The organism is Liquorilactobacillus mali, assembly GCF_001437155.1.
Lineage (GTDB): Bacteria > Bacillota > Bacilli > Lactobacillales > Lactobacillaceae > Liquorilactobacillus > Liquorilactobacillus mali_A.
Window position 1 is genome coordinate 1 of record NZ_JQAR01000001.1, and the last position, 57,671, is coordinate 57,671.

A 57,671-nucleotide genomic window follows, 5' to 3' on the forward strand; every position below is an offset into this window, starting at 1 on the left:
TTTATCACGCCTGCCTGTCACGCAGGAGATCGACGGTTCAAATCCGTCTAGGACCGTAAGTATTGGTATGTGTATAATGAGAAGCTTTCTTTTTGGGAAGCTTCTCTATTTTTTTGTGACTGTTGAAACAAAGCATTTATTAAATTAATAATTGTGATAGAATAATAAATGTTACAGCATATTCCCGAAAGGATTCATTAATGTGAAGCTGCCTTGTAACCAAAAATATTGTAATGGGGGAATTAATGTGTCAGAAAGACATTTATTTACATCAGAATCAGTTTCTGAGGGGCATCCTGATAAGATCGCTGATCAGATAAGTGATGCAATTTTAGATGCATTACTAGAAAAAGACCCGAATTCACGTGTTGCTTGTGAAACAACAGTCACGACTGGGTTAGTAGTAGTAGTTGGAGAGGTCTCAACAGAGGCTTATATCGATATCCAAAAAGTTGTTCGTGAGACTATTAAAAGGATTGGATATACTGGTGGAAAGTATGGGTTTGATGGTGATAATTGCGCAGTTATGACTGCAATAGATGAACAGTCACCTGATATCGCTCAAGGGGTTGATGAATCATTAGAGGTACGAAATGGTGATGTTGATCCACTTGACCAAATTGGTGCCGGTGATCAAGGTATGATGTTTGGATATGCCATTGATGAAACACCAGAATTGATGCCTCTACCCATCGCATTAAGCCATCGATTAATGCGTAAAATCGCAGAAATTCGTAAAAATGGAACGCTAACATATTTAGGTCCCGATGCAAAGGCACAGGTAACGGTGGAGTACGATGAAGAGAATAAACCTGTTAGAGTGGACACTGTTGTTGTTTCAACACAGCATTCTGAAGATGTAAGCTTAGAGACAATTCGAGCGGATGTAATTGATAAAGTGATAAAGTCGGTTATTCCTGCCAAATTGCTTGATAATGAAACAAAATATTTTGTTAATCCTACTGGACGTTTCGTCATTGGTGGTCCACAGGGTGATGCTGGATTGACTGGACGGAAAATTATCGTTGATACTTACGGTGGCTATGCTCATCACGGTGGTGGTGCCTTTTCAGGTAAAGATGCCACTAAGGTTGATCGCTCTGCTAGTTATGCAGCACGATATATTGCAAAAAATATTGTAGCGGCTAAAATTGCCTCACAAATTGAAGTACAACTTGCATATGCGATAGGCGTTGCCCAACCTGTTTCGGTTTCTGTGAATACTTATGGAACTTCAAAAGTAGATGATAGTGAACTAGTTAAGGCCATTAGAGAAATCTTTGACTTGCGGCCTGCAGGTATTATCGAAATGTTGAACCTGAGACGACCAATCTATGAACAGACGGCAGCATATGGTCACTTTGGTCGTACTGATATTGATTTACCTTGGGAAAAGACAGATAAGGTAGAAGAATTAAAAGCTAGATTAAATAGCTAACATAACTCTGTCTTGATTTTTATTTTTTTGTTTGTTAGAATTGACTAAATATTATTATGTTGAGAAGGATTAGTAGTCATTTTTCTTGTTTAAGAGAGTGCGTGTGTGGTGTTAACGCATACTTGATAGATGATGAACTCACCTTTGAATTTCTTGTTGAATAGATGATTTGTTTTAGTAGGCAAGGACGGTATTTCCCGTTATAAAATTAAGTGTCGACATTTTTAATTGTCGGAAAATAGGTGGTACCGCGATTGCATTCGTCCTATACAGAGCTCTGTTTGAGTTTGTATAGGGCTTTTTGTTTCAAAAAATAAAGAAGGATGGTTTTCAAATTGGGATATAATCATAAAGAAATTGAAAAAAAGTGGCAACACTATTGGGAAGAGCATAAAACCTTTAAAACGACAGAGGATGAATCTAAGCCTAACTATTATGCGTTAGATATGTTTCCCTATCCTTCTGGACAAGGTTTGCATGTAGGACATCCTGAGGGTTATACAGCAACTGATATTATTGCTAGAATGAAGAGAATGCAAGGCTTTAATGTTCTTCATCCAATGGGTTGGGATGCTTTTGGCTTGCCTGCAGAACAATATGCATTAAATACAGGACATTCACCAAGGGAGTTCACAAAAGAAAACATTAATAATTTTAGAAGACAGATTAAATCGTTGGGTTTGTCTTATGATTGGGAACGAGAAATCAATACCACAGATCCTTCGTATTACAAATGGACACAATGGATTTTTGAAAAACTATATGAAAAAGGATTAGCTTATGAAGATGAAGTAGCTGTTAATTGGAGTCCTGATTTAGGAACAGTAGTTGCCAATGAGGAAGTAATTGACGGTAAGACTGAACGTGGAGGATTCCCTGTAATTCGCAAACCTATGAGACAGTGGGTCTTAAAAATTACGGCATATGCTGATCGCTTGATTGAGGACTTAGACGATCTTGATTGGCCTGAAAATATAAAAGAGCAACAGCGTAATTGGATTGGACGTTCAATTGGGGCTAGCATTAGGTTTAAAGTTGCTGGATTTGACGATAAGGAAATTGAGGTCTTCTCAACAAGGCCAGATACTATTTTTGGTGCCTCTGCAATGGTTTTGGCTCCTGAATTAGAAATAGTTAAAGAAATAACGACACCAGAGCAAAAGGATGCTGTTGATGCTTATATCGAGGAAATTGCGCATAAATCCGATTTAGAGAGAACCGATCTGGCAAAAGATAAAACAGGGGTCTTTACTGGTGCTTATGTAATCAACCCTGTAAATGGTAAAAAGGTTCAAGTTTGGATTGCCGATTATGTTTTAGCTTCATATGGAACGGGAGCCGTTATGGTTGTTCCAGCACACGATGACCGTGATTATGAATTTGCTTCAAAATTTGGTTTACCAATTATACCAGTAATTGAAGGTGGAGATGTTTCGAAAGAAGCATACACGGGTGATGGGACCCATATAAATTCAGGCTTTTTGAACGGCTTAGACAAGAAACAAGCTATTGATAAGATTATTGACTGGATGCGAGACAAAAAGGTTGGAGACAAAAAGGTAAACTATCGTTTACGTGACTGGTTATTTTCACGTCAACGCTATTGGGGAGAGCCAATTCCTGTTATTCATTGGGAAGATGGTGAAACAACACTTGTTCCTGCAGATGAACTGCCTTTACGTTTGCCTAAGGCTACAGATATTAAGCCATCTGGAACAGGAGAAAGTCCTTTAGCCAATTTGGATGATTGGGTAAATGTTGTTGATAAGAATGGCCGAAAGGGTCACCGTGAAACAAATACTATGCCACAATGGGCAGGAAGTTCATGGTACTTCTTGCGTTATGTTGATCCACATAATCAAGGTAGAGTTGCAGATCCTGCTAAATTGAAGAAATGGATGCCGGTTGATTTGTATGTGGGTGGTGCTGAACATGCTGTATTGCACTTGCTGTACGCACGTTTTTGGCATAAATTCTTGTATGATATCGGTGTTGTCCCAACAAAGGAACCATTCCATAAGTTAGTCAACCAAGGAATGATATTGGGAGATAATCATGAGAAGATGTCAAAATCAAAAGGAAATGTTGTAAATCCGGATGATATTGTCGATAAGTATGGTGCCGATACCTTAAGACTTTACGAGATGTTTATGGGTCCGTTAGATGCATCTATTGCTTGGAGCACAGATGGCCTGAATGGTGCAAACAAGTTCATTAACAGAATTTGGCGCCTGATCATTGATGAGAATGATCATTTAAGAGATCGAGTTACAACATTGAATGATGGCAAACTTGATTTTATTTATAACCAAACCGTAAAAAAGGTTACAGAGGATTATGCAGCACTTCATTTTAATACTGCAATCTCACAATTAATGGTTTTCGTGAATGAAGCGTATAAAGCTGAGGCACTCCCATTAGAGTACATCGAAGGGTTTGTTAAAATGATTTCGCCAATCATACCACATGTTGCGGAAGAATTATGGACTAAGCTTGGTCATGTTGGTTCAATCACATATGAGAAGTGGCCAACATTTGATGAAGATAAATTAGTCGAGGATACTGTTGAAGTTGTTTTACAGGTAAACGGGAAGGTTCGTCAACATTTGAATGTCTCAAAACAAATTTCAAAAGAAGATTTGCAGAAGATGGCTTTGGATGATGAAAAAATTAAAAATGAAATCACTGGCAAGGATATAGCACGAGTAATCGTGGTGCCAGGGAAATTAGTTAATATTGTTGTAAAAAAATAATTTAGGCAGTGTGGCATAGGTCGGTAAAATTTGGATACTAATGCGAAATTACGGGCATAGTAAGTACTTGTTGCGTGTAACTCAAGGTTAGAGAGAATTTTGACTTTTAGTATACTTTTATTCGAAAAAAGCTGGGTCAAAATTTTGGCCTAGCCTTTTTATTTATCTAAATGGCTGAGGTAATTAACATTGATTAAATTATTATAACTAACATTGCAACTCTATTGAAATCAGTATAAAATAACAGAGTGATTTAGGAAAAGGTAGGAAAACAAATGGTAAATAGGTCACTTGACGAATCGGGGTATTCTAAGACCAAGGGTGAGAAGATTTTAGAGAAGAAAAATGAAACTGCGAAGGCAAAAATGTTACGTGGTTCCGCATGGATGACAATGGGGAGTATTTTCTCTAGAATATTAGGAGCGCTTTATATCATTCCGTGGTATGCATGGTTTGGAAAAGAAAATTTGGCGGCCAATAATTTATATACACAAGGCTATACCGTGTATAGTGTCTTCTTGATGATTTCAATTGCAGGTATTCCATCTGCTGTTTCTAAGCAAATATCCAATTATAATGGACAAAATGAGTATGCTTTGGGTCAAAGGCTTTATAAGAAATTATTATTGATTATGTTGGGGCTGGGAATCATCTCTGCTATTGTAATGTGGTTTGTTGCTCCGTTTTTATCACAGAACGATAAGAATGTTATTCCGGTGTATCGTTCACTTGCAATTGCACTAACAATTATCCCAACAATGAGTTTAACCAGAGGATTCTTTCAAGGATATCAGGATATGTTTCCGTCCGCTATGTCGCAGTTAGTTGAACAAATTGCGCGTATTATATACATGTTGGGAACCACTTTCATAATTATGAAGGTTATTCATGGGAAATATGTTTCAGGAGTTGTTCAGTCAACATTTGCAGCTTTTATAGGTGCAGTTGCCGGCTTATTGTTTCTAGCGTGGTTTTATTTTAAGAAGAAAGATGAATTTACAATATTGGCGGAACAAAGTGCAAATAAGCTTGATATCTCTGATGCACAAGTTATTAAGACTTTGTTATTTGAGGCAATACCTTTTGTTGTCATCAGTATTTCAACTACGGTATACAACTTAATTGATCAATTTACCTTTAAGCAAGCAATGTTGCACTTTACTAACTACGGCGTAACCACAATTAACGATCTCTACACAATTTTTGCTGGTAACTCAAATAAATTAATAATGATTATTATTTCGTTAGCATCCGCAATGTCGGCTACAGCAATCCCGTTACTTGCACAAGCATATTCAAAGCATAATCAGGAAGAGACTGCGACACAGTTAGCTGATGCAATTGAATTATTTTTCTTTGTGATGTTGCCTTGTTCATTAGGTATGGCTGCAGTTGCGAAGCCACTATACGTTGTTTTTTATCAATATAATTTTACTGGGGTCTATGTTTTAAGCTTCTCTGCATATGTAGCACTGCCAATTGGTTTGTTTATGGTCTTAGCCTCTCTATTACAGGGTGTGTACCAGAATGCAAAGGCAATTAAGTTTTTCTTAATTGGATTAGTAATTAAGATCGTATTACAGGTTCCATTGATACTTCTTTTCCATCCATTTGGTCCGTTAATGGCAACAGGAATAGGCATGGCAGTTTCAAGTTGTTTGATGCTTAGATACTTTTATTACAACCTACAGGTTAATATGGGCAAAATTATCAAAAGATTTGATCAATTATTGCTTTTCTCAATGATTGTGTTTGCTGTTGCACTGGGAGTAATCCAATTAAGTGATCTCTTCTTAAATCTGCAATATCGGATAACTGCATTTATAGTACTAATTGTTGCTGTGATTGCTGGCGGATTGGTCTATGTATATTTAACATTGAAAACAAGAGTAGCCGATAAGATAGTAGGAGATCGAGCTGCCGCACTTAGATCGAAGTTGAGGATAAAATGAGACTCGATAAATTTATTGCTGATGCGAAAGGATTGACACGTTCGCAGGCAAAAAAACTAATCAAGGATGGATCGGTTAGTGTAAATCAAAAAAAGATTAAACAAACAAAATATCAAATCGATGCAAAATTGGATGTTGTACAGCTGGAAGGTACAACGGTGATATATCAGAAATACAGTTACTATATGATGAATAAACCTAAGAATGTAGTTTCAGCTACTAGTGATGAGTCCGAGAAAACTGTGGTTGATTTGATTGCGGAAACTAAAAGAAAAGGTTTATTTCCAGTTGGCAGACTAGATAAAGATACAACTGGGCTACTGCTTTTAACGAATGATGGTGAGCTGGCACACAAACTATTATCACCTAAAAAGCACGTTACAAAAATATATCGGGCTTTGATTGCTGGTGAGGTTACAGAAGAGACGATTCAAATCTTTGCAAAAGGAATTACATTAAGAGATGATGAAACAACAAAACCGGCAATATTAAGGGTACTGGCGACTGATAGTAAGGAAAAAGAATCAAAAGTAGAAATAAGTATTACTGAAGGCAAGTATCATCAGATTAAGCGGATGTTTGGTGCAGTTTCAATGAAGGTCCAAGAATTAAAGAGAGTTCAAATGGGTAATTTGAAGCTTGACGAAAAAGTTAATCTTGGGGAATATCGTGAATTGACATCTGAAGAATTGAGTAATTTAGTTAAGAAAATTGATTAATTCTCTTAAAAAAGAATGTATTGATGAAACGAATCAAAGTAACTTAAAGCATAGGCACAAAGAAGATTAAGAATTGGATTGTAAATCAAAAAGGAAGACAAGTCGAGAGTTAACTTTTGACCTGTCTTCCTCTATTTATTTCGGATAAAATATAACTCAAGTCTTTTTCTTTAACACGAATTATTCGCCGAGGTACGCGTTACATTCGTAATTTCATGTATTAGTAATTTAAACTTGGCTGATTTATATAGCACTATCTATTTTTGAGAATCTTCATTTATAATCATGTGGTAACCGAAAGTTTCATAAATGACTGAATTTCAGCAATGATATCAGTAGGTAAAACAACATATTTTGTTGTACTAATTTTGTCGGCAATCGCACTGTGGGCGTAGACAGCTGCATCTACAACATAATCATAGTTTTTTAATTTGAATTGTGCAAGAAATCCTGCAATCATGCCTGCAAGTGTATCACCCATACCACCAGTTGCCATATATGGTCCACCAATTGCTAGTTGTGAAATTGAGCCATCTCTATGGTAGATTGTCGTGTGATACTTTTTTAGAACAACAGTGGATTGTAGTTTTTGCTGAAACAACGTATTTTTAATATCATCTTGTTCAGAAATCTTAATGCTACTTAAACGTTGCCATTCCATTTGATGTGGGGTAAGAATCGGATGCAATTCTTTAAGAAACGGGAAGAATTCATGATGTTCAGCAATCATTGTAATTGCTGAACCATCAATGATTAATTGTTGTTCTGGGGTTGTATGTTGTAGTACAATCTGTAAAATTTTCAAAGAATCCTCATTAGTTCCAAGACCAGGTCCAACAAGAATCACATCTGCTGTGGTTAGTGCATCAATTAGTTTATATTCAGAATCAAATGGAATGAACATTGCTTCCGGAACAATGGTATGAAGGGCTGTTAAGTTATCAAGTGACGTAGCACAGGTTGATAGTCCGGCACCACAGTGAATGGCTGCAGAGGTTGCTAAGATTATTGCACCACCAAATTGACTATTGCCGCCAACAGTTAGTACACGACCATAATTACCCTTATGACTTTCGGATGGTCTAGTAGTAATAATCTGATTCAAGATATTTTTACTAAGCACATGCATATCGGAATCCCCCCTAGAAAGAAAGTTCAACCTCATTATACAGCAAATCATTTTTTTGTTTGTAGTATTTAGTAATAATATCTGGATATCATGTGATAAAATTGTTGAATAGGACGCACTAAGGAGGAGAAGTAATGCAAATTGATTGGCAAAAAGAAATTGATCAAAGAAAAGATGCATTGTTAGCAGATTTGATTGCAATGTTAAAAATTGAAAGCGTAAGAGATGAAAAACTTGGGTCGAAAAACGCACCTTTCGGGCCTGGGCCACGAGAGGCACTGGACAAATTTTTAGAAATTGGGAAACGTGATGGTTTTGAAGCACTTGATGTAGATGGAATTGCAGGGCATCTTGAATATGGTACTGGTGCCGAAACAATGGGTATTTTAGCTCATGTCGATGTTATGCCAGCAGGAAAAGGGTGGAATACTAATCCATTTGAACCGGTAATCAGGGATGGAAAGTTGTTTGCGAGAGGCTCTTCGGATGATAAGGGACCTGGAATGGCTGCATACTACGGGTTAAAGATTATCAAAGAATTAGGGTTGCCAATAAGTAAAAAAGTTCGCTTGATCATCGGAACAGACGAAGAAAGCGGCTGGAGATGTATGACACATTATTTTGAGAAAATGCCACTTCCTGATTTTGGATTTTCTCCAGATGCTTTTTTTCCTTTAATCAACGGTGAAAAGGGAAATGTTAGTTTTAATGTTGATTTCCAAGGTGGAAATGGTACAGGAACGAAACTGTTGGATTTTTCTGCAGGTTTGCGTGAAAACATGGTGCCACGTGATGCAGTTGCACACATTAGCGGCATAGAATTTAAAAAAGTTAAAGAACTACTTGATAAATTTGCAGATGACAAGCCAATTGAAGCCGAGACTGTAGAACAAGATGAAAGAATTGAAATATCAGTTGTTGGAAAGGCAGCTCATGCTCAAGAACCAAAAAACGGTGAAAATGCAGGAACATATCTTGCATTGTTTCTAAAACAGGTTGAATTAGGGGCAGGTGCTAAACAATTTATTGACTTTGCTGCTGATTACCTGCATGAAGATTCAAGAATGGATAATTTTGATTTACATTTCTCTGATGAAATCATGGGTGATTTGACCATGAATGCAGGTATTTTTAACTTTGCTGCTGCCCAAGGAGGACGTGTGACCCTGAACTTCCGTTTTCCCAAGGGAATTGGTACAAGTCAGATTGAGGAAGCATTGACTAAGGTAGCAAGAGGAGTGAATGCACAAGTTAATACGACTGGTAAAATGCAAGAACCGCACTATGTTTCACCTGAAGACCCATTAGTTAAAACCTTGTTGGATGTTTACGAACGTCAAACAGGGAATAAGGGGTATGGAATGGTCGTTGGTGGTGGAACCTATGGTCGCTTGCTGAAGCGAGGAGTTGCCTTTGGTGCGATGTTTCCTGGAACACCAGATACAATGCACCAGGCAAATGAATATATGCTAGTTGAAGATATCTTAAAAGCAGCTGCAATATATGCTGAAGCAATCTATGAATTAATAAAATAAGAAATATTAGCTGAATTGACCTTCACTAAATGTAAATTCTCTTATTTTCTGTTAGAAAATAAGGGATAGAACAAGTAGTGGGGGGTTTTTATGTTTTATGACCTTTGAATTACCATGAAATAAGGGGTAAACTTAAGTTATGAAAAGGGGGATTTGGCATGCAAAAAGAATTTATGCATGAAATTGAAGCAAATATTTTGGATGAAGACGATACAACGAAGACTTTTTCTGTACCTAGCAAAAGAGAAAATTTACTAATCAGAGTAGATAAAGAAGTTATTTCTAAGTTGGAAAATGATTCAAAGTTTGAAAGAATGTTAAAAAACTTGCTTAAAATGAGTTCGAAAAACACAAAGAAGGAAGTAATAAACATAAACAAGCGCAATTATCGAATTTTTCTTTAATAATTATGCAAGTCCTTTGATTTATACTAGAGGACGAATATGATTAGAGTGAGTTGATTATAGTTGCAAAGGGAGGATACCAATGTTTTTGACAACCGGAGATATAAATCGAGCTTATATGATTGTAGGAATTGTTAACGCAACGGCAAAAAGGACTTTAACGCCAGACGAAATTGATGATGTTGATAATTTTGATGATTTATATGAAAAAGTTAAGACAAAGTTGATCGAACGAACCGTTTCCAGGGATGGTGATGGGATCGTTGCCGTGCATTTTAACCCAGAAATAGTCAGCATGGGTGTTGGCCCCAAATACATGGTTTTACATGGTTATGGGACGGCAATTAGTTTTCCTAAAAAGTGATTTTAGATGAGTTAATCCTAACGAACTGTTAAGATATCGCAAGTTGCGTACTTGTTCACATAAGCATAGACAGAACCTGTTAAAGCTCTGTGCAGATGGTTGAACTGTGGTTGACCAAGAACAATTAGATCATCACGATATTCTTCAAGAAAGTTCTCGCAAATTATTTTTCGTGGATCCCCAAAACGGATATGTGAATGAACTTGATACATGGACGAACCTTCAGCCAAGATTTCTTGGACAAGGTTCGCCATTTTTTTTTCATAAGTTTCCTTTAGTTGTTTCTTTTGTTGAGAAGACATTTCAGGTTGGAAATTGCCAAAAGCAAGTATTGTACTGTCAATAACATAGAGAATATCAAGCTGAATATTATGATTGCGTGTATAGTTTGCAGTTTTTTTAAGTGCATTCATTGAGTTATTACTCCATGATATTGGACATAAGATTCGTTGATAATTGTTAGACATTAAAAGCACTTCCTCTACATAATATTCAATCTGAGTTAAGCATATCATATTTGAAGAAATATGGTACCTTTACCTCGGTATATGAAGTTACACATATAAATAAAAGGCTAGTCTTTTGTCATATAGGCAATGTTACTTCCAACTTAGTTATGCATATTAATAACGTTTACGATATGTAGATAGATTAAGAAGAAGTTGAAAAGTAAGAAATGAAAAAGACAATTAATGTTTTACGGAAGTCACTGTGAAATAAGCCAAGCCATTTAAACCTAACATTATGCTATGTATAGTTTAGTGTATCTCAACAGATATGAGAAATACGAATTCAACTAAAGTGCAATGATTAGCGATGAACAATCACCGTTAGAGAGTTTACGCGCAAGTACAATTCCGTCAGGTGTTAGTGCTCCCGGGGTGAAGTTGACAAATCTATCTTCGATCCTATTAGGACAGCGAGTGATAAAATTTGCTTGGAATAGAAGCAACTCAATGTTACCAAGTTCTTGTTTTGAAACACTCCTTTTAGCTGCGTAAGTAATGACTACACGCTCATTTGGATTGGCATTGCCCATATCAGAATATGTAAGTAAAAAAATTAAAAAATCACTTATGAAACTATAATTTAATATTTTATCCACCTCAAGATTAAGAAAAATAAAATAAAAACAAACTGTACAAAATATTATTTAATAAAAATTAAAAAAACATGCTTAAAACATCTATAAATAAAAATCACGACGGGTTTCATTCTAGTATATGTGTTTAGTATTTGTCCATTATTTAGACTTAAAAAGTAGACTAAATTAGAAAGTTTGTGCTAGCCTAAATGTGTACAGTAATGAATTTTTTAGGAGATGAGATTGTGTCTATGAAGAAAGTTTTACTTACGACTTTAGCAGCATCAGCTGCATATTTGAAGTATCAGAGTGTAAGACAAAAGCGTAGTGTGCAAAGTTTAATGGTTGAACAGGGGTTAAAGAGTTTTTTACATGGACGTGATCCAAGAAAAACTTTGAATTTTGCAAGGTTTAATCATGTTAATTCTGGAACATATAGTATTCCCAATAAAGTTCAAAAATACCTTGACTTTAAATGGTTAGATATCGAGATGCAAGTTTTAAAGAGAGACAGCATTGTCACACCGGAAAAGAAAGTTATTTTTTACTTGCATGGTGGATCATACTGGTATCAGCCATTCGATTTACAGTACCGTTTTATAGCCAGATTGGCTGACCGAGTTGGAGCGAGTGTCGTTATGCCTATCTATCCAAAGGCTCCAGCATACGATGCTAACGATGCTTTATCAATGGTCATGAAAAGCTATCAAGAATTACTTGCCACCAATGGTGTTGAGGCAGAAAATATTATTCTGTTTGGTGATTCTGCAGGTGGTGGGTTAGCCGTTTCGTTGGTAGAACAACTGAGAAATGCTCAGATTGATCTTCCAAAACAAGTTATATTACTTTCGCCATGGTTAGATGTTTCTCTGGAAAATTCAGAAATTGCAAAAATTGCAAAGAAAGATCCACTTTTAAATTTAGAGGAATTACGATTTGAGGGAGAATATTATGCTGGATGTGAAAGCCTAAAGAATCCAATTGTTAGTCCGATTTACGGTGACTTAGCGGATTTGCCGCCAATAACTATTTTTGGTGGAACAAATGATATCTTATACCCTGATATGAAGCTGTTTACAGAAAAAGCAAAGCAAAATGTAAGATTGATAACGTATGAGGGCATGTTCCACGTTTTCCCATTTTTCCCACTGCCAGAATCGAAAAGAGCATACGAGCAAATTGTTGATATTATCGTCTCCCTTTAGTTAAATTAAATGTCAACTTGAAGTTGAATGGAAAAGTTTATGAAACACATCTGTTTATAAGTTATATGCAATCAAAAAAGGAGTTTAAGCCAACATGTGGCTTAAACTCCTTTTTGATTTTCACTAACTCATTTGTTGTCTAATTCTAGTTGCTTGAACTTGAACTTGAGCTACTTGACAGGTAACTTGAGAGAATGTCCTTCAAATCACTATCTTTGATTGATACATTTCCTTTTTTAAGAACCTTACCAATAACCTTTTGCAAAAGTGTAGAATCGTTCATATCGCTAGAAATAATTTGTGTCTTAAGTTCGCTAATGTGTGAACTCATCTTACCCTTAGCAGGTCTCTTGATTGATTTGATAACATGATAACCATAGCTTGTCTTAACAGGTGTTGTTGTATATTCACCCTGCTTCAAAGCAAAAGCAGCTTTTTTAAAGGCAGAAGCTAAAGAAGTATCTGTGTTATCAAATGCAGACAATTTACCACCCTTGCTCTTTGTAGCAGTATCAGTTGAATACTTCTTAGCAAGTTTTGTGAAACTCTCACCAGCTTGTAATTTCTTGATAATTGCTTCAGCAGTAGACTTCTTAGATACTAAGATATGAGCAACTGTAGTTTTAGGTTGGTAACTCTTCCACTGTTTCTTTAATTGCTTTTGAGTGATGGTCGTATTATCCTTTACAGCTTCACGAAGCAATAAATTCGAACGAAGTTGTTTTTTGAAACTAGACTTTGTCAAACTATTCTCTGAAAGTACTGTAGAAAATGAAGAACCATATTCACTTGCATAAGTATTATATTGTGCATTAACTTGTTTGGTTGTAACCTTGCTACCATATTGTTTCTCAAGGACCTTATCAAGAATCATCTGCTGTAAAATTTGTTTACCTGATGATGTTTTTTTCATACTGTCATAATATTCACTTTCGGTAATTTTACCGCCAGAAGTAGTCGCAACTGTCTTAGAACAAGCAGCTAAGCTGACAGTCATAAGAATACCTGCTAGTGCGAGAAGCCATTTTTTCATTATAAAATACACATCCATTCGTTTATTTTGCTTGTATTAAGATACAAATCAACGTTACTAACTATAACACAATAGTTAATGATGTTGAAAGAAAAGATAAAACTTACAAAAAAATTCATTATTTATTCACTTTGTTTTACGACTAATAATTACTTCGTATTTTTTTCCTGAATTTGAGAAATCCTGTCAAGATTATTCTGGATTTTGAATTGATATTCAGATAAAAGTGAAACTATTTCATCAATCGTTTGCTGTGAATTAGGTAATTCATTTTTAAGATTTTCAACATTTTCTGTCAGCCTTGCATACGCCCTTTTAACATTATTAGCCGATTCATATAGCTCTTTTGCTTTTTTATTATTGGGTAGAACAGTTTTTCGCCGAGACAAATACGCAATTGTTGAGACAATTCCAATTGCTCCCAAACAAATCAAAGCTTTTTTTCCGCTCATAGATTAGTCCTCCAAATTTTCATGAATACGATCTGCAATTTCTTGTAATTCATCCGAAGAATATTTTTCTGAATTATCTTTAAAAGTCATTGCAAATGAATCGGTATCAGCAAATCTTGGGATGAAATGAAAATGTGAGTGGAAGACAGATTGATATGCAATTGCCCCATTATTATTCACGATATTAAGTCCTAAGATTTGTGGATTACTTTTCTTAATGGCCCGCGCAATTACGGGTATTTTTGGCAGAATTGTTTGAGCTAGTGACTCATCATACTCAAAAATATTAGCGATATGCTTTTTTGGTATGAGTAGAGTGTGGCCCGGTGTTGTTTGCGAAATGTCTAGAAATACCTTAATATCATCATCTTCATACACAGAAACACTTGGAATTGTACCATCAATAATTTTACAAAAAATGCAATCGTTCATTATAGAAGAACCTTCTTTCAGCTAAGTATTTATTTTAGTATACAATAACACACCTTTATGATGGAAATTTTAAAATAATTTGAAATTATCAGTTTATGTTATAATTTTCAATAATTGAAGTGAAAGGAACTATAAATCTATGACTTTAAAAATAAATGGACTCGTGGGCGGATATTCGCGAATACCAGTGCTGAAGGATATCTCATTTGAAGTTAATTCGGGCCAGTTGGTCGGACTAATAGGATTGAATGGTGCTGGAAAGTCAACGACAATTAATCATATTATTGGGTTACTTGAGCCACAAAAGGGAAATATTACAATTGATGATATCAAATTAAAAGATAATCCCAAGGCATACAAGGGAAAATTGGCTTATATGCCGGAAATGCCAGTTTTGTATCAAGAATTGACATTAAAAGAACATTTGGAATTGACTATTATGGCTTACAATTTGGATCCAGCAGATACTTGGAAAAGGGCAAATGAGTTGTTGAAAACTTTTCGTCTCGATAATAAGTTGGATTGGTTTCCTGCGAACTTTTCAAAGGGAATGCGGCAAAAGGTAATGATAGTGTGTGCTTTTATGACAAAAGCACAAGTTTATGTCATTGATGAACCATTCTTAGGACTAGATCCATTGGCAACTCGAGATTTGTTGAACTTGGTGGATACTGAGAAAAAAAGGGGAGCGGCCATTTTAATGTCTACACATGTCCTCAGTACAGCACAAGAATATTGTGATTACTTTGTCTTACTTCATCAGGGGAAAATTAGAGCTCAGGGCGATCTTGAGGAGCTAAGAAGTATTTTCAACGATAAGCAAGCATCACTGACTGATATTTATCTTGGAATGACGCAGGATGGGCATGCCAATGAATGAAATTTGGAATAGAAGATTAAAAAAATATCAAAGTATGCTATTGCGCTATTCAAAATATATTTTGAATGATCATTTTGTTTTAGCTTTGCTATTCTTTGCTGGCGGCTTAGGACTTGCATACTCAAATTTTGTGAGAAATTTGCCTCAAAAAGCTTTTTGGTGGGAACAACCTATTCTGATCATAATTCTTTTTCTGTTGCTGCATGTTGGTAAGTTAGCAAGTTTGCTGGAGGAAGCAGATAAAATCTTTCTTTTACCCAAGGATTACCAGATGAAGGATTATCTTAAGCTAGCCTTGAAACATTCCACGTTAGTATCCTGTGCTACACAGTTAATATGTATGCTAGTGTTAGCACCATTTATTCTACGAGGACTGCAGTGGAGTTTTGGGATGTGGTGCACTCTTCTGGTAGTACAATGCTTGTTGAAGCTGAGTTGTCTGACTCTTGTGGTAACAAGTGCCTATGACACTAATGTAAAGCAGTTTTTACAACAGTTTTGTTTTCGACTGACTTTGTTAATAGTGTTAGCAGTTGGTCTTTACCTAAATTTGATACTTAGCTTGCTCTTTTCGTTGATTTTGGCAGTAGTAACTAATTATTTTTTCAACAAGGCATCTCAGAGACATGTCTTCAAGTGGAACGATGTTGTTGTATATGAAAAGGGAAGATTAATGACCTTGTATCGTTTTATAAACATGTTCACAGATGTTCCACAGATAGTTGGTCAAACTAAACGACGTAAAATTTTTGATTTTTTATTACGTAGTACATCTGGAAATATTTACCTTTTCCTGTATAGCAGAAGTTTTATTAGACAAAGCAGTTTTAGTGGCCTATTTTTACGCCTATTATTTTTAGCAGGCATTATTATTTTTTTCTCACCGAATTACCTATTTAGTCTGTTGATAGCTTGTTTGTTTCTTTATCTAATAGGAATTCAATTGTTTGGTCTGTATCTTACTTTTGAAGATAATGTTTTTACTCACATTTATCCAATTGATGAAAGTCAGCAGAGCTTCGCATTCAAAAAATTGCTGCGTAAAATCTTGCTGCTTGCATGGATAATATTAAATGTTATTGCTGTAGCAAAGCCACTTTTCAAGGTAGAATATTTGCTGATTCCAGTTATTTCGCTGGGTGAGATATATTTAATAACGGGTATTTTTTTGAGAAATTATATCAAAAAAAATACTTGACACTTGTGACATGAATTTGTATCCTTGTTTAAGGATTATGGGATTATGGACTTGTAGAGGAGACTTGCCAATATGGATTTCAGATTGGATGACGGTTGGCAGATTCATCCGCTCGGGGGTAATACTGGAACTGCTTATATGGGCGTTAAGGAGCAGGAAAAGTTATTTATTAAGAGAAATACTTCACCTTTTCTTGCAGCACTGTCATTGGAAGAAATCACACCAAGGCTGGTATGGACAAAGCACATTTCGACCGGTGATACGCTGACTGCACAAGAATGGTTAAATGGAAGATGTCTTTCTAAGGAAGAGATGGGACAGAAAAATGTTGCATGTTTGTTGGCCAGGGTTCATCGGTCTAAAATTCTTAGGAAGATGTTGCGTCAAGTAGGTGGAAGATATGTGTTTCCTGAAGAAATGCTCAGCAGCTATTTTCGAGGTTTGAGTTTGGAACTACGAACTCATCCCTTGCTTAAACAAGTTGCAAACCGGTTGCGGATGCATCAGCCAAAGCTAGATCATAGAGAATTTAAGGTTTCACATGGTGATTTGAATCATAAAAATTGGTTATTGTCAGATAGTGACAGATTATATTTAGTTGATTGGGAATCGGCAAGATTAGCAGACAGTGCACTGGATATTAGCATGTTAATGTGTCAATATGTCCCACGCGCGGAATGGAAACAATGGTTAACCGAGAAGTATGGAATTTCAATCACAGTAGGATTGAAACAAAGAATTAGTTGGTATTACATGGTTAATTTGCTTCTTTCTATAAAGAATGAGCATCAGCGTGGTCGTTTTTTTGAAATGAACCGAGACATATTACAATTAGCAGACTTTTTTGAGAAACAAGGCTTTATTTAATTTAAAATAATGAAAAGCCATAAATAGATGGTGAACATGTTTATACGAAATAATTAATAAGGGAGCTGGTTCAAAATATAACTTTTGACCCAGCCCCTTTATTTGAACGGTTGATCCTGTTCAGCTTGAAAGGAATGAAGAAATGCGTTTAAGAAATAAACCATGGGCAAAGCCGCTTATTGATAGCAACCCTGAGTTGATAGTAACTAAACCAGTAGAATATCGTGGTAAATGGGAAACAAGATTTGAGAAGAAAGCCCCACTGTTTATCGAGATTGGAATGGGTAAGGGTGGCTTTATAATGGAATTAGCGAGCAGGCACCCTGAAAACAACTATATTGGAATTGAGATCCAGACAACCGTTGCTGCGATTGTTCTGCGAAAACAGATAGAGGCGAAGTTGCCAAATTTACAATTAGTCTGTGCTAACGGTAGTGGTCTGAGCGAATATTTTGAAGAAAATGAAGTAGACGGAATTTATTTGAATTTTTCTGATCCATGGCCTAAAACAAGGCAAGAGAAAAGAAGATTGACTTATAAGTCATTTTTAAAGCAATATCAGTATGTATTGAATGATAAGGGAAGTTTAGAATTCAAGACTGATAATCGAGGCTTGTTTGAATATTCTTTAGTCAGTCTGAATAATTACGGAATGAAATTCAATCAAATCTTTTTAGATTTGCACAAAGATGAAGAGGCAATGATCGATAACGTTATGACTGAGTATGAAGATAAATTCAGTAAAAAAGGACAACCAATCTATAAGATTTCTGCTAGCTTCAAAAATTAACAAAAATCTTTTGGTTGTCCTAAAATAAAGGAGATACAGATTATAGATCAATTCTTTTCAGATTGAGGATGCTGCCAGTTTTGGCATCAGCTTGAAATTCATAGCGAACAATCTGATTATCTTCGAATCGTGAAATCCCACCCTGATAGATATCTGTCGTCAAGGCGAATTTTCGAATTTTTATGGGGTTAACAGATATCCAAGAATCTTGAACAGGCGTTTCATTTTGAAACGAGTTTTTGATATTGTTTAAAATCTGTTGGGGAGTGAGTTGTTCATTCTTTTTAAGAATGTTGCTGGCCTGTATGCCACCAACAAAACCAGTTAGCACACCAAACATCAACGGTAGAAACTTATTAAAAGTATTTGTCATAGCTAAACTCCTTACCAAATTTCTTATGATAAGTAATTATAGCACCAATAAGAATATTTAAACCACTAATTGCTTAACAAAATTAAAACAAATCGCTTTTTTTTGAGAATAAATAGTCTATAATGATGTTATCTAAAGAATATTAAGGTAATTGAGGAGGAATGAAAAATGGAACAATTTGGAAAAATGAATTTGGAAACATTAACGAACAAGCTTAAAAAGGGTTCTTATGTCCTATTTTTTTCTGCTGACTGGTGTTCAGACTGCAATTTTATTAAGCCGGCTCTTCCTACGATTGAAGCAGAGTATCCAGATTACAAATTTATTCACATTGATCGCGATGAAAACATTGATCTTTGCCAGGAAATGATGGTTATGGGAATTCCTAGCTTTATCGTTTATAAAAACGGTGAAGAGATCGCAAGATTTGTTAATAAAGATCGTAAAACAAAAGAAGAAGTTGAAACATTTTTGAATGAAGTCGCATAATTTTAAATGATAATGGGACTGTGTACATACGCAGTTCTTTTTTTGTGTAAAGGAGAAAAAGTATGTTAATCGCAAGCTATAATAAGGCACAAATTGGGGACATCCTTATAGTAATGCTTCATGAGGATGCACCTAGTCAGACAGTAGAAAAAAAAGATTCAATCGTTGAAATAAGCGATTCAAGTAATGGTACTAAATTAGGCTATAATTTTTTTGGAGTGGGAGAAAGGCTTGGGCTTACTGAGGCTGGTCAAGTCAAACTTAGTAATGAACAGGTAAATTTGTTGAATGAAATGCTCCAAAAGGCTGGATTTGAAGCTATTCTTGAGATTGATGAAACACCAAAGTTTGTAGTTGGACTAGTTGAAGAAATGACCGAACATCCAGACTCAGACCATTTGCATATCACGAAAACCAATATTGGCAGTGAAATTCTGCAAATTGTTTGCGGTGCACCTAATATTGCACAGAATCAGTTAGTGGTAGTTGCACGAGTTGGGGCCATGATGCCAAATGGCGAAGTAATCTGGCCTGGCAAGCTTCGCGGTGTTGAGAGTGATGGAATGATTTGTTCAGCCCGTGAATTACACTTACCAAATGCACCAAAAAAACGAGGGATTCTCGTTCTCCCAGCAGGTAAATTCCATCAAGGACAACCATTCTCAATTGATTAAATTTTTGCTGATTGAAATAAATGTATGGTAATATGCTTTCATGGGTATATTGACATTTTTAAGATTAGATATAGTAATAGTTGTCTTTAGCTCATGCGAACTGAAGACAACTTTTTTTAGAATAAAGTATTGTAAAAGTAAGGAAGAATAACAATGCAACATTATGATGGGCCAGCCTTTTATAGAAAACAAAATAAAAAAGTGAAGCCAAAAGTGAATGAAGAGCTGCCAAAAAGTGCTGATAAGATAAATAATAAAAAAAGCCAAGTCTTTCATCCTTCGTATGTCCCACCTTCTTTTGTCAGCTGGCAGTATCCTGCCAAAAAAAGAAAGCAAAAATATCAAAATCTATTTGAGCGACTTCAAAAAAAGGTAAATGACTATCTGCTTTTTGACGAGAGTGAGCCTGTTGAGAAAAGTAAAATAAAGATTATCGCAGAGAATGAACTTGATACACTGAATCAGAAAAGTGCAACAATCAAAACGCATGTAACAAAAGAGGCGCCAGCACTTGAAAGTAAACCGACGACTGTTGATAATTTCGACAATGATGAGAAGGACCATGTAGATAGTGCCACGGATAATGTCTTAAATAGACAGTATTTGTCTGAAAATAAGTCAGTTCAAGAAAAACCAGTCCAAGAAAAACCAGTTCAAGAAAAGTCTGAAGAAGCTATCAAAGATAATGGAGAACTGGACATAGTTAAAAGCACACCTGTCTCTGAAAAAAATGAGATGAACAAAACTGCGAGTGATGAAATAAAAGCAAAGCAAATTAATTTAAATGATAGAAATAAATCACAGGAAATTAGTGACAAACAGGATACAGGTGCAGAAACAACAGAAAAGGTCGACATGATTGATAATGTACCTGCGGGCATTCAGAAAGATGATACAGAAAAATCCATAGTAAATGTTAAAGAAAAACTGGAAGAAGCTACATCTGTCAGCGGATATGAATTTCCGGACATGAATTTACTTCCAAAGCCAGTTCAAGTAAACGATGATGTCCAAGATGAGTGGGTACTGGAACAAATCGATACTCTCAATGAGACACTGGAGGCATTTCATGTTGATGCGACGGTCAAAGATTGGACCATTGGGCCTGCTGTTACACAATTTGAATTAACGCTTGGAAGAGGTGTTAAAGTCAATAAGATTACTAACTTGATTGATGATCTAAAATTAGCATTGGCAGCTAAGGATATTCGAATTGAGGCACCAATTCCTGGACGAAGCAGTGTGGGGATTGAAATTCCAAATTTAAAGCCAAGACCGGTGATGTTGTCCGAAGTTTTAAATTCTACTGCTTTTGCAAGTAAAAGCTCACCGCTGACGGTGGCACTAGGAGTTAATCTGTCTGGAGAATCTATTGTGACTGATTTAAGAAAGATGCCCCACGGATTAATAGCAGGTGCGACTGGTTCTGGAAAATCGGTTTTCATAAATAGTATCTTGATTTCTTTACTGTATAAGGCTACACCGCGGCAAGTCAAGCTATTATTAATTGACCCTAAAGCTGTTGAAATGGCACCCTACCACGATATTCCGCATCTCTTGGCACCAGTCATTTCTGATCCAGTTGCCGCGTCAGCAGCACTAAAATGGGTAGTTGAAGAAATGGAAGAAAGATATCAAAAACTGGCCGCTGCAGGTGTCAGAAATATTGAAGGATTCAATAAAAAAGTGATTGATCATGAAGATTATGGGCTGCAAATGCCATACATTGTGATAATTATTGATGAACTGGCTGATTTGATGATGATAGCTTCATCAGAAGTGCAAGACTATATTGCCAGAATTACACAAAAAGCCCGAGCAGCAGGAATTCATCTACTAATTGCAACTCAACGTCCAAGTGTTGATGTGATAACTGGAACAATCAAAAATAATATTCCAACAAGGGTAGCCTTTATGGTTTCCAGCCAAATTGATTCAAGAACTATCATTGATACAGCTGGAGCAGAACGACTTCTTGGAAGAGGGGATATGTTATACCTTGGCAATGGGGCAAGTCAGCCTATGAGACTACAAGGAACTTATGTTCAAAATGAGGTCGAGAGTATCACGGATTTTGTGCGTACTCAAGGACAGCCTCAGTACGCTTTTGATCCGGATGGTTTAAAAAAACAAAACGTTCAAAATAAACAAGAAGATGAAATCTTGCCTGAAGTTCTGGACTGCCTTGTAAATGAAGATAGTATTTCCACATCGAAGTTGCAACGAATATTCGCAATTGGTTATAATAGAGCTGCCAATATTATTGATACATTGGAGGAGCGAAGATACATCTCTCCAGCGAGAGGATCTAAACCAAGAGACGTCTATCTTACACAGGAAGGATTAGACAAGCTCAGGGAAAATAATGATTATTGAAAAGAAATCACGCCTGTTTTGTGGTAAACTAAAGCGGTGGTTTTATTTAATTAAAGAAAAGAGAGGACAATAATATGGATACAGAAACCACCTATTATTTTGTAGGGATCAAGGGAACGGGCATGAGTTCATTAGCCTTACTTTTACATGATAAAGGATTAAAAGTTATTGGTTCTGATATTGAAAAATATACTTTTACACAACGAGGACTAGAATTAGCGGGAATAAAAATATTGCCCTTTGATGAAAAAAATATTCGAAAAGGTTTGACAATTATTCAAGGTAATGCTTTTGGTGATGATCATCCTGAAATAAAAAAGGCCAAGGAAATTGGTATTGAAGTTATTACATATCCTGATTTTTTGGAGAAAATCGTAGAAAATACAACAAGTATCGGAATTGCAGGGGCACACGGAAAGACAAGTACTACAGGATTATTAGCACATGTCTTGGGTGGAGTTGCACCAACTAGTTATTTAATTGGTGATGGTTCCGGCAAGGGTGTGCCTGATGCACGTTTCTTTGTTTTTGAAGCTGATGAATATCGTCGTCATTTTGTTGCGTATCATCCCGATTATGTGGTTATGACCAACGTAGATTTTGATCATCCTGATTACTTCACAGGAATTGAAGATGTTTTTGATGCTTTTGAAACTTTGGCTAAGCAGACCAAAAAAGGAATCTTTGCTTGGGGAGAAGACAAATATTTAAGGAATCTAAAGGCAGATGTTCCAGTTCATTACTATGGAACTTCTGCAGATAATGAGTTCAGAGCAACGAATATCAAGCGTGCAACAACAGGTTCGACTTTTGATGTTTATCATTACGATGAATATTTAGGTACTTACGAGATTCCAATTTTTGGTGAACACAATGTGTTAAACAGTCTCGCTGTAATTGCAGTATCTTACTTTGAAAAGGTTTCACAAGACGAAGTTAAACGTGAGTTATTGACTTATCAGGGCGTGAAAAGACGCTTCACTGAGAAGTTTGTTGCGGATATGACAATCATTGATGACTATGCTCATCATCCTTCAGAAATCAAGGCAACAATTGATGCTGCGCGTCAAAAATATCCAAATAAGAAAATTATTGCAGTTTTTCAGCCACACACGTTCAGCAGGACAATTGCTTTGATGGACGATTTTGCAACTAGTCTAAATCTTGCTGATAAAGTATACTTGACTGAAATTTTCAGTTCGATTCGTGAACATGGTGGAAATGTTTCAAGTACTGATCTAGGCAATAGGATTACAAAGGGTGGAGAAGTGTTGAAGGTTGATAATATGTCTCCATTGCTTGATTTTCATGATGCTGTTGTTGTGTTTATGGGTGCTGGTGATATTCAAAAATATGAATATGCTTATGAAAAACTATTAAGTAGTTTAAGCCCCAAAAATAATTAAATTTGTAGAGAACTTTTTTATATAAACATTGCTGGGAGCTAAGTCAAAGGCTAACTTTTGACTTAGCTCCCTTATTTATTCCAAATAAATGGCCTCGTAAGTCAAGTTTCTTCGTTTGAACTTAAAGCACTCATATTACTATGTCTGTGTTCGAAATTTTGTCGTAGTAATCAAATTTTACTAATCTATATCATATTTCATTTTTATTTTCATATCAGATGGATTGAGGCAATTCAAAGTATATGCTAGAATACTGTTAAGACTATATGGAGGTGTCGATATTAATGTCAGAAGATACTCATAGGCAGGGAAAAACGATTGATGATTTGAACGAAGGAGATTCGTTGACGGTTAATGAGAGTGTTTCGGATCGAGATATTTTGTTGTATTTAGGGATGACTAATGACAATAATCCGCTGTACATTCAAGATGAATATGCAAGAAGTATGGATTATAAGGCGGCAATAGTTCCACCAGTTTTATTGACAGGGATTATTACAAGGTCGGTATCAAAGTTACTTCCAGGTCCTGGAAGTCAGGTAGTCAATTTGTCAGTCAATTTTATTTTGCCGGTGTATCATGAAGAAGATGTGACCTTTACTTTTGAGGTCATAAAGGTAGACGACATGAAAGAAGTAGTCACGCTGGCCGTGACAGGTGTTAATGATGATAATTGTCGAATTGTTGATGCAGTCGTGATGGTTAGACCACCTGCTAAGGTAGCGTTGCTAGGGAATGATGAGAATGAAAGTGCAGAGGTGAGTGTATAATGGAGAATGGAAGAAAATTAGTAAGTAATACTGGTGTCAACGGGTTTCTAACAAAAATGTATGGGTTTATGGCTGGTGCAGTTGCAATTTCTGCATTGGTTGCATATCTAGTTTCGGATGTTTTCTACAATGAAGTTGCCACTTATATGGCTGAGCATCAGTTCATGATGTTTGTTTTGTTTGGCTTGCAGCTGTTGATTGCTGTAGGAATGTCCTTTAAGGCTGATAGGTCACCAGTTGCTTCAAGTTTCGGTCTTGTAGCTTTTGCTGTGATTCAGGGAGTCTTTTTTGGGCTCATAGTCTCTTTGTACGCTGCAAGTGATGTTACAATGGCTTTTGTAGGAGCTGCTGCAGTATTTGTTTCGATGGCTGTAATTGGAACGACGACTAAGAAAGATCTGTCAAGAATTGGAACACATGCATTAGCAGCCTTGATTGCTTTGGTTATTGTTTCAATTATTAACATCTTTTTACAGAGTACAATGATCACGTTTGTTTTCTCATTTGTTGGGGTGGTTATTTTTACTGCTTTAACTGCTTGGGATGCTCAAAAATTCAGAACATTGTATTTGCAAACAAGGGGTCAGGTTTCTGGAACTAATTTGGCATTAATGGGTGCTTTGCAACTTTACTTAGACTTTGTTAACCTCTTTATTAGTCTCTTGAATATTTTTACAGGTTTTAATAACAAGTAAGATAATATTGTATTAAAAAAACTTCGCTGGGAGAAGAATCTTAGCGAAGCTTTTTTTTGTAGAACGGAGTCGTCGATTTCTATTAATGGCTACGATAGTTTGTTAAAATAAGAGATGACGATAATATATCAAAGGAGCTAATTGAATGAATAAACAAAAGAAATTATTGCTCGTTGATGGTAATAGTGTTGCATTTCGTGCTTTTTTTGCACTCCATCAATCACTTGAAAGATTTGTGAATCATAACGGTCTACATACCACTGCTATATATGGCTTTAAAAACATGCTGGATAAGATCATCGAAAAAGTTCAACCTACTTATATTTTGGTAGCATTTGACGCGGGTAAAAAGACATTCAGGACCGAAAAATTCGATGAATACAAGGAGGGACGTTCTAAGACACCAAGTGAACTTTCTGAGCAATTTCCATATATAAGAAACTTATTAACTGCTTATGGAATTAAAAGTTATGAATTAGCAAATTTTGAGGCAGATGATATTATTGGTACATTGGCGTATGAAGCGGAAAATCAAGGTTTCAAGGTTACGGTTGTGACGGGAGATCGTGATTTGACACAACTTACAACTGATAAAACGACGGTGGCAGTTACTCAAAAGGGTGTCACAGAAGTTGAGGAATACACTCCAGCGCATGTATTTGAGAAATTTGGAATTAGACCCGATCAAATTATTGATATGAAGGGATTAGTCGGAGATAATTCGGATAACTATCCTGGAGTAACAAAAGTTGGTGAAAAAACTGCGATTAAGTTACTAAAGCAATTTGAAACAATCGAAGGAATTTACGAGAATTTAGATAGTATTAAGGCTTCTAAGATGAAAGAACACTTAATTGAGGATCGCAAACTGGCTTTCTTATGCAAGGATTTGGCAAGAATACTAAGAAATGCTCCTATTGAGGTTACGGTTGATGATGCAAAATGGTCAGGACCAGTGGAAGAAGAATTAAGATCATTCTACGAAGAAATGGATTTCAAGAGCTTCCTTGCTAAAATGAGTTTTTCCAGTAGCGATAATAATTCACAGACAAAGCAAAACAAGACTCCTAAGTTAGAGTATCAGAAGTTGGATAAGCAAAGTAGCAGCGAGATAGTCTTTGAAAAGAATACAACTATTTCTTTTTATCTGGAGATGAGTGGTGAGAATTATCACCAAGCACAATTCGCTGGTTTTGCTCTTAAAGTGGGTTCAAAGATATATGTTAGTCGTGATGTAGAAATTCTGAAGGAAGCAAACATCAAGGATTTACTGGAAAACAAAACCGTAAAAATTGACTTATTTGACGGTAAACGAACTTTTGTTGGCCTTAAGCGACTAGGCATTGACCTTGCAAGTGTCGATTTTGATATGTTGCTTGTATCATATTTGTTAGACTCAAGTGACAATAATAATGACTTTGGCAAATTAGCACATCAACACGACTATTTTGATGTTGCAAGTGATGAGGAAGTATATGGCAAGGGAGCAAAGTACCAAATTCCTGCAGAAGATGACATATTTTTTGAACATTTGGCTGGAAAAGTTCAGGCAATTGAACAGCTGAAGGAAAGCTTAATGAAAAAGCTTTATGAAAATAAACAGGAAGAACTTTATTTTGAAATTGAACGTCCGCTTTCTTTGGTTTTAGGAGAAATGGAAGTTGCTGGAATCAGATTGGATAAAAGCAGACTTGAAGAAATGAGCAGTAAACTGAAGGAAAGATTAACGGAATTGGAGCAGGCAATCCACACTGAAGCTGGAGAAAATTTTAATATTAATTCACCTAAACAGCTAGGCGTAATTTTATTTGAAAAATTGAAATTACCTGTGATTAAGAAGACAAAGACTGGGTATTCGACTGCAGTAGGAGTGTTGGAAGAGCTAAGAGGAATGGCTCCGATCATCGATAATATTTTGAAGTATCGGCAAGTTGCAAAGATTCAGTCAACCTATGTTGAAGGTTTGCTGAAAGTTGTTTCGCAAAAAGATGGTAAGGTCCATACTAGATATACTCAGACGCTCACGGCAACAGGGAGACTGTCATCTGTTGATCCTAACCTGCAAAATATTCCTGTGAGACTAGAAGAAGGACGACAAATCAGAAAGGCATTTGTCCCCGAAAAAGCTGGCTGGGAGATTTTTTCATCAGATTATTCGCAAATCGAATTGCGGGTTCTGGCACATATCTCTCATGATAAAAATATGCAAGCTGCCTTTAATGAAGGGGCTGATATCCATGCAAATACCGCAATACAAATATTCGGATTGGATTCGGCTTCTGAAGTCACAAGCAACATGCGAAGACAGGCGAAGGCCGTTAACTTTGGAATTGTGTACGGAATAAGTGACTATGGATTAGCACAAAATATTGGAATTACGCGTAAACAAGCAAAGAGCTTCATAACGCGTTACTTTGAGATTTTTCCTGGAGTAAAGCAATATATGGATGAGATCGTGGAGAAAGCCCATGAACAAGGATATGTTGAAACATTGTTTAAGAGACGGAGATATTTACCTGAAATTAAGAGTAAAAACTTTAATTTGCGTTCCTTTGCAGAAAGAACGGCTATGAATACGCCAATTCAGGGGAGTGCTGCAGATATTATCAAGGTTGCTATGATAAATATGCAAAAAATGCTTAGAAGAGAAAAGTTTGAAGCAAAAATGTTATTACAAGTGCATGATGAATTAATTTTTGAAGTGCCGGACAAAGAGATTGCGGCACTGGAAAAGTTTGTACCAAAAGTAATGGATCAAGCAGTTTCCTTGGAAGTTCCACTTAAAGTTGAAAGTGCACATGGGAAAACATGGTTTGATGCAAAATAAGGATTTGAGAAGGAGATAAAAATGCCCGAGTTACCTGAAGTTGAGACCGTACGCCAAGGATTGCGCCAATTAGTGTTGAATAAAAAAATTCGCAATGTGATCGTTCTTTATCCCAAAATAATAAATGGTGATACTAATGTTTTTATTGAAACACTTGAGGGGCTAACGATCAAAGAGATCAAGCGGCGCGGTAAGTACTTAATTTTTAATTTTGATGAAGACATCTCAATGGTTTCTCATTTACGAATGGAAGGAAAGTATTTTGTGAGACAAGCTGGTGATGAGGTGGAGAAACACACCCATATTATTTTTGAATTCACAGATGGCAAGCAACTTAGATATAATGATGTTCGTAAATTCGGAAGAATGGAATTAGTCAAAACGGATAAGGTTTCTGATTTAAAAAGCTTAAAAAAATTGGGTCCAGAACCGACCACAAGCGATTTTAGTGTGGAAGATTTTGCAGATAAATTGAAAAAGAAAAATAAGATGATTAAGCCTGCACTACTTGACCAGAACTTGGTCGCGGGTTTGGGCAACATCTATGTTGATGAGGTTTTGTGGATGAGCAAAATAAATCCAGAGACGATTGCCAGCCATCTGAGTAAGAATGAAATTAAGACTTTGCATGATGCAATTATTACTGAATTAGCAAAAGCAGTGAAAGCTGGAGGAACAACTATTAGGAGTTATACAAATGCATTTGAAAATTCTGGATTGTTCCAATTTGAACTGAATGCATATGGTAGAACAGGTGAACCCTGTCGCAGATGTGGCACATTAATAAAAAAAATAGTTGTTGCTCAAAGAGGCACCCACTATTGTCCAAGTTGTCAGAAGGTGGAATAGATGACATATATTCTGGGGTTAACTGGAGGAATTGCATCTGGTAAATCAACAGTCAGCCGTTTTTTAAGAGAAAAAGGTGCAAGAATTATCGATGGAGATGTTGTTGCGCGTGAAGTCGTTCAAAAAAATAGTATTGGTTTAAATGAAATCGTGAAAATTTTTGGAGAAAATTACTTAACGAGTACAGGCGAATTAAATCGCAAGAAGCTGGGCTCGCTGGTGTTTAATGACAAAAGTAAATTAAAGCAATTAACTGATATTACGGGGCCGTTAATTCATAAGCAGATTGAGAATTTGGTTGCCGAAGCCAAAAAGACAAATTGCAGATTGCTGGTATTAGATATCCCATTACTTTTTGAAGGCAATTATCAAAATTATTGTGACAGTGTCATGTGTGTTTGGATTCCCCAAAAGTTGCAGATAGAGCGCATGATGGCAAGAAATGGATACACTGAGAAGCAAGCACAGCAACGAATTTTGAGTCAAATGTCAAATGATGAGAGATGTTCATTAGCCGATGTTTTAATTGATAATTCTAAACAAGTTGAAGAAACACTTGAGCAAGTGCTAAAATGGCTAGAGACAATGGATTTAGTGTAGCTATATTAAGGGTATAAAATAATGAGGTGAAAAATATGAGATGTCCCAAGTGCCATCATAATGGTTCGCGAGTAGTTGATAGTCGTCCGGCAGATGATGGTCATGTAATTAGAAGACGCCGTGAGTGTGAAGCTTGTGGCTTTAGATTTACAACGTTTGAGCGTATTGAGGTTACTCCGCTCCTAGTAATCAAGAAAGATGGGACACGCGATGAATTCAATCGTGAGAAGATTATACGGGGGATTATTAGAGCTGCCGAAAAGAGACCAGTTGGCATGGATCAGATTACGCAAATTGTTGATGATGTTGAAAATAAGGTGCGTTCACTTGGAGAAAGTGAAGTTTCCAGTCAGCTGATTGGAGAATATGTAATGGGGATGTTGGCAGATGTTGATGAAATATCTTATATCCGTTTTGCAAGTGTTTATAGACAGTTTAAAGATATGCGTGTATTCCTAAAGGAACTGCAAGAGATGATGGCGCGGGATAAAAAGAATCTTTCAAGTGAAGACGACGAAAAGAATGAATAAGAAGGGTGTGAGTGCAGATGGTTGTTGAGGAGAGAGACTTTACACCTAAAGATGGATTCGTAGTATATACAAGGCAAAAACTATACGAATCCCAATTGGAAGTAGCTTTAAAACTTTATCAACCATTGATTGGAACGGTAAGCTTTAGTCTGTATGCTCTCTTGCGGACAATGGTGCAGTCTGATTTGCATCTCTCGAACCGGAAAATGCATAGTGAATTATTTGATTTACTTGGTGTAGGCACACAAACTTTTTACGAGGCTAGGTGCAAGCTGGAAGCAATCGGGTTGCTTAGAACGTTTGAGCAAAGCGATGAACTTGGCAAATTAGTAATTTATGAGATTCAGGAGCCGCAAAGACCTGAGAATTTTTTTGCGGATGATTTATTGCGAAGTCTGTTGCTTGAAACAGTTGGTGAAAGAATCTTTAAGGAGCTCCAAGACTATTTTTTCTTTTCACCAATTGAGAAGGAAAAGGCAGTTGAGACTACTAAACATTTTCTTGAGGTATTCACGGTGCAGCCGCAAACTTTGAATGAAGGTAAAAACCTGCTGGAGCCTGATCAGTCAGGATTACATGGGAATAAGCTTAAACAAATTTCTAACTTGGATGAAGATTTCCTAAAGCAGCTTATTGAACATTCCTTCATTGACAGTAAACAAGTTTTTGATAATTACCAGAGGATAGCAGCCGCAAATGCAGTCTATGGGCTGGATGAGCTGGTATTAGTAAGATTGCTTGAAGAAGCTGCAAATGTTGCAACAAATCAAGTTGATTTTGATTTATTTTGGAAATTAGTTCATGAGAAATTCTCAAAACAAGATTCAAAACCGGCATTGACTATTAATTCAGTAGATGATGCACCCAAGAAATCAGCAAATAAAAAGCAGAAAATAATAAAAAGTGAAGATCAAGAACTATTGGATGCAAGTAGGGCATATGCTCCCGCAGAATTTCTGCAGGAGTTGAAGCGTGAGAAAGGCTCGTTTGTAACCGGTTCAGAAAGAAACATCATTGAATGGGTCGTACAAAAAAATCTTTTCCAGGCTGACATAATAAATATTTTAATTCATTACATGATTGTTGACCGTGGAATGGCAACTTTAAATCGGGCCTTTTTTGAGGCAGTAATTGCTGATTGGAGTCAAAAAAAGATTAATACACCAGAAGAAGCGATGCTCCAGGTGCGGAATTTCAATGCACCTAAAAAACAAAATTCAGTGTATGTGAAGGCACAAAGATACACAGGCAACAAGAAAGTTGTGCAAAAAGAGAAACTACCGGACTGGGCTAAAAGCGAATATGTCTCAGAAAACAGATCGGTCTTGAGCAAGGAAGAACAAGAAAAGTTGAAAAAAAGATTGAGCAGATTTAAGAAAAGAATCGACTAAAAAGGAGGTGGGAAGATGAAGGACGTTGGTGAAGAAATGGCACAGCAGCTTCGCAATAGAAACTGGATAAAGAATTACAAAGAGTTAATTGACGATGCTTTTGCAGATGAGGAAGTCAAGGCTTTTGTGAAGGAAAATCAATTGTCTCAGACGGAATTAGCACGCAGCGCCAGTAAAGTCTATGAATTTGTCAGCATAAAAAGACAGATTAAAAATGGAGAAGTCACACCTGCTCCGGGCTATCAACCACAACTGATCCTGAGTAATCACTTAATAGATGTTGCATATGTTCCGAGTGAAGAATTGATGAAGAGTAAAAAACAAGCGGAAATCAGAGCACGAGTCAGAACACTCAACATGCCAAAGGCAATTAGAACTGCCCAGCTGGCAGACTTTGATATAACTGGACGCGAAGCGATTGCTCAAGCGGCAGCAGATTTTATTGATACGTATACTGCTAATCCGCAAAAATTTATTCAAGGAATGTATTTGCAAGGAAGTTTCGGTGTTGGAAAAACGTATCTCTTAGGTGCAATCGCGAATGGACTTGCAGAAGAGGGATTTCGCTCAACAATGCTTCATTTTCCATCTTTTGCTGTTGAAGTTAAAGGTGCAATTGGTTCGAACAATGTTGTTGAAAAAATTGATAGCATAAAGAAAGCACCTGTCTTGATGTTGGATGACATCGGGGCCGATCAGTTGTCGAGCTGGCTAAGAGATGATGTTCTGGGAATTATTCTGCAATACCGCATGCAAGAGGAGTTGCCAACTTTCTTTAGTTCAAATCTTTCAATGCAAGATTTATTGGAACAATATTTAACGGTCAATAATCGTGGAGAAGCCGAGCCACTTAAAGCCCGCAGAATAATGGAACGTATTGTATTTTTGAGTAAAGAATATACGATGATTGGCAGGAACAGAAGACATTCATAAATTATAATTTAAGGCTTGAATGATTTATGCAATAGTGGTTTAATAGTGGTTGAGTAATATACTTGAGGACAAAAGGTTGTTCAAGTCAGGGATGAATGGCATTAACTGCAAGCCGCTCAGCAGAACAACTTACCACCTCTATGATGAATTTATTCCAATGTTGATTGGAACGGGTCGAACCTGTTGAAAACGATTTGAGAGATTTTTGATATCTGAATTTGGGTGGAACCACGCTAATTGCGTCCCTAGTGTACTTTTTAAAGTATGCTAAGGACTTTTTATTTTGTTAATTATTTTAAAGGAGAGATGGATTATGGTTAAAGTTAAGTTCCCCGATGGGGCTATTAAAGAATTTGAAAATGGGGCAACTGTTGAAACCGTTGCTCAATCAATAAGTACAAGTCTTGCTAAAAAAGCAGTTGCCGGTCGTTACAATGGCAAACTGATTGATTTTAACGCACCTTTAGAGGCTGATGGGGAAATTGAAATTATTACAAAGGATTCTGAAGATGGATTGAAGGTTTTGTGGCAGACAGCTTCCTTATTGTTGGGTGCATCACTATCGGATCTATATTCAGAAATGAAATTTGGTGAGGGCAGCGTTAGTGAGCACGGTTTCTTCCTTGATACAGATAACGCAGCTGGTCAAGTTGCTGAAACTGAATTTGAAAAAATTACACAAAAGATGCAAGAAATCGTGAAATCTGGGGCAAAAGTTGAACGCCTGGTAGTTGATGAAAAAGAAGCATTGTCGTTAGTAGATGGTGATGCCTATCGCATGGAGTTTGTTAAGGAAGCTGCTGTTTCTGGCAAAGTTATTTTACACAAATTAGGTAATTTTGTAGATGTTTCTGCAGGTGCATATTTGGAAAAGGTTAGCTCAATTAAGATCTTTAAACTACTTTCGGTGGCTGGTGCATATTGGAAGGGTGCTTCAAGCAATCCAATGCTACAACGTATTTATGGAACTGCTTTTTATAAACAAAAAGAATTAGATGCAGAGTTGCAAAGAAGACAAGAAGCACGCGAACGTGACCACCGTGTGATTGGAAATGACTTGGACTTGTTCTTTGTTGATCCTAAGGCTGGTGCTGGCTTGCCATATTGGATGCCTAATGGTGCCACAATTCGCCGTACAATTGAACGCTACATTATTGATAAAGAAGTATCTCGTGGTTATGAGCACGTGTATACACCAGTTCTTGCTAACCTAGATTTGTACAAGCAGTCAGGACATTGGGACCATTATCGTGAGGATATGTTTCCTCCAATGGATATGGGTGATGGTGAGTTATTGGAATTACGGCCAATGAACTGTCCTTCACATATTCAAATATATAACCATCATATTCGTTCATATCGTGATCTTCCTTTGAGAATTGCCGAATTAGGAATGATGCACCGTTATGAGAAATCTGGTGCACTTACAGGATTATCACGTGTTCGTGAAATGACATTGAATGATGGACATACATTTGTTACACCTGACCAAATTGAAGAGGAATTTAAAAACACCTTGCAATTGATGGTTTCAGTATATGCTGATTTTGACATTACCGACTATCGTTTCCGTTTGAGCTACCGTGATCCCAAAAATACGCATAAGTACTTTGATGATGATGAAATGTGGGAAAAATCACAAAAGATGCTCAAATCTGCAATGGATGACTTGGGTCTAGATTACTTTGAAGCAGAAGGCGAAGCTGCCTTTTATGGTCCTAAGCTTGATGTTCAGACGAAGACAGCCTTAGGCGGTGAGGAGACTTTGTCAACGATTCAATTAGATTTCTTATTGCCTGAGAAATTCGATTTGCACTACATCGGTGCAGATGGTGAAGAACATCGTCCTGTTATGATCCATCGCGGCATTGTTTCAACAATGGAGCGATTTACAGCTTATTTGACAGAAATGTATAAGGGGGCATTCCCAACTTGGTTGTCACCAAAACAAGTTACAATTATTCCTGTCAAAAATGATTTACACTTGTCATACTGTGAAAAGCTGCGTGATCGTTTGGCAGCTGCCAATGTACGTGTATCAATCGATGATCGTAATGAAAAGATGGGTTACAAGGTGCGTCAGGCTCAGGTTACCAAAGTGCCTTATATCCTTGTTGTGGGTGATCAAGAGGTTGCTTCCAATGAAGTTGCAGTGCGTCGTTATGGCGAGAAAAAGACTGTTAATGTGACAAAGGATGAATTTGTTAATGAAATTTTAGCTGATATTGCTAGTTACAGTCGTACAAATTAATACTTGACTTTAATTTGGTAACAATGTATAGTTAGAGAGTTGAGAAAAAGCAGAAGCAACCCGCTTCTCGCCTAGCGAACTGATAGTTCACGGGCAGATGATTATTTATTTCGAATTGATGAAGTGAAGATTAGTCCGGGTAGCTTTTTGTAAGCTATCCGGTTTTTTCTGCGTTTTCTCTGATATTAAACGGAGGTGAAGCATCATAGCAGTAGATAAGATGGTAAATGAAGGCATACGTGCAAGTGAATTGCGCTTAATTGCCAGTGATGGTTCCCAACTTGGGGTTAAAACCAAACAAGAAGCACTAACGCTAGCTGAACAATCTAGTCTAGATCTCGTTTTAGTTGCTCCAAAGGCGAAACCACCTGTTGCCAGAATTATGGATTATGGTAAGTATCGGTTTGAACTGCAAAAGAAACAACGTGAAGCAAGAAAGAATCAAAAGGTCATCAATGTTAAAGAAGTTCGTTTGAGTCCAACTATTGACACAAATGACTTTAATACTAAATTGAATAATGCGCTTAAATTCCTTGGAAAGGGAGATAAGGTAAAGGTATCAATCCGCTTTAAGGGACGCGCAATTACTCATAAAGAAATCGGTTATGATGTTTTGAATCGATTTGCAAAAGCAGTTGAAGAAGTTGCAACTGTTGAATCGAGAGCAAAAATGGATGGACGCAGCATGTTCATGATGCTGGCACCTAAAGCCGAAAAATAGGTTTTAATATAGTAGGAGGAAGAAAGTATTATGCCAAAACAAAAAACACATCGTGCATCAGCAAAACGTTTCAAGCGTACAGGGGATGGCGGATTAAAGCGCTCAAACGCTTTTACAAGTCACCGTTTCCACGGAAAGACAAAGAAGCAACGTCGTCAATTACGCAAGGCATCAATGGTATCTAGCTCAGATATGAAGCGTATCAAGCAGATGCTTTCACAAATGAACTAATTAAAATAAAATTGATGATGAGGTCTTGAAGAAAAGACCGTTTCGAAGGTGTACTAAAGATAAACACCTCGAATATATAAGGGAGGAATTATCATGCCACGTGTTAAAGGTGGAACAGTTACGCGTCAACGTCGTAAAAGAATGATTAAATTAGCAAAAGGGTACCGTGGTTCAAAACATATTCAATTTAAGGTAGCTAAGCAACAAGTTATGAAGTCATACTTGTATGCTTTCCGTGATCGTCGTAAGACGAAGACAAACTTCCGTAAGTTATGGATTGCTCGTATCAATGCAGCTGCTCGTATGAATGGTATTAGCTACAGCAAATTAATGCATGGCTTGAAGCTTGCTGAGATTGAAGTTAACCGTAAGATGTTAGCTGACCTTGCAATTAGTGATAATGCAGCATTTACAGCACTTGTTGAAGAAGCAAAGCAAGCATTAGCAAAATAATTTGCAGATATGTAAGAGAGCGTGATATAAGTCGGTAGATTAGAGCGCTAACTACTCGAAATTTTACCTCATGAACCACGTTTATACGTACGTTATCAATAAAGGGGCTGCTGGTCATAACTTTTGACCCAGCCCCCTTTGTTTTACATTGAGAAATTTATTAATAAACGTAATTTTTTTGCTTTAAGTAGGGTTCATAGAATATAATTAACAAGCAAAAGGATTAATATAGGAGTGAACCAAATGTTGACTCGTTTCAAACCAACTTGGATGATTACCTCAATATACGAGATAACTCCAGATGAAATTAAGGAAATGGGCATTAAAGTAATCTTAACCGACCTAGACAATACACTGATTGCATGGAATAATCCAGATGGTACTCCCAAGTTGCGCGAGTGGCTTGAGATTATGAATAATGAAAAGATCCCAGTCGTTGTTGTTTCCAATAATAATAAAAAGCGTGTTGCTCAAGCAGTTGAACCGCTAGGGCTGCCTTTTATTGCACGTGCGATGAAACCACTAACTAAGGGAATCAATGAAGCTAAGAAGAAATTAGATCTAGAAGACAGTCAGATTGTCCTAGTTGGTGACCAATTACTTACAGATGTCGCAGCAGCAAATGCAGCTAAAATAAGAAGCATCTGGGTCAAACCACTTGTTGAGACGGATGCATGGAATACAAAACTAAATCGGTTCTTAGAGAAAATAATTAAGAAAAGACTACAGAAAAAGAATATTATAAAAAAAGTTTGGGGGCATTCACTGAATGACTGATGAAACTGAGGCACTATACTGTATTGGATGTGGCTCATTAATTCAAAGCAACGATCCTGATGGGCTAGGTTATGTACCTGCTTCTGCTTTGAAGAAACAAGTTGAAACTAAGGAATTGTATTGTAAGAGGTGTTTTAGATTACGCCATTATAATGAAGTTTCAGATGTTAATTTAACAGATGATGATTTCTTGAAGATTTTGACACAAATTGGAGATACGGATGCATTGATTGTAAATGTGATTGATATCTTTGATTTCAGTGGGTCAATTATTCCTGGGATTCAACGCTATGTTGGTAAAAATCCAATCCTGATGGTTGGTAATAAGGAAGACTTGCTGCCCAAGTCACTTAAGCGTACAAAGTTGAAGGATTGGATTAGACAAAGTGCTAATTTAGTTGGGCTTAGACCAGTAGACGTGGCCTTGGTAAGTGCGGGAAAGAATCACGGAATAGCAACACTCCTTTCCTTAATCGAGAAGTATCGTGAAGGACGTGATGTATATGTCGTAGGGGTGACCAATGTTGGTAAGTCAACCTTGATTAATCAGATTATCAAACAGCAGACAGGAATAAATGAGTTAATTACTACATCACGCTTTCCAGGAACAACTCTTGATAAGATAGAGATACCACTGGATGATGAACATTTTTTAATTGATACTCCAGGAATTATTCACCAACATCAAATGGCACATTTTCTTAGCGGTAAGGAACTTAATGTTGCTTCACCACAAAAAGAAATAAAACCACGGGTATATCAGTTGAACGCAGGACAGACGCTTTTTCTTGGCGGGTTAGCCCGTTTTGATTATATTGCAGGTGAAAAGGATGGAATTGTTGTTTATACAGATAATAATTTGATGCTGCACCGAACAAAATTAGAAAATGCAGATACGTTGTATGAGAAACATGTTGGAGAAATGCTGCAGCCGCCTTCTGAAGAAACTTTGACAAAGTTACCCAAGTTGGTCAGATTTGAGTTTAAAACTGTCCAAAAGAGTGATTTAGTTTTTTCAGGGCTAGGCTGGATTACTGTTCCAGCTGGTGCTGTAGTTGCCGGATGGGCACCAAAGGGTGTATCTGTAACTATTAGACGTGCAATGATTTAAGGAGAAATAAATGAACTTATTAAGTGGAAAACAGAAGAAATTTTTAAAAACCAAGGCACATAATATGAGACCTATTTTTCAAGTTGGTAAAGAAGGTGTCTCGGATAAATGGGTTGAACAAATTAAAAATGCCTTGGATAAGCGCGAATTGATAAAGATTAATGTATTGCAAGGTTCAGATTTTGAAGCGAGCGAGGTTTCTGACTATTTAACAGAGAATACGGATATTATTGTTGTTCAAGTTATTGGCCATGTACTCGTTTTATATCGGCAATCATCCAAAGTAGAAAATCGCGAAATTTCGGCTGAATTACAAAATTTTTAATATGAGATATAATAGGGAGTGTCAATAGATGAATGTTAATACACTCGTTAAATCAGTTGTTCAGACTAAACCGATAGTTGAGCCAAATGAGAGTGGCAAGAAAAAACGAGTAGGCATATTAGGAGGTACTTTCAACCCCCCACATACGGGTCATCTGATAATTGCTGAGCAAGTTACGAGTCAACTTGATTTGGATGAGATGCTTTTTATGCCAGATGCTTTGCCGCCACATGTTGATCATAAAGATACGATAGCAGCCGAGGATAGAAGAAAGATGGTTGAGTTAAGTATTGCAGAAAATCCGCTTTTTGGTCTGGAGACTGCTGAGTTGGAACGTGGCGGAATAAGTTATACATTTGACACTATAGTTGAGTTAAAGAGAAAGCATCCTGATTATGAATATTATTTTGTTATTGGTGGAGATATGGTCGACTACCTTCCAAAATGGTACCGAATTGATGAACTAGTAAAATTAGTTCATTTTGTAGGAGTTGCTAGGACAGGATTTCCAAAGGAGAGCAAGTATCCTGTTATGTGGGTGGACGTACCACTGATTGAAATCAGCTCAACGCAAATCCGCTGGAATATCCAGCATAATTGTTCAATAAAATATTTGGTTCCTAAGGATGTAGAGCATTACATTAAGGAGGAAGGTCTCTATCTTGAGTGAGCAAGAGTATAGTGGTAAATATTTTCCAGGTACAAGAGCAGAATTGCTAGCTAAAGTTAAAAATAGTGTTAGTAACAAGCGCTATCGACATATATTAGGTGTTGAGCAGGCAGCAGTTAAAATTGCCAAGCTTAATAACTTTGATATTGAAAAAGCAAGTATAGCTGCCTTGGTGCATGATTACGCAAAAGAACGCAGCGCGGAAGAATTTAAGCAAGTTATAGCGGATAAGAACCTTGACGCAGACCTATTGAATTGGAATAATTATCTCTGGCATGGTGTTGTAGGTGCTGAGATCATTAAAGATGAGTTGCATATTGAAAATGAAGAAATCTTGAATGCAGTGAGGAGACATACCGTAGGTGCTGAGAACATGACTATCCTTGATAAAATCGTTTATGTTGCTGATTATGTTGAGAATGGCAGGGTATTTCCAGATGTCAATATTGCACGAACGTTAGCTTATAGCAATTTGGATGACGCTGTTGCATTTGAGACTAAACATACATTGGAATATCTAATTTCTACCAATGGTGTAGTGTATCCAGATGCGATTTTAACTTATAATAAATGGGTAGTTAAATAAAAGGAGAATTTAATGGATAGTAAAGAAATATTAAAAGTTGTTGTTGAGGCTGCTGACAGCAAGCGCGCCGAAGATATAGTTGCACTAGATGTCAGCAAAATTAGTTATTTGGCTGATTATTTTGTAATAATGCAAGCAGATTCTGAGCGTCAAGTTAAGGCAATTGTTGATAATATCGAAGAAGAAGTTGAAAAAGCCGGAATTGATATTAAACAAATTGAAGGAAAAAGTAGTGGTAATTGGATCTTAATTGATCTAAGGGATGTTGTTGTTCATGTGTTCAAGTCAGAAACAAGAGGCTTTTATAATCTTGAAAAACTTTGGGCTGATGCACCAATGGTCGAAGTTAAGGATTGGATTACGGAATAATGATCTACTCAACATTTGCACAAATCTATGACGAGTTAATGGATCCTGAGATCTATGATAATTGGGCGAAACTAGTTGATACAGTTACAGATAGACAACACAAGAAATTACTTGATTTGGCATGTGGTGCAGGCAGATTGGCAGTAATACTTGCTAAGAATGAATATCAAGTAACAGGTGTTGATTTGTCAGAAGAAATGTTGGCACTTGCGGAGGCTAGGGCCCGGGAAGAAGAAGTTAAATTAGAACTTCTAGGTGCAAACATGACTGACTTGAGTGGATTAGAAAACTTCGATATTGTGACGTGTGGGTTGGATTCACTGTGCTATCTTGCTGATGAAGGTGAACTGTCGCAGACTTTTCAGGAGGTCGCGGGTCATCTAAATGAGGATGGGGTATTTATTTTTGATGTAATCTCGCCATATCAGACTGATGTTGTTTATCCAGGTTATATGTATAATTATACGACACAGGAGCAAGCTTTTTTATGGGAGAGTTTTGCAGGTGAAGTTTCACATAGTGTTATACACGATTTGACCTTTTTTGTTGCAAATAAGGATAGGACAAGCTATCAGCGTTATGAAGAGACTCATTATGAACGAACTTACGATTTAAATGTTTACTTGGAGCTTCTTGCTGAGGCTGGATTTGATAAAGTCAAAGCTACTGCTGATTATGGCAATGGAAAAATCGATGATAAAACAACTCGTTTTTTCTTTGTCTGCCATAAGGCATAGGGAGGTACATGAATGGATATTGTGGGGATAGTTGCGGAGTATAACCCATTTCACAATGGACATCTATATCAAATTATTGAAGTGAAAAAAAGATTTCCGAATGCTGTCATAGTTGTTGTGATGAGTGGTAATTTTCTTGAACGGGGAGAACCGGCGCTTCTTGATAAGTGGATGAGAGCAAGAGAGGCAATCTTAAACGGTGTTAATCTGGTTGTTGAGTTGCCAGTAGCTTTTTGCGTTCAACCAGCAGACCTTTTTGCATTTGGAGCGATAAGAATTCTTAAAGAGCTGGGTGTGCAGAAGTTAGTCTTTGGTGTCGAAAATGCCGACTATGATTTTGACAAGATGGCCCAATTAACCAAGAAGGTACATGGAGATTTTTCAACTTACAATGAATCCTATGCAAAGGCATATCAGAGAGCTATTACGGAAAAAACAGGAGTGGATGTTTCTAAGCCTAATAATCTTTTAGGTTTGGCATATGCAAAGGCAAATCTGGAACTGGGTTCTTTTTTAGAATTGGTACCAATTCAAAGAATGAAAGCTGAGTATCATGATCAGCAGCTGCCAATTGATTCACAGATTGCCAGCGCTTCGGCAATAAGAAATGCAGTCTTGAGCAATAAGGAATTAGTTGTTAATTTTGTACCTAATTCAACAGTTGAGGATCTGCAACAGTCCAAAAAGGCAAGCTGGATGAATTTTTGGCCACTGCTTAAATATCAGATTCTAACTAGCAAGGTACAGGAGCTAAGAGAAATATACGGAATGACAGAAGGACTTGAGTTTAGACTTAAGGACAAACTAGAGAGAATGGGACCTGCAGTGACTTTTACTGACTGGATAGGTGAGGTCAAATCAAAGCGTTTTACGTATACTCACTTGACAAGATTAGCAACGATGATTTTGCTTCAGGCAAAGAAAAATGAAGTCGAACAAGTTGTGGAAAGCCCATATATCAGAATACTTGGATTTGATGATTTAGGTCAAAAACAACTGAACAATGTGAAGAAAAAAATGACATTTCCAGTTGTTTCTCGAGTTTCACAAAAGATTGCCACGAATCTGCTTGATTTGGACTACAGAGCAGGTTTGGTATATAGTCAATGTAATGGTCAGAGACAGGATTTTGGTCGAAAGCCATTCCAATGTTAGTTGATGCTGTCAAGGAAAAACCATTGACAATGTATTTTTTGACAGGTATAATCAGGGTTGTTGCATTAGGAGGAAGTATTGAATGAAGTGGTCTTTGAATGAGCTAGGACAGATTGGTTCAACACCTTTTCACTTTGAAGAGGTAGTCAACGTAGCCGATTCAATTGTTAAACGAAATAGCGAGATCACTGCTATTTCTCCAGCACAAGTAAGCGGCTTTTTCGTGGTGGATAGTTTAGGTCTCCTTGGTTCATTCAAGGTAAGCGTCAGGGTGACACTGCCTTCTACTAGATCTCTCAAGTTGGTAGAAGTTCCACTTGATTTTGAAGTGAGTGAATATTATGTGAGCCATAGGACACGTGATTTATCTAGATTTGATGCCAATGATGTCGTAATTATTTTGGAAGATGATATTTTGGATCTCAACCAAGCAGTTGAGGATAATATCCTATTGCAGATTCCAACAAGAATTTTGACAGCTGAGGAAGAAGCTAGTGCAGACTTGCCTCAAGGTAAGGGTTGGGAAGTTTCTGAAGATGGTCGTAATAATCAAAAACAAAAGGATAAGGATACTATCGATCCGCGGTTAGCAAAACTAAAGGACTTTTTTGATAAAAAAAACTAGGACTTTAGCAGTTGCAAAATTGTTGAATTAAAAGTACAATTCTTTTTGTTGATTAATTTTATTAATTGAAGGAGGTGGCTGTTAAGATGGCAGTACCAGCACGTAAAACATCAAAAACTCGTAAGAGATTACGTCGTACACATTACAAGTTGCAAGCACCAGGTATGAGTGCTTGCCCTAACTGTGGCGAATTAAGAAAGTCTCATCATGTATGCCCAAGTTGTGGGTTCTACGGTGATAAGGAAGTTGTAAAAGTTGATTAATAACTGAGATGAGGGACCATGGCCCTTGTTTTATTTTTTAATGAATGATGCATCCCAAGCTAAATGAGCTGGGGATGTTTTTTTTTGTAAAATATGTTTTATCTCTAGAGTCATGAAGACAAGATATGGTAGAATTTAGCAGTGTAGGGAAGGAAAGTAAGCGGATGAAAGTTCATAATGTAAATCTCAAAATAAGTGCTGTCAGACCAGAACAGTATCCAGATGAAGGATATCCCGAAGTTGCCTTGGTAGGTAGATCTAATGTTGGCAAATCTTCCTTGATTAATCGTTTAATTAATAGGAAGAGCTATGCACGAACATCAAGTCAACCGGGGAAAACACAAACATTGAATTTCTATGATGTAGAATCAATGCTTTATTTAGTTGATGTACCCGGCTATGGATATGCGAAGGTCTCTAAAGCTGAGCGTGAAAAATGGGGCAGAATGATTGAAACATACTTAGTTCAGCGTGAGCCATTAAAAGGAGTCGTTTCACTGATTGATGGGCGTCATGAGCCAACAGAGTTAGATGTACAAATGGTCGAATTTCTGCAATATTATGATTTACCAGTTTTGTTGGTAGCTACAAAGATTGATAAGATACCAAGAAGTAAGTGGAATAAGGTTGAAAAAGACATTAAGAAAAAGATAAAGCTCAATGATGAAGACAAACTGGTACTCTTTTCTGCTACCCAAAAGATTGGTGACGATATCGTTTGGGATTGGATAGAAGAAAAAATAAATGGTTAGAAGGGATTGGAAATAGATGGAATTTAATGAATATCAAGAAGCTGCTACAAGAACGCTATACGGTAATGAGCAGGTACTTACAAATTGTGCCCTGGGGCTTGCTGGAGAGAGCGGTCAAGTGATAGATCTTATCAAAAATTATACATTTAAGGGTAAAGAACTAAATCGTGAGGAAATGATTCATGAAATGGGAGATGTACTATGGTATCTGTCACAAATTGCTGCATGGGCAGATATTCCTTTTGATGAAATTGCCAAGGATAATATCGAAACACTCAATAAGCGATATCCACACGGATTTGCACAGGATAGTTAAGAAAAGTAAAGACGATATTAAAAATTAAAATAGGGATGATTTTAGTGAAATCACATACATTAAAAACTGGAGATAAGGTTGCTATTGTGAGCCTGTCTAGTGGTGTTTTGGGTGAAGACTTTGTAAAACATCAAAAAGAACTAGGAGAAAAGAGGCTCCATGATTTTGGTTTGGAACCGGTCTATATGACTAATGCATTGATGGGTATAGAGTACTTGCAGAATCATCCAGAAGCACGTGCTGCTGATTTGAAAGAAGCCTTTTTACGTACGGACATTCAAGGAATATTTTGCGTGATAGGTGGAGACGACACTTATAGGTTGTTGCCATATTTACTTGATGATCAGGAATTCGTTACTGCAGTACATCATCATCCAAAGCTGTTTTCCGGCTTTTCTGATACGACGATTAATCATCTAATGTTCTACAAGTTAGGATTGCAGACATTTTATGGACCAAACTTTCTAAATGATTTAGCTGAATTGGACGAGAATTTACTGCCATATACTGCAAAAACAATTAGTAGTTATTTTAAAAATACCTCTGATTTGAAAATTCTTTCAAGTGATACATGGTATGAAGAGCGAACTACCTTTTCACCCGAAGAAATTGGAACTGCACGAATTAGTCATCCAGAGAAGAGAGGATACGAGACTTTAAATGGTAGTGGAATCGTAACCGGAAGACTACTTGGTGGGTGCATAGATAGTCTAAATGATATTTTGACAAGCTCAAGGTACGCTGATGAAAGAGAAATTTGTCTTAAATATGGAATATTTCCTGAACTAAAGCAATGGGAAGATAAAATTCTCTTTATTGAGACTAGCGAAGAAAGACCTACTCCAGACGAATATGAAGCAATGCTCAGTAACTTGGAGCAGCGCGGAATATTTGGTGTAATTAAGGCTATAATTGTGGGTAAACCACAAAATAATGTTTACTATCAGGAATATCGGGAAAAGTTGAAGAACATCGCAGCAAAATATCGTTTACCGGTTCTAATGAACGTTAATTTTGGACATGCATATCCTAGAACTGTGATACCTTATGGATGCATGGCGAAAATTGATTTTGATAATAAATCATTTGAGATTACTGAGAAGTTATTCCAAGAATAGATGTATAAAATGTGTTTTAGTTTTATGTATAAGAAAAGAGGCTTACCACAAGCAAAGATAATTCTTTGTGGCAGGCCTCTTTTTGATTTACACAAAAATGCATTCTATAAATCAAAGCAAACTATTAATTTTTCTTGTCTTTTTCATTAGCCTTTTTTTCTTTATCTTTTGGTCTCTGCTTTGTTCTAGGCTGTTTTGGGTCAACTGCGAATTTACCGAAGAGTTCATCGAGCTTTGTTTGGCTATTTACCGTAAGTCCCATAATTAAATCTCCCTTACTTATTGTTACTAATAGAGTATCAGTTTGGAAGTAAAAATTCAATTAGAACACAGTATGTATATTTTATAGTTTATACACTTTATTTATGAATAAAAATGTTTATTTGACAATTTTATTGAATAATAATTCTTTTTGCTGTATACTTTACGTCGTTGAGTCAGAAAAGGTAAGGGAGAAGTTTAATGAAAAGTAAAAAGATTTGGATTACTTTGGTAATTTTAATTATGATGTTGTTGGTACCTCTGGGAAAGGTAAATGCCGCAAGTGATGGTTATTTACAGAAGATTAAGGACAAGGGAACACTTGTAGTTGGTACGAGTGCGGATTATCCACCCTATGAATTTACGGTAAAACAAAGCGGGAAGACAACTTACGTGGGTTTGGACATTGAGATTGCAAAGAAGTTTGCAAAAGATCTGGGTGTGAAATTAGAAATTAAAAATATGAATTTTGATTCATTACTTGTTGCGCTCGAAACACACAAAGTTGATGCAGTTATCTCAGGGATGAATCCAACTCCGGAAAGACAAAAGAGTGTTGACTTTTCGAATGTTTATTATAGGGGAAAGCAATACATGCTGATCAATAAGAAGGATGCAGCGCTCTATAAAAATATTCATAGTTTTAAGAATAAGACTATCGGTGCACAAGCCGGTTCATTACAATATGATCTTGTTAAAAAACAGATGAAGAATAATCAAATAAAGGGTTTGGCTAAACTGAATGATTTGGTGATTGCCCTTGAATCAGGAAAGGTTAATGCTGTTGCGATGGAGGAAGCAACTGCCAAAGCATTTGCACAAAACAATACTTCATTGAAAGTTATTAATCCTGAATTTAATGTTGATTCTAGCCAGACCGGTTCTGCAATGGCATTCCCTAAAGGGGCAACCAGTCTAGTTCAAGCGGCCAATAAAACAATTGCTCAAATTAAAAAGAAGAACCTGATAAATAAGCAGTATATTCCCTTAGCAGGAAAATATATGACTAATAATTCAAAGAAAAACTCAATGTGGAATTATTGGACTTATTTCGCAAAGGGAATTGAACATACGTTGATAATAACGGTTGTCTCAGTTTTCTTTGGATTCATATTAGGGGTATTATTAGCACTCTTGCGTTTGTCTAAGAGTAAGTTGGGTAAAGTAATTGCAACTGCATATATTGAATTTGTCAGAGGAACACCTTTGATGGTTCAAGTGATGTTTGTTTATTTTGGAATAGGGGCTGTTATTCAATCATTACCAGCATTGCTTGCAGGTATAATTGCTGTTTCGCTAAACTCAGCGGCCTATGTTGCTGAAGTTATTCGTTCAGGAATCGAATCAATACCTGCTGGGCAAACAGAAGCGGCTAGAAGTTTAGGAATGTCACAAACGTTAACCTACAGATATGTCATTATTCCGCAGGCATTAAAGAACATTTGGCCAGCATTAGGAAATGAGTTCATTACACTTATCAAAGAGAGTTCGATTGTTTCCATTATTGGTGTCGGTGATTTGATGTATCAGATGCAGTTGGTGCAGTCAGCAACCTATAAGGGTGTAATTCCTATCTTTATCACAATGGTCATTTATTTCGTAATGACGTTTGGTCTTTCAAAGGTCTTAGGTTATTTTGAAGGGAGAATGAAACATGCCTAACATGATTGAAATTAAAAACCTCGAAAAGTCATTTGGTGATAATCAGGTTTTGAAAAACATTACTGAAGTTGTAAAAAAAGGGCAAGTTATTTGTGTAATTGGGCCTTCTGGTTCGGGAAAAAGTACTTTTCTGAGATGTTTGAATGTGCTGGAGAAGCCTTCGGCAGGACAAATAATTTTTGAGGGGCAAGAGCTAACACATATTTCTGAGATTGAGTTAAACAAGCTCAGAGAGCGCATGGGAATGGTTTTTCAAAGCTTTAATCTTTTTCCAAATATGGATGTAATAAACAATGTTAAACTTGCTCCTTTGAAGGTTAAAAAGGACATGGAAGAGGAAGCAACCCAAAAAGCAGGACAACTATTGGAACAAGTTGGTTTGGCAGACAAGGCTGAGCAATTTCCGCTGAGTCTTTCAGGAGGACAGCAACAACGTGTTGCAATTGCACGCGCACTTGCAATGGATCCTGAAGTTATGCTTTTTGATGAACCAACCTCAGCATTAGATCCCGAGATGGTTGGCGAAGTTTTGAAAGTAATGAAAGATCTTGCCGAATCAGGAATGACGATGATTGTTGTAACACATGAGATGGGATTTGCGAAGGAAGTTGCAGATCAGATATGGTTCATGGATGAAGGCTACATCCAAGAAAAGGGAGCACCAGACGAATTTTTTGCAAACCCGAAGACGAGCCGTGCCAAAGAATTTTTGTCAAAAATATTATAAATGTGTGGATGAAAAGATAAAAGTTATGCTTTTTTGACAAGTTTAACTTACGGGACACGTTTATCCAGAATAAACAGAGGAGCTGGTTCAAAATATAACTTTTGAGCCGGTCCTTTTTTGGTTGTTGCTAAGCTATATCCAAAGTTCAATGAGTAAGATTAAAGAGTATAATTGGAAGTCTTTTCCTACAAACTTGATTAATGCTGTAATATAATATTATCAGGAGTTTGCTCGGTAAACGGAGGTGTAAATTAAGGTGGCAACACAGCACATTGAAAATAAATTAAAATTGTTACCAGATCTGCCAGGATGTTACCTAATGAAGGATATCAATAGTAAGATCATTTATGTTGGTAAAGCAAAAAACTTAAAGAATAGAGTACGTTCATATTTTAAAAGTATGCATGAAGGCAAGACTGCAAAATTAGTCTCAGAAATAAGGGATTTTGAAACAATTATTACTTCGACAGATAAAGAGGCTTTTTTGTTAGAAATCACACTGATTCAAAAGCATAAGCCTTATTACAATATAAAGTTAAAAAGAGGTACGGGATATCCGTATATTAAAATTACAAATGAAAAGGACCCAACGTTAAAAATTGTAAGTCAGGTCAAAAAAGATGGGGCTTATTATTTTGGACCTTATCCGAATGTTTATGCTGCTAGTGAGACAATGCATTTATTGCAGCGTGTTTATCCTCTCAGGAGATGTAATGGCTATCAAAAACGCCCTTGCCTGTACTATCATATGGGGCAGTGTTTAGGAGCTTGTTTCAAAGAGGTAAAAGCAGAAGAATACGATAAGCAAATCAAAAAAATAAAGACCTTTCTGAATGGAAATGTCGGTGCAATTAAGAAGACGTTAGAGAGTAAGATGAATAATGCCGCGCAGAAACTTGAATTTGAAAGGGCAGCGGAACTTCGTGATCAAATACATTACATTGAAGTAACTGTAGAAAAACAAAAGATAATCTCAAATGATAATACTCCAAGGGATTTATTCAACTTTTATATGGACAAGGGTTGGATGTCACTGCAAATTTTCTTTATTCGTCAGGCACGCTTAATTAAACGTGAAAAACGACTTTTTCCTTGTATAGATACACCTGAGGCAGAGTTAGAGTCGTTTATTTTACAGTTTTATAATCAGAAAAATAGAATATTACCTAAAGAGATACTTGTTCCTAAGGGAGTAAGTCATGATGTACTTGGTGAAATACTGCAAGTTCCTGTCAAAACACCAATTAGGGGAACAAAGAAAAACTTGATGGAACTTGGACAAAAGAATGCACGGCTTGTACTTGAAGAAAAATTCCGTCTATTGGAGCTGGATGATCGCAAAACAACGGGTGCAATGGATGAAATAATGAAGGCCTTGGCTCTGCCAGCTGGACATCGAATTGAATCATTTGATCATTCACATATTCAAGGCTCTGATGTTGTTTCGGCGATGGTTTCATTTTTGGATGGGCGACCGCAAAAAAGTCAGTATCGTAAGTATAAGCTGCGGACGGTCAATCATGCGGATGAAAGCGCAAGTACAAGAGAGGTCATTAGAAGAAGGTATACAAGGTTATTGAAGGAACATAGTGAGTTGCCAGATCTAATCCTGATGGATGGAGCAGAAATCCAGATCGAAGCGGCACAAGACGTACTGCAAAATGAACTTGGATTAAATATCCCAGTGGCAGGGATGGTCAAAGACAACCATCATAGGACCGCAGATCTAATGAATATGCAGTATCAAAAAGTAGCATTGGATCCGAAGAGTGAGGCATTTTACTTGCTTCAGCGTATTCAAGATGAAGTTCATAGATTCGCGATAACTTTTCACCGTCAAACTCACTCTAAAAAATCTTTGTCTTCGAGGCTGGATCTAATTCCCGGTGTAGGGCCAAAATCAAGAATCAAATTGTTGAGAAAATTTGGATCCATGAAAAAAATTGCAGATGCTTCGCTCAAAGATATTGAAGCTTTAGGCATTCCCAAAAAAGTGGCCCAAACAATTAAATTAAGTCTTAAGTAGTTAGTGACTGTTTAATTCATTTGGTTGTTGGGGCTCATAATCAACGTCCCATGGTTCAACATGAACATCAGTATCAAAAACACCATATTTTCGTTGTAATAGACTTTCAATTTTTTCAGTAATATGGTGGCTTTTTCGCACCGTCATTTGTGGATCTACCCAGATAATAATATCCACGAAGATATTGGCACCATATGAGCGTCCTTGAATATTGTGGACAAGTTCGACGCCGGGAATTCTTTCAACATCGGCAGTATATTTTTCGAGCAAGTCATCATCAAAACCGTCGGACAATGAAAAGGCACTCGCTGAGAAAATATCATAGGCAGTTTTGAGAATTAGGAGCCCAATCAAAAAGGCAACGACACCATCGATCCAAGCCATATTAAAATTAGCTGCAAAGATTGTGACTGATGTTCCAAAACTAGTCCAAGCATCGCTTCTGCAATCTTTGGCGATTGCGAGCAATGATTGTGAGTTTATTTTCTTTGCCTGATGTGCATTATGGAAATAGACACCATACATCAACAGCCCACTAAAAATACCGACAAATAAGGCATAGATGTCAGGAGATTCTTGATTGCCCGCTAAAATGTCCTTGACTGAAGTATAAAGAACACTTAGACCCACTAACAGCATAATCAATGAAGTCAGAAAGGTTGCAATCGTTTCGGCTTTCCAATGTCCATATTGATGGTGTTCATCTGGCGGACGGGTGGCTAGTCTTAGTCCAACCATTACGGCACAGGATGAAAAAATATCCGTTGCATTGTTAAAACCATCTGCAAGCAGTGTTTCAGAGTGACTTAACTGTCCAATAACGACTTTTAATAAGGAGAGTAGAATGTAGGCACAAAGACTGATTAAGACTCCTTTTTGTGCTGTTTTTAGATTTTTATATCTTTGCTGCATTTTGAACACTCCCTGAATAGTATCGGTTATGTAAATTATATGATTTTTTTTGTTGAAATGAAATTGTTATATCTTGTAGTGCAAATACGCAAAAATGTGAGCAGTTGTATTTTTGACCTTGATTCTAAAAACTGGTATAGTTGGCGGTGGTAGTTTTTAGGGTAACGATGAACAAGTTCATTTTTTCTTTATTAGCTCACATATTAGTGTCAATGTAAATAATCAATATGGAAAGAAGGGTGAATTAATAATGTTTGTCGATCAAGTAAAAATTAATGTGAAGGCTGGAAACGGTGGAGATGGGATAGTTGCATTTCGCCGTGAAAAATTTGTTCCTAACGGTGGCCCAGCTGGTGGAGACGGCGGCAAAGGTGGAAGTGTAATCTTAAAGGTTGATGAAGGTCTAAGAACCTTGATGGATTTTCGCTATCACCGTCACTTTAAAGCTAAGAATGGTGAAAAGGGAATGAATAAAGGAATGTATGGTCGCGGGGCAAGTGACTTTTATGTTTCTGTGCCAGAAGGAACTACTGTTACGGATGATGAGACAGGTGAGATTCTAGGTGATCTATTACATGATGGTGACGAGTTAGTAGTCGCAAAAGGTGGTCGCGGAGGCCGAGGAAATATTCATTTTGCAAGTGCAAGGAATCCAGCACCAGAAATAGCTGAAAATGGTGAACCCGGTATTGAGCGTGTCTTACGACTAGAATTGAAAGTTTTAGCGGACATCGGTTTAGTTGGTTTCCCGTCAGTTGGGAAGTCCACGCTACTGGCAACTGTTACAAGTGCGAAGCCTAAGATAGCGGCTTATCATTTTACGACACTTGTTCCTAACTTAGGAATGGTAAGACTGGATGATGGACGAGATTTTGTAATGGCAGATTTACCGGGACTAATTGAAGGTGCTTCTCAAGGAGTTGGACTTGGGATTCAATTCTTGAGGCACATTGAGCGTACGAGAGTAATCCTACACTTAGTTGATTTAAGCGGTATGGATGGGCGAGATCCATATGATGATTTTGTTAAAATTAACCAAGAATTATTATCATACGATGAAACACTGCTTGAACGTCCACAAATTGTAGTAGCAAGCAAGATGGATTTACCGGATGCCAAGAAAAATCTGGCCGATTTTGTTGTAAAAATCAAGAATGATAAAATGCTCAAGACTGTACCAGAGGTCGTTGAAATTTCTTCCGTGACTCATACTGGTGTCAAAGAATTAATGGCAAAAGCTGCTGATTTACTTGAGAAAACACCTGTATTTCCAACACTTGCCGATAGAAAACGACAAGAACAGCTTGAAAATGGAACTGTTTATAAGTTTGAAGAGGCTGAACAATATCCATTTGAAATTTCGAGAGATCCAGATGCAACCTGGGTGTTAAGTGGTACTGAACTAGATAAGTTATTTAAAATGACAGATTTTGAACATGATGAAAGTATTATGCGCTTTGCTCGTCAGTTACGGGGGATGGGTGTTGATGACGCTCTAAGAGCAAAAGGTGCAAAACAAGGCGATTTAGTTAGAATTGACAAGTTTACGTTTGAATTTGTTGAATAAATTATAGAATCTTTTTCGTGTTTTGGGGTTGGAATAAATGAATACAGGTAGTAAGAAAAGACGTTATATTACAGGGTTTGATGGCATTAGAACGCTTGCAGTTATCGGTGTTATTTTATATCACCTTGTACCATATGATATTCAAGGCGGTTTTTTAGGGGTTCCAATCTTCTTTGTGTTATCGGGATATCTTATTACAGATATTTTGAACGAAGAAATTCAAAAAAAGGGGAAAGTCAACCTTTTTTCTTTTTATAAAAAAAGAATGAAGAGGCTTTATCCTGGGCTGGTTACAATGATTGTTGCCACAAGTGCTTATATAACCTTATTTCAAAGAAGCCTATTGAATGGCATTCGGAGTGTGATATTTGGTAACTTGCTTTATGTCTATAATTGGGTGCAGGTTAAGCAGGGCCAATCATATTTTGATCGTTTTGAGGTACAATCTCCGTTCACACATTTATGGTCGTTGTCGATTGAAGGACAATTTTATTTTTTCTGGCCAATCGTATTGACAGTGTTATGGGTACTCTTACGAAAAAAGCAACCGATCTTTGACACCATCTTCCTGATCGCCTTTTTTTCAGCATTAACAATGGCTTTGTTGTATAAAGACGGTCAAGATTCTTCAAGAATTTATTTTGGAACTGATACAAGAATGTTTTCAATATTATTGGGTACCAGTCTAGCAATCGTTTGGCCAAGCAAGGAACTGAAAAATACCCTTCAGAAAAAATCGCGCATGATTTTAGATGGAGTTGGAATAGTTAGTCTTGGCTTGATTGTCTGGATGTTCTTCTCAATGTCTGGTGAGAGCGATTTGACATATCATGGAGGTATGTTCTTCTTCTCATTAATTTCAATGCTTTTAATTGCAACTGTTGCCCACCCTGGAGCCGATATGAATAGGTTGCTGACTAATCCAGCATTTACTTGGTTAGGTAAAAGAAGTTATGGAATATATCTCTATCAATATCCAGTGATGATTTTTTATGAATCCCATGTTCAAAATATTGCAGCTCACCCATGGCTACATGTTGTTATCGAGATTTCTTTGATTGTGATAATTAGTCATTTGTCATATCGTTACATCGAATTACCGCTTCAGCACTTTGATTATTCTAGGACGAAAGAAGTGGCTCAAGAATTCTTCAAAAAAAAGTCGCGTTATGGTTGGCAGAGATTATGGGTGGTAGGTGCACTTCTTTTAATTGTATTAACTATGACAGGGGCGGTTTTCCAACCTAAAGCACAAAGCAATCAGGGTGGTAAGCAATTAGAAAATGTGATAAAAAGAAATCAAAAGGAAGTCACAGAGGATAACAAAAAGCTGCAAGATAAAGAAAAGCAAAATACGAGCTCGGTCTCTTCCTCTTCACAAAAGAGCGCAAGCAGTTCGTCTGAGTCAGCACAATCGAGTTCGGAACCGGAGCAACTAACACAGCAGCAACAACAAAAAGCTGCTGCAATGCAGATTACTGCTATTGGAGATTCTGTCTTGGCCGATGGGTCAGTAAAGTTAAAGTCTATTTTTCAGCAGATGTACATTGATGCAAAGGTCGGAAGACAGCCAAGAGATGCAATCGGAATTTTGAATGGACTTGCACAAAAGAGACAACTTGATAACACAGTCTTGTTGAGCTTGGGGACTAATGGTCCATTTAATGACGAGGAACTGCACCAGATCATGGGTGCGATAGGGAATCGCAGAGTTTATTGGATAAACACGCACGTTCCCACGAGAAGATGGCAAAAGCAGGTTAATGATTCACTAAGTGCTGCGACTAAGACTTATCCTAATTTGCGAGTAATCGATTGGTATGATTACAGTAATAACCACAATAACTGGTTCTACGATGATAATGTTCATCCAAATGAATATGGTCTTAATTATTACGGTAATTTCATCGCAAAAGAGATTTTAGAAGATAAGTAAGGGTTCAGAATTATAAAATTTAGTAATCTTGACTTTGATTGTTAGTTTTGGATATAGTGTGCGTGTTTGCTTAATGAAGCAAGAAAATGTTTATATAAACGACGGGGAATGCCACAGAGTATTGAGTTGTGGGCAGCCTCGTTTTTATTCTACAAATGCAAATTACCATTCACTAACTGTAATTTACCATTTATTAACAATTTTCCTTCTGATATTCGGTATCCGAAAACTTTAAAATTATCAGAGTTATAGTTGATCAGAATGTCTCTATCTGATAAAGCAAGCTGGTTTGACAGAGAGAAAAATGTTTTTAAATCAAGTGCAGCGATTGCATTGGGATCTGCGAGTAAAATCGCTGCTTGTGCATTAGTTGAAAACTGTGTGATTGGAACCAAATTATCACTTGATTGAAAATATAATTGGTAATTAGGATTGAGTCCGAATATGAGTGTTGTAAAGTCTTTTAAATACATGATTTTCCTCTTTCCGTGAAATAAGTTTTAAACGCCTATTTAATTATATTTTGTAATTAAAAATAGTGACAGCTTTTATTTTGATGTTAAAATGATGTAAGATATTATTATATTTTAAGCCATTTATATTGGTTTAATAGATTGGAATTATATATGGAAATTGAATTTTTAGGAACTGGTGCGGGATCACCTGCCAAGTCACGCAATGTAACTAGTATAGCGCTAAAGCTTTTAGAAGAAATAAATGAAGTTTGGTTATTTGATGTTGGAGAGGGAACACAGCATCAAATATTGAAAACATCAATTAGGCCACGGAAGGTGACTAGAATTTTTATCACACATCTTCATGGAGATCATCTCTTTGGACTTCCGGGTTTTTTAAGCAGTCGTTCTTTCCAGGGTGCCCAACAGATGGGAACTTTGGTTATTTATGGTCCAAAAGGAGTTAAGGATTTTGTGCAAATGAGTTTGCGTGTTTCTCAATCCAAATTAACTTACAAAATAAAATATGTTGAAATAGGGCAAACTGGCTTACTAGTGGATGAAGAACGTTTCAAAGTTTACGTTGACAGGTTGGACCATCGAATCGAGTGTTTTGGGTATCGTGTTGTTGAAAGCGACTATGCTGGGGAGCTTCAAGTTGAACGACTTAAAGCGGAACATGTACCAGCAGGGCCATTATATGGAAAGTTGAAGGCTGGCGAAAAGGTAGAGTTGTCTGACGGTAGAATTATTGATGGAAAGGACTACCTCGGCGAGAAAAAGAGAGGAAGAGTTGTTACAATTCTTGGTGATACAAGGCAAACGTCATCCATTTTAGGATTAGCAAAAGATGCGGATGTACTTGTCCATGAGAGTACTTTTGGAAGGGATGAGGCGCAATTAGCTTATAATTATCATCACTCAACCAATATGCAAGCTGCAAAAGTCGCTAAGCAGGCTGGAGTAAAACGACTTTTTCTGACACATATTTCTGCAAGATATATTGGGGCAAAAGCGTTGCAACTTGAAAAAGATGCACATAAGGTTTTTGGGAATACAACATTAGCAAATGACTTTGATACTTATGTAGTTCCGTTTTCTCACAAATAGGAGGGAAAGAATGAAAAATTATAAACAACTAAAAGACTTACGCAATCGAATTGTTGTTGTAACAGGAGCTTCTTCTGGACTAGGTGAGCAGATATCATATGAATTGGCGAAAAAAGGTGCAATTGTGGTAGCCTGTGCTAGGAGACTGGATAGACTTGAAGAGGTTACCAAAGAGTGTCAGAAATTATCAGGTAAGATATCAGTTGCAAAGCAATTGGATGTCGAAGATCCATCGCAGATTGAAAAATTAGTTGAAGATATTGAAGATGAACTTGGACCGATTGATGTACTCGTGAATAATGCCGGTTTTGGGTTGATGGAAAATGTCCTTAATTTCGAAATGAAAGTTGTAGAAAAAATGTTTAGAGTCAATGTACTGGGGTTGATGTATTTATCGAAGTATACTGCACTTAGGATGGCAAAGCGTAAAAGGGGTGCCATCATTAATGTTGCATCTGTAGCCGGTAAAATTGCAACACCAAAATCAGCTGTATATTCGGCAACTAAGTCTGCTGTTCTGGGATATTCGAACGCACTAAGGCTTGAATTAAAACCATTAGGCATTTCTGTTTTGACTGTTAATCCAGGACCAATTGATACCGAGTTCTTTAAAATAGCAGATAAGACAGGCAATTATTTAAGCAAGGTTGGTTTTCTGGTCCAAAAACCAGATGAGATTGCACAAAAAATTGTGGGCACGATAGGAACAAGTAAAAGGGAACTTACAGTACCCTTTGCCTTTGAGATAGCTCACCGCCTCTATGATTTATTTCCACGAGTTGGTGATTATTTGGCTGGGGATTTGTTCAATAAAAAATAGGAACTAAAGGGGGAGTATTTATCATGAAAAATCAGTGGAGAATGATTTTAGCACTTCTGATTGCACTTGTTGTCGTTGTCTTTGCATTATTGAATACGCAAAAGGTTGAACTTAATTTTCTTTTTGGGAAGTTTAGTTTGCCATTGGTATTGATTCTAGTTGTTTCTTTGTTACTAGGTGCATTGGTAGCTGTCCTAGTATCGACAATGACGATTGTTGGTTTAAAACGGGAATTGAAGAAGAAAAGTGATAATGAAAAGCAAATCAAAAAACAGTTTGAAGAAGATTATCAGAAAAAATTGACCGAGGTAAGAGCTGAGTATCAGCGCAAAATCAATGATAATCGAACAACTGATTTGAATTTAAAGTAAAACTTGGTAGGAGTTGGTTTTTTGTTTGACAAGCACTACGAATGGAAATTCGAGTCTATGTCGTTGGGAGAAAAGGAACTCAGGCTGCAAAAACAAATGGGTATTTCAAAACTGTTAGCACGGCTATTGCTCAAAAGAGGAGTTTCAACCCCTGAGGCTGCTGCTGAATTTTTAAACCCTAACGAAAATAGTATTTATGATCCATACCTCCTTCATGATATGGATAAGGCTGTGGAACGAATTCAAGATGCGGTAGTGGGCGATCAAAAGATTACGATTTATGGCGACTATGATGCAGATGGATTAACGAGCACAGCGGTGATGTATGAGGCTCTTGAGCAAATCGGTGCCAATGTAAATTATTATATACCTGATCGCTTTTCTGATGGATATGGTCCAAATATGGAGGTATATAAGAAACTGGTCAGTGATGGAACAGAATTGATTATTACTGTAGATAATGGAGTCAGTGGCTATGATGAGGTTGCATATGCTCAGAGCCATGGTGTAGATGTTGTAATAACCGACCATCATGAGTTGCCTGATAAATTACCGGAGGCCGTAGCTATTGTTCATCCAAGACATCCGGATAAAAATTACCCTTGGCCAAATTTGGCAGGTGTTGGAGTTGCTTTCAAGGTTGCTTCGGCATTACTGGAGGATATTCCACAAGAACTACTTGATTTAGTTGCAATCGGAACTGTTGCTGATTTGATGCCTTTACTTGATGAGAATCGTGCACTGGTTAAATTTGGCATTATGGCACTTAGAAACACCCAACGCCCGGGACTGTTAGCATTGTTGGCCAATGCTAAAATCAACATTGATGATATCAACGAGGAAACAATCGGTTTTGCGCTTGCTCCGCGACTGAATTCGTTGGGAAGAATTCAAAACGGGAGTACCGGTGTGGAGCTATTGACGACGCTTGATGAAGACAAGGCAAAGCAAATTGCAAGCAGGGTTGAATCCCTGAATACCAGGCGCAAAGAGCTAGTGGCAACGATCTCAAAGCAGGCATTTCAAAAACTGGCTGAAGATGAAACTGAACATTTAGTAAACGTTGTTGCTGGTAAGAATTGGCACGAAGGTGTACTGGGAATTGTTGCCAGCCACTTGGTTGAGGAAACAGGTAAGCCTTCACTGGTATTGAGTATTAATGATGATGGAAATATTGCAAAGGGTTCAGGAAGATCAGTTGAAGCCTTCCAACTTT

60 protein-coding genes, 1 riboswitch and 2 other annotated features (1 of these 63 running past the window's edge) are annotated in these 57,671 nt (G+C 37.0%); of the genes, 50 read left to right on the forward strand and 10 right to left on the reverse strand.

Going from position 1 to position 57,671, the window contains the following annotated elements:
- The first annotated feature begins 166 nt into the window (after positions 1–166).
- A riboswitch (SMK box riboswitch) is annotated at positions 167–250 on the forward strand.
- The 4 genes from metK (at position 248) to IV36_RS00020 (ending at position 6,862) form a co-directional block, all read left to right on the forward strand.
- A complete protein-coding gene (gene metK / locus IV36_RS00005) occupies positions 248–1,438 on the forward strand; it encodes a methionine adenosyltransferase (protein ID WP_056990145.1) in 1,191 nt (396 codons plus the stop codon). (Overlaps the previous riboswitch by 3 nt.)
- Before the next feature lie 50 nt (positions 1,439–1,488).
- Positions 1,489–1,709, forward strand: a binding site (T-box leader).
- A 64-nt stretch (positions 1,710–1,773) separates the two neighbouring features.
- Complete coding sequence (leuS, locus tag IV36_RS00010; protein WP_056990321.1) at positions 1,774–4,191, forward strand: leucine--tRNA ligase; 2,418 nt, start codon at positions 1,774–1,776, stop codon at positions 4,189–4,191.
- A gap of 275 nt (positions 4,192–4,466) precedes the next feature.
- A complete protein-coding gene (locus IV36_RS00015) occupies positions 4,467–6,143 on the forward strand; it encodes a putative polysaccharide biosynthesis protein (RefSeq protein WP_056990146.1) in 1,677 nt (558 codons plus the stop codon).
- Positions 6,140–6,862 (forward strand): pseudouridine synthase, encoded by a 723-nt coding sequence (locus IV36_RS00020; protein WP_056990147.1) that lies wholly within the window; start codon positions 6,140–6,142, stop codon positions 6,860–6,862. The genes IV36_RS00015 and IV36_RS00020 overlap by 4 nt, the downstream gene beginning before the upstream one ends.
- A 283-nt stretch (positions 6,863–7,145) precedes the next feature.
- Here the strand turns inward: IV36_RS00020 and IV36_RS00025 are convergent, their stop codons facing one another.
- On the reverse strand, positions 7,146–7,991 hold the full coding sequence (locus tag IV36_RS00025; protein WP_056990148.1) for an NAD(P)H-hydrate dehydratase: 846 nt from the start codon (positions 7,989–7,991) through the stop codon (positions 7,146–7,148).
- Between the two features lie 134 nt (positions 7,992–8,125).
- Between IV36_RS00025 and pepV the strand changes: the two genes are divergently transcribed.
- From pepV to IV36_RS00040, 3 genes are all read left to right on the forward strand, one after another.
- Positions 8,126–9,526, forward strand: coding sequence for a dipeptidase PepV (gene pepV / locus IV36_RS00030; RefSeq protein WP_056990149.1), 1,401 nt, complete (start codon positions 8,126–8,128; stop codon positions 9,524–9,526).
- A gap of 158 nt (positions 9,527–9,684) precedes the next feature.
- Positions 9,685–9,930, forward strand: a complete 246-nt coding sequence (locus tag IV36_RS00035; protein ID WP_003690430.1) for a hypothetical protein — start codon at positions 9,685–9,687, stop codon at positions 9,928–9,930.
- Positions 9,931–10,012: 82 nt separating this feature from the next.
- On the forward strand, positions 10,013–10,294 hold the full coding sequence (locus IV36_RS00040; protein ID WP_056990150.1) for a hypothetical protein: 282 nt from the start codon (positions 10,013–10,015) through the stop codon (positions 10,292–10,294).
- Positions 10,295–10,311: 17 nt separating this feature from the next.
- On the opposite strand, the gene IV36_RS00045 is transcribed toward IV36_RS00040, so the two are convergent.
- A complete protein-coding gene (locus tag IV36_RS00045; RefSeq protein ID WP_082623677.1) occupies positions 10,312–10,761 on the reverse strand; it encodes a universal stress protein in 450 nt (149 codons plus the stop codon).
- A gap of 329 nt (positions 10,762–11,090) precedes the next feature.
- Positions 11,091–11,333 carry a hypothetical protein gene (locus IV36_RS00050; RefSeq protein ID WP_056990152.1) on the reverse strand — a complete coding sequence of 81 codons (243 nt, stop codon included), beginning with the start codon at positions 11,331–11,333 and terminating at the stop codon, positions 11,091–11,093.
- A gap of 296 nt (positions 11,334–11,629) precedes the next feature.
- On the opposite strand from IV36_RS00050, the gene IV36_RS00055 reads away from it, so the two are divergent.
- On the forward strand, positions 11,630–12,583 hold the full coding sequence (locus tag IV36_RS00055) for an alpha/beta hydrolase fold domain-containing protein (RefSeq protein ID WP_056990322.1): 954 nt from the start codon (positions 11,630–11,632) through the stop codon (positions 12,581–12,583).
- A gap of 145 nt (positions 12,584–12,728) precedes the next feature.
- On the opposite strand, the gene IV36_RS00060 is transcribed toward IV36_RS00055, so the two are convergent.
- From IV36_RS00060 to IV36_RS00070, 3 genes are all read right to left on the reverse strand, one after another.
- Positions 12,729–13,616, reverse strand: coding sequence for a peptidylprolyl isomerase PrsA (locus IV36_RS00060; protein WP_056990153.1), 888 nt, complete (start codon positions 13,614–13,616; stop codon positions 12,729–12,731).
- A gap of 149 nt (positions 13,617–13,765) precedes the next feature.
- Positions 13,766–14,068, reverse strand: coding sequence for a hypothetical protein (locus IV36_RS00065; protein WP_056990154.1), 303 nt, complete (start codon positions 14,066–14,068; stop codon positions 13,766–13,768).
- A gap of 3 nt (positions 14,069–14,071) precedes the next feature.
- Entirely contained in the window at positions 14,072–14,500 is a 429-nt protein-coding gene (locus IV36_RS00070) for an HIT family protein (RefSeq protein WP_056990155.1), read from the reverse strand.
- A 139-nt stretch (positions 14,501–14,639) separates the two neighbouring features.
- On the opposite strand from IV36_RS00070, the gene IV36_RS00075 reads away from it, so the two are divergent.
- The 4 genes from IV36_RS00075 to trmB all read left to right on the forward strand — a co-directional run bounded on the left by IV36_RS00075 (position 14,640) and on the right by trmB (position 18,235).
- Positions 14,640–15,380 (forward strand): ABC transporter ATP-binding protein, encoded by a 741-nt coding sequence (locus tag IV36_RS00075; protein ID WP_056990156.1) that lies wholly within the window; start codon positions 14,640–14,642, stop codon positions 15,378–15,380.
- Complete coding sequence (locus IV36_RS00080) at positions 15,373–16,578, forward strand: ABC transporter permease (RefSeq protein ID WP_056990157.1); 1,206 nt, start codon at positions 15,373–15,375, stop codon at positions 16,576–16,578. Before IV36_RS00075 ends, IV36_RS00080 begins: the two co-directional genes overlap by 8 nt.
- A 72-nt stretch (positions 16,579–16,650) precedes the next feature.
- Complete coding sequence (locus IV36_RS00085) at positions 16,651–17,445, forward strand: phosphotransferase family protein (RefSeq protein ID WP_003690448.1); 795 nt, start codon at positions 16,651–16,653, stop codon at positions 17,443–17,445.
- Positions 17,446–17,587: 142 nt separating this feature from the next.
- Positions 17,588–18,235, forward strand: coding sequence for a tRNA (guanosine(46)-N7)-methyltransferase TrmB (trmB, locus tag IV36_RS00090; RefSeq protein WP_056990158.1), 648 nt, complete (start codon positions 17,588–17,590; stop codon positions 18,233–18,235).
- A 40-nt stretch (positions 18,236–18,275) separates the two neighbouring features.
- On the opposite strand, the gene IV36_RS00095 is transcribed toward trmB, so the two are convergent.
- Positions 18,276–18,608: a hypothetical protein gene (locus tag IV36_RS00095; protein WP_003690452.1), complete on the reverse strand. Its 333-nt coding sequence runs from the start codon at positions 18,606–18,608 to the stop codon at positions 18,276–18,278.
- A 168-nt stretch (positions 18,609–18,776) separates the two neighbouring features.
- Between IV36_RS00095 and IV36_RS00100 the strand changes: the two genes are divergently transcribed.
- The 29 genes from IV36_RS00100 to IV36_RS00240 all read left to right on the forward strand — a co-directional run bounded on the left by IV36_RS00100 (position 18,777) and on the right by IV36_RS00240 (position 44,608).
- Entirely contained in the window at positions 18,777–19,097 is a 321-nt protein-coding gene (locus IV36_RS00100) for a thioredoxin family protein (RefSeq protein WP_003690454.1), read from the forward strand.
- Between the two features lie 62 nt (positions 19,098–19,159).
- Positions 19,160–19,771, forward strand: a complete 612-nt coding sequence (gene ytpR, locus IV36_RS00105; RefSeq protein ID WP_056990159.1) for a YtpR family tRNA-binding protein — start codon at positions 19,160–19,162, stop codon at positions 19,769–19,771.
- Between the two features lie 153 nt (positions 19,772–19,924).
- A complete protein-coding gene (locus IV36_RS00110; protein WP_056990160.1) occupies positions 19,925–22,147 on the forward strand; it encodes a DNA translocase FtsK in 2,223 nt (740 codons plus the stop codon).
- A gap of 74 nt (positions 22,148–22,221) precedes the next feature.
- Positions 22,222–23,553, forward strand: a complete 1,332-nt coding sequence (gene murC / locus IV36_RS00115; RefSeq protein ID WP_056990161.1) for a UDP-N-acetylmuramate--L-alanine ligase — start codon at positions 22,222–22,224, stop codon at positions 23,551–23,553.
- A gap of 284 nt (positions 23,554–23,837) precedes the next feature.
- Positions 23,838–24,323 carry a MaoC/PaaZ C-terminal domain-containing protein gene (locus IV36_RS00120; protein ID WP_003690471.1) on the forward strand — a complete coding sequence of 162 codons (486 nt, stop codon included), beginning with the start codon at positions 23,838–23,840 and terminating at the stop codon, positions 24,321–24,323.
- Positions 24,323–25,018 (forward strand): Bax inhibitor-1/YccA family protein, encoded by a 696-nt coding sequence (locus IV36_RS00125; RefSeq protein ID WP_056990162.1) that lies wholly within the window; start codon positions 24,323–24,325, stop codon positions 25,016–25,018. Before IV36_RS00120 ends, IV36_RS00125 begins: the two co-directional genes overlap by 1 nt.
- Before the next feature lie 145 nt (positions 25,019–25,163).
- Positions 25,164–27,845 carry a DNA polymerase I gene (gene polA / locus IV36_RS00130; RefSeq protein WP_056990163.1) on the forward strand — a complete coding sequence of 894 codons (2,682 nt, stop codon included), beginning with the start codon at positions 25,164–25,166 and terminating at the stop codon, positions 27,843–27,845.
- A gap of 21 nt (positions 27,846–27,866) precedes the next feature.
- On the forward strand, positions 27,867–28,694 hold the full coding sequence (gene mutM / locus IV36_RS00135; RefSeq protein WP_056990164.1) for a DNA-formamidopyrimidine glycosylase: 828 nt from the start codon (positions 27,867–27,869) through the stop codon (positions 28,692–28,694).
- Positions 28,695–29,294 (forward strand): dephospho-CoA kinase, encoded by a 600-nt coding sequence (gene coaE / locus IV36_RS00140; protein ID WP_056990165.1) that lies wholly within the window; start codon positions 28,695–28,697, stop codon positions 29,292–29,294.
- A 35-nt stretch (positions 29,295–29,329) separates the two neighbouring features.
- Complete coding sequence (gene nrdR / locus IV36_RS00145) at positions 29,330–29,824, forward strand: transcriptional regulator NrdR (RefSeq protein WP_003690481.1); 495 nt, start codon at positions 29,330–29,332, stop codon at positions 29,822–29,824.
- 17 nt (positions 29,825–29,841) lie between these two features.
- Positions 29,842–31,215 carry a DnaD domain protein gene (locus IV36_RS00150; protein ID WP_056990323.1) on the forward strand — a complete coding sequence of 458 codons (1,374 nt, stop codon included), beginning with the start codon at positions 29,842–29,844 and terminating at the stop codon, positions 31,213–31,215.
- 15 nt (positions 31,216–31,230) lie between these two features.
- Positions 31,231–32,148: a primosomal protein DnaI gene (dnaI, locus tag IV36_RS00155; protein ID WP_056990166.1), complete on the forward strand. Its 918-nt coding sequence runs from the start codon at positions 31,231–31,233 to the stop codon at positions 32,146–32,148.
- 313 nt (positions 32,149–32,461) lie between these two features.
- Positions 32,462–34,399, forward strand: coding sequence for a threonine--tRNA ligase (gene thrS, locus IV36_RS00160; protein ID WP_056990167.1), 1,938 nt, complete (start codon positions 32,462–32,464; stop codon positions 34,397–34,399).
- Between the two features lie 41 nt (positions 34,400–34,440).
- Positions 34,441–34,575: a sequence feature (ribosomal protein L20 leader region), on the forward strand.
- A 44-nt stretch (positions 34,576–34,619) separates the two neighbouring features.
- A complete protein-coding gene (gene infC, locus IV36_RS00165; protein WP_003690490.1) occupies positions 34,620–35,120 on the forward strand; it encodes a translation initiation factor IF-3 in 501 nt (166 codons plus the stop codon).
- 30 nt (positions 35,121–35,150) lie between these two features.
- Complete coding sequence (rpmI, locus tag IV36_RS00170; RefSeq protein ID WP_003690491.1) at positions 35,151–35,351, forward strand: 50S ribosomal protein L35; 201 nt, start codon at positions 35,151–35,153, stop codon at positions 35,349–35,351.
- A gap of 93 nt (positions 35,352–35,444) precedes the next feature.
- A complete protein-coding gene (rplT, locus tag IV36_RS00175) occupies positions 35,445–35,804 on the forward strand; it encodes a 50S ribosomal protein L20 (RefSeq protein WP_003690493.1) in 360 nt (119 codons plus the stop codon).
- A gap of 243 nt (positions 35,805–36,047) precedes the next feature.
- On the forward strand, positions 36,048–36,581 hold the full coding sequence (locus tag IV36_RS00180; RefSeq protein ID WP_056990168.1) for a YqeG family HAD IIIA-type phosphatase: 534 nt from the start codon (positions 36,048–36,050) through the stop codon (positions 36,579–36,581).
- Positions 36,574–37,692, forward strand: a complete 1,119-nt coding sequence (gene yqeH, locus IV36_RS00185; RefSeq protein ID WP_056990169.1) for a ribosome biogenesis GTPase YqeH — start codon at positions 36,574–36,576, stop codon at positions 37,690–37,692. Before IV36_RS00180 ends, yqeH begins: the two co-directional genes overlap by 8 nt.
- Positions 37,693–37,702: 10 nt before the next feature.
- A complete protein-coding gene (gene yhbY / locus IV36_RS00190; RefSeq protein ID WP_056990170.1) occupies positions 37,703–38,017 on the forward strand; it encodes a ribosome assembly RNA-binding protein YhbY in 315 nt (104 codons plus the stop codon).
- Between the two features lie 28 nt (positions 38,018–38,045).
- Complete coding sequence (locus IV36_RS00195) at positions 38,046–38,687, forward strand: nicotinate-nucleotide adenylyltransferase (RefSeq protein ID WP_056990171.1); 642 nt, start codon at positions 38,046–38,048, stop codon at positions 38,685–38,687.
- On the forward strand, positions 38,680–39,273 hold the full coding sequence (gene yqeK / locus IV36_RS00200) for a bis(5'-nucleosyl)-tetraphosphatase (symmetrical) YqeK (RefSeq protein ID WP_056990172.1): 594 nt from the start codon (positions 38,680–38,682) through the stop codon (positions 39,271–39,273). The genes IV36_RS00195 and yqeK overlap by 8 nt, the downstream gene beginning before the upstream one ends.
- Before the next feature lie 12 nt (positions 39,274–39,285).
- Positions 39,286–39,642 carry a ribosome silencing factor gene (gene rsfS / locus IV36_RS00205; protein ID WP_010077880.1) on the forward strand — a complete coding sequence of 119 codons (357 nt, stop codon included), beginning with the start codon at positions 39,286–39,288 and terminating at the stop codon, positions 39,640–39,642.
- Complete coding sequence (locus IV36_RS00210) at positions 39,642–40,379, forward strand: class I SAM-dependent DNA methyltransferase (RefSeq protein ID WP_056990173.1); 738 nt, start codon at positions 39,642–39,644, stop codon at positions 40,377–40,379. Before rsfS ends, IV36_RS00210 begins: the two co-directional genes overlap by 1 nt.
- 12 nt (positions 40,380–40,391) lie before the next feature.
- Entirely contained in the window at positions 40,392–41,534 is a 1,143-nt protein-coding gene (locus IV36_RS00215; protein WP_056990174.1) for a nucleotidyltransferase, read from the forward strand.
- A gap of 82 nt (positions 41,535–41,616) precedes the next feature.
- Entirely contained in the window at positions 41,617–42,159 is a 543-nt protein-coding gene (locus tag IV36_RS00220) for a YceD family protein (RefSeq protein ID WP_056990175.1), read from the forward strand.
- Between the two features lie 86 nt (positions 42,160–42,245).
- Complete coding sequence (gene rpmF / locus IV36_RS00225; RefSeq protein WP_056990176.1) at positions 42,246–42,422, forward strand: 50S ribosomal protein L32; 177 nt, start codon at positions 42,246–42,248, stop codon at positions 42,420–42,422.
- 164 nt (positions 42,423–42,586) lie between these two features.
- Positions 42,587–43,174, forward strand: coding sequence for a ribosome biogenesis GTP-binding protein YihA/YsxC (gene yihA, locus IV36_RS00230; protein WP_056990324.1), 588 nt, complete (start codon positions 42,587–42,589; stop codon positions 43,172–43,174).
- 16 nt (positions 43,175–43,190) lie between these two features.
- Positions 43,191–43,490, forward strand: a complete 300-nt coding sequence (locus IV36_RS00235; protein ID WP_010077874.1) for a nucleoside triphosphate pyrophosphohydrolase family protein — start codon at positions 43,191–43,193, stop codon at positions 43,488–43,490.
- Between the two features lie 35 nt (positions 43,491–43,525).
- Positions 43,526–44,608, forward strand: coding sequence for a S66 family peptidase (locus IV36_RS00240; protein WP_056990177.1), 1,083 nt, complete (start codon positions 43,526–43,528; stop codon positions 44,606–44,608).
- A gap of 124 nt (positions 44,609–44,732) precedes the next feature.
- Here the strand turns inward: IV36_RS00240 and IV36_RS12270 are convergent, their stop codons facing one another.
- Positions 44,733–44,870: an SPJ_0845 family protein gene (locus IV36_RS12270; protein ID WP_169790720.1), complete on the reverse strand. Its 138-nt coding sequence runs from the start codon at positions 44,868–44,870 to the stop codon at positions 44,733–44,735.
- A gap of 242 nt (positions 44,871–45,112) precedes the next feature.
- Here IV36_RS12270 and IV36_RS00245 point away from each other — a divergent pair, with 242 nt between their 5' ends.
- From IV36_RS00245 to uvrC, 3 genes are all read left to right on the forward strand, one after another.
- Entirely contained in the window at positions 45,113–46,531 is a 1,419-nt protein-coding gene (locus tag IV36_RS00245) for an ABC transporter substrate-binding protein/permease (RefSeq protein ID WP_420864912.1), read from the forward strand.
- Positions 46,524–47,258, forward strand: coding sequence for an amino acid ABC transporter ATP-binding protein (locus tag IV36_RS00250; protein ID WP_056990179.1), 735 nt, complete (start codon positions 46,524–46,526; stop codon positions 47,256–47,258). The genes IV36_RS00245 and IV36_RS00250 overlap by 8 nt, the downstream gene beginning before the upstream one ends.
- A 256-nt stretch (positions 47,259–47,514) precedes the next feature.
- Complete coding sequence (gene uvrC, locus IV36_RS00255; protein WP_056990180.1) at positions 47,515–49,284, forward strand: excinuclease ABC subunit UvrC; 1,770 nt, start codon at positions 47,515–47,517, stop codon at positions 49,282–49,284.
- Here the strand turns inward: uvrC and IV36_RS00260 are convergent, their stop codons facing one another.
- On the reverse strand, positions 49,285–50,196 hold the full coding sequence (locus tag IV36_RS00260; RefSeq protein WP_056990181.1) for a cation diffusion facilitator family transporter: 912 nt from the start codon (positions 50,194–50,196) through the stop codon (positions 49,285–49,287).
- 250 nt (positions 50,197–50,446) lie between these two features.
- Here IV36_RS00260 and obgE point away from each other — a divergent pair, with 250 nt between their 5' ends.
- On the forward strand, positions 50,447–51,763 hold the full coding sequence (gene obgE / locus IV36_RS00265) for a GTPase ObgE (protein ID WP_056990182.1): 1,317 nt from the start codon (positions 50,447–50,449) through the stop codon (positions 51,761–51,763).
- Positions 51,764–51,800: 37 nt separating this feature from the next.
- Positions 51,801–53,699: an acyltransferase family protein gene (locus tag IV36_RS00270; protein WP_056990183.1), complete on the forward strand. Its 1,899-nt coding sequence runs from the start codon at positions 51,801–51,803 to the stop codon at positions 53,697–53,699.
- Positions 53,700–53,848: 149 nt separating this feature from the next.
- Here the strand turns inward: IV36_RS00270 and IV36_RS00275 are convergent, their stop codons facing one another.
- Positions 53,849–54,172, reverse strand: a complete 324-nt coding sequence (locus IV36_RS00275) for a hypothetical protein (RefSeq protein ID WP_056990184.1) — start codon at positions 54,170–54,172, stop codon at positions 53,849–53,851.
- A 153-nt stretch (positions 54,173–54,325) separates the two neighbouring features.
- Between IV36_RS00275 and rnz the strand changes: the two genes are divergently transcribed.
- The 4 genes in view from rnz to recJ are tightly spaced (at most 23 nt apart) and all read left to right on the forward strand, a layout consistent with a single transcriptional unit that may run on beyond the window.
- Complete coding sequence (rnz, locus tag IV36_RS00280; protein ID WP_056990185.1) at positions 54,326–55,264, forward strand: ribonuclease Z; 939 nt, start codon at positions 54,326–54,328, stop codon at positions 55,262–55,264.
- Between the two features lie 10 nt (positions 55,265–55,274).
- Complete coding sequence (locus tag IV36_RS00285) at positions 55,275–56,084, forward strand: SDR family NAD(P)-dependent oxidoreductase (protein ID WP_056990186.1); 810 nt, start codon at positions 55,275–55,277, stop codon at positions 56,082–56,084.
- Positions 56,085–56,107: 23 nt separating this feature from the next.
- Positions 56,108–56,455, forward strand: coding sequence for a lipopolysaccharide assembly protein LapA domain-containing protein (locus tag IV36_RS00290; protein ID WP_056990187.1), 348 nt, complete (start codon positions 56,108–56,110; stop codon positions 56,453–56,455).
- A gap of 21 nt (positions 56,456–56,476) precedes the next feature.
- On the forward strand, positions 56,477–57,671 hold the 5' portion of the coding sequence (gene recJ, locus IV36_RS00295; RefSeq protein WP_056990188.1) for a single-stranded-DNA-specific exonuclease RecJ. The gene runs 1,136 nt beyond the window's last position; the window shows 1,195 of its 2,331 coding nt (coding positions 1–1,195); it begins with the start codon at positions 56,477–56,479; the stop codon falls past the right edge of the window.

Coding starts and splice junctions, on each gene's coding strand:
- IV36_RS00070 (WP_056990155.1), bottom strand. CDS start 14,500: ATGAACGATTGCATTTTTTGTAAAATTATTGATGGTACAATTCCAAGT.
- yihA (WP_056990324.1), top strand. CDS start 42,587: ATGAAAGTTCATAATGTAAATCTCAAAATAAGTGCTGTCAGACCAGAA.
- IV36_RS00095 (WP_003690452.1), bottom strand. CDS start 18,608: ATGACAAATACTTTTAATAAGTTTCTACCGTTGATGTTTGGTGTGCTA.
- rpmF (WP_056990176.1), top strand. CDS start 42,246: ATGGCAGTACCAGCACGTAAAACATCAAAAACTCGTAAGAGATTACGT.
- yhbY (WP_056990170.1), top strand. CDS start 37,703: ATGAACTTATTAAGTGGAAAACAGAAGAAATTTTTAAAAACCAAGGCA.
- IV36_RS12270 (WP_169790720.1), bottom strand. CDS start 44,870: ATGGGACTTACGGTAAATAGCCAAACAAAGCTCGATGAACTCTTCGGT.
- IV36_RS00195 (WP_056990171.1), top strand. CDS start 38,046: ATGAATGTTAATACACTCGTTAAATCAGTTGTTCAGACTAAACCGATA.
- IV36_RS00215 (WP_056990174.1), top strand. CDS start 40,392: ATGGATATTGTGGGGATAGTTGCGGAGTATAACCCATTTCACAATGGA.
- trmB (WP_056990158.1), top strand. CDS start 17,588: ATGCGTTTAAGAAATAAACCATGGGCAAAGCCGCTTATTGATAGCAAC.
- ytpR (WP_056990159.1), top strand. CDS start 19,160: ATGTTAATCGCAAGCTATAATAAGGCACAAATTGGGGACATCCTTATA.
- IV36_RS00060 (WP_056990153.1), bottom strand. CDS start 13,616: ATGAAAAAATGGCTTCTCGCACTAGCAGGTATTCTTATGACTGTCAGC.
- IV36_RS00270 (WP_056990183.1), top strand. CDS start 51,801: ATGAATACAGGTAGTAAGAAAAGACGTTATATTACAGGGTTTGATGGC.
- IV36_RS00085 (WP_003690448.1), top strand. CDS start 16,651: ATGGATTTCAGATTGGATGACGGTTGGCAGATTCATCCGCTCGGGGGT.
- IV36_RS00125 (WP_056990162.1), top strand. CDS start 24,323: ATGGAGAATGGAAGAAAATTAGTAAGTAATACTGGTGTCAACGGGTTT.
- IV36_RS00055 (WP_056990322.1), top strand. CDS start 11,630: ATGAAGAAAGTTTTACTTACGACTTTAGCAGCATCAGCTGCATATTTG.
- IV36_RS00180 (WP_056990168.1), top strand. CDS start 36,048: ATGTTGACTCGTTTCAAACCAACTTGGATGATTACCTCAATATACGAG.
- murC (WP_056990161.1), top strand. CDS start 22,222: ATGGATACAGAAACCACCTATTATTTTGTAGGGATCAAGGGAACGGGC.
- IV36_RS00045 (WP_082623677.1), bottom strand. CDS start 10,761: ATGTCTAACAATTATCAACGAATCTTATGTCCAATATCATGGAGTAAT.
- IV36_RS00260 (WP_056990181.1), bottom strand. CDS start 50,196: ATGCAGCAAAGATATAAAAATCTAAAAACAGCACAAAAAGGAGTCTTA.
- IV36_RS00235 (WP_010077874.1), top strand. CDS start 43,191: ATGGAATTTAATGAATATCAAGAAGCTGCTACAAGAACGCTATACGGT.
- rplT (WP_003690493.1), top strand. CDS start 35,445: ATGCCACGTGTTAAAGGTGGAACAGTTACGCGTCAACGTCGTAAAAGA.
- IV36_RS00025 (WP_056990148.1), bottom strand. CDS start 7,991: ATGCATGTGCTTAGTAAAAATATCTTGAATCAGATTATTACTACTAGA.
- pepV (WP_056990149.1), top strand. CDS start 8,126: ATGCAAATTGATTGGCAAAAAGAAATTGATCAAAGAAAAGATGCATTG.
- IV36_RS00020 (WP_056990147.1), top strand. CDS start 6,140: ATGAGACTCGATAAATTTATTGCTGATGCGAAAGGATTGACACGTTCG.
- IV36_RS00250 (WP_056990179.1), top strand. CDS start 46,524: ATGCCTAACATGATTGAAATTAAAAACCTCGAAAAGTCATTTGGTGAT.
- IV36_RS00290 (WP_056990187.1), top strand. CDS start 56,108: ATGAAAAATCAGTGGAGAATGATTTTAGCACTTCTGATTGCACTTGTT.
- IV36_RS00275 (WP_056990184.1), bottom strand. CDS start 54,172: ATGTATTTAAAAGACTTTACAACACTCATATTCGGACTCAATCCTAAT.
- IV36_RS00240 (WP_056990177.1), top strand. CDS start 43,526: ATGATTTTAGTGAAATCACATACATTAAAAACTGGAGATAAGGTTGCT.
- coaE (WP_056990165.1), top strand. CDS start 28,695: ATGACATATATTCTGGGGTTAACTGGAGGAATTGCATCTGGTAAATCA.
- dnaI (WP_056990166.1), top strand. CDS start 31,231: ATGAAGGACGTTGGTGAAGAAATGGCACAGCAGCTTCGCAATAGAAAC.
- IV36_RS00050 (WP_056990152.1), bottom strand. CDS start 11,333: ATGGGCAATGCCAATCCAAATGAGCGTGTAGTCATTACTTACGCAGCT.
- IV36_RS00150 (WP_056990323.1), top strand. CDS start 29,842: ATGGTTGTTGAGGAGAGAGACTTTACACCTAAAGATGGATTCGTAGTA.
- infC (WP_003690490.1), top strand. CDS start 34,620: ATGGTAAATGAAGGCATACGTGCAAGTGAATTGCGCTTAATTGCCAGT.
- polA (WP_056990163.1), top strand. CDS start 25,164: ATGAATAAACAAAAGAAATTATTGCTCGTTGATGGTAATAGTGTTGCA.
- mutM (WP_056990164.1), top strand. CDS start 27,867: ATGCCCGAGTTACCTGAAGTTGAGACCGTACGCCAAGGATTGCGCCAA.
- IV36_RS00080 (WP_056990157.1), top strand. CDS start 15,373: ATGAATGAAATTTGGAATAGAAGATTAAAAAAATATCAAAGTATGCTA.
- rpmI (WP_003690491.1), top strand. CDS start 35,151: ATGCCAAAACAAAAAACACATCGTGCATCAGCAAAACGTTTCAAGCGT.
- IV36_RS00220 (WP_056990175.1), top strand. CDS start 41,617: ATGAAGTGGTCTTTGAATGAGCTAGGACAGATTGGTTCAACACCTTTT.
- IV36_RS00245 (WP_420864912.1), top strand. CDS start 45,113: ATGATGTTGTTGGTACCTCTGGGAAAGGTAAATGCCGCAAGTGATGGT.
- IV36_RS00075 (WP_056990156.1), top strand. CDS start 14,640: ATGACTTTAAAAATAAATGGACTCGTGGGCGGATATTCGCGAATACCA.
- obgE (WP_056990182.1), top strand. CDS start 50,447: ATGTTTGTCGATCAAGTAAAAATTAATGTGAAGGCTGGAAACGGTGGA.
- IV36_RS00035 (WP_003690430.1), top strand. CDS start 9,685: ATGCAAAAAGAATTTATGCATGAAATTGAAGCAAATATTTTGGATGAA.
- IV36_RS00065 (WP_056990154.1), bottom strand. CDS start 14,068: ATGAGCGGAAAAAAAGCTTTGATTTGTTTGGGAGCAATTGGAATTGTC.
- yqeH (WP_056990169.1), top strand. CDS start 36,574: ATGACTGATGAAACTGAGGCACTATACTGTATTGGATGTGGCTCATTA.
- nrdR (WP_003690481.1), top strand. CDS start 29,330: ATGAGATGTCCCAAGTGCCATCATAATGGTTCGCGAGTAGTTGATAGT.
- IV36_RS00285 (WP_056990186.1), top strand. CDS start 55,275: ATGAAAAATTATAAACAACTAAAAGACTTACGCAATCGAATTGTTGTT.
- IV36_RS00100 (WP_003690454.1), top strand. CDS start 18,777: ATGGAACAATTTGGAAAAATGAATTTGGAAACATTAACGAACAAGCTT.
- thrS (WP_056990167.1), top strand. CDS start 32,462: ATGGTTAAAGTTAAGTTCCCCGATGGGGCTATTAAAGAATTTGAAAAT.
- IV36_RS00210 (WP_056990173.1), top strand. CDS start 39,642: ATGATCTACTCAACATTTGCACAAATCTATGACGAGTTAATGGATCCT.
- IV36_RS00110 (WP_056990160.1), top strand. CDS start 19,925: ATGCAACATTATGATGGGCCAGCCTTTTATAGAAAACAAAATAAAAAA.
- IV36_RS00015 (WP_056990146.1), top strand. CDS start 4,467: ATGGTAAATAGGTCACTTGACGAATCGGGGTATTCTAAGACCAAGGGT.
- IV36_RS00120 (WP_003690471.1), top strand. CDS start 23,838: ATGTCAGAAGATACTCATAGGCAGGGAAAAACGATTGATGATTTGAAC.
- rsfS (WP_010077880.1), top strand. CDS start 39,286: ATGGATAGTAAAGAAATATTAAAAGTTGTTGTTGAGGCTGCTGACAGC.
- rnz (WP_056990185.1), top strand. CDS start 54,326: ATGGAAATTGAATTTTTAGGAACTGGTGCGGGATCACCTGCCAAGTCA.
- IV36_RS00040 (WP_056990150.1), top strand. CDS start 10,013: ATGTTTTTGACAACCGGAGATATAAATCGAGCTTATATGATTGTAGGA.